Here is a 57,671-nt window from a genome sequence, read left to right as displayed (position 1 = left end):
GACAACGCGCTGCGCGGGCGGGCGAGTTGCTTGCGCACCTGGTGGTCGTCGCCGGCGATCAGGTCCACCATCTCGGGCGAGATGGTGGAGCAGGAGACCACGGTGAACAGCTTGCCCTCGAAGCAGTGCGCGGCGGCGCGCAGCGCGATCGCCTCCGCCATGTCGTAGTCCTCGGGGGCCACCGGCAGGGCGATGTAGCTGGCGGCGTGGACGAGTTCGCCCTGGGCCAGCAGGGTGAAGCGGGCCAGGGTGTTGGTGTTCTCGCCGCAGGCGAGCGCGCCGAGCGGGCCGACGGCCGTGCGGTGCACCCGCAGGGAGCTGCCGTCGCCGGGCGTCCAGGTCAGCTTCTCGGCCCAGGTCGGCACCAACTTGCGGTGCACGGCGAGGAGTTCTCCGTCCGCGCCGATGATCAGCAAGGTGTTGTGGAGCACCCCGAGGCTGTGTTGGCCGCGTTCGTTGACGCCGATCACCAGCACCACGCCGGCCTGCCGGGCGGCGGCGCGCAGCGTGTCGACGTACGGGCCGGGGACGTCGACGGCGGCGCGGTAGAGGCGCTCGTACCAGGGCGAGCCCTGCACCGGGTTCATCGTCCAGTTCCAGTACGGGTAGCCGGGGACGAAGACCTCGGGGAAGACCACCAGGGCGGCGCCGTGGCCGGCCGCCTCGTGGATCAGGGCGACGGCCTTGTCGACGGTGGCGGCCGGGTCCAGGTAGACGGGGGCGGCCTGGACGGCCGCGGCGGTGAAGCGTGGCAGGTCGGGCATGGGTCCTCCTCGGCTGCTCAGCGCGGTTCGGGGGTGGGCGGCGGCCAGCGGCGGTGCACCGGCGCGGCGGGCTCGGCGAGCAGGTGCAGGCGCGGTGCGACCCGGTCGGCGTTCGGGCCCGGTGGTCTGCGGCTGCCCGCCGACCAGGGGCCGGGCCAGTGCGCGCCCGGCCCGGTGTAGCCCTGCTCGGCGGCGGCGTGCAGCGTCCAGAGCGGGTCGTACAGCTGGGCCCGCCCGATCGCGACCAGGTCGGCCCGCCCGGCCAGGAGCACGGAGTTGGCGTCGTCGTGCCCGGAGATCGCGCCGACCGCGATGGTCGGCAGGCCGGTGGCGGCGCGGATCAGCTCGGCGAACGGGGTCTGGTACCCGCGTCCGTACGGCGGCCGCTGGTGGGCGACCACCTCGCCGGTGGACACGTCCACCGCGTCCGCCCCGCCGTCGGCCAGCGCGCGGCCGATCGTGACGGCCTCCGGTGCGGTGGTGCCGCCGGGCGCCCAGTCGCAGGCCGAGATCCGCACCAGTAGCGGCCGCCCGGCAGGCCAGACCGCGCGGACGGCCGCCAGCACCTCCAGCGGCAGCCGCAGCCGGTGCGCGAGCCGGCCGCCGTAGCGGTCGGTGCGGTGGTTGGTCAGCGGTGAGAGGAAGCCGGAGAGCAGGTGGCCGTGGCCGAACTGCAGCTCCAGCGCGTCGAAGCCGACCCGTGCCGCGCGTTCCGCTGCCTCGGTGAAGTCCGCGACCAAGGTGGCCAGTTGGGCGGCGGTGGCCGCGTGCGGAGGAGGGCTGTCCGGGCCCCAGGGGAGCGGGGAGGCGGCGAGCAGCGGCCAGCCGTCGGCGAGTGGACGCCCGATCCCGTCCGGGCCGGGTGCGGCGGTGGCGCCCCGGCGGCCGGCGTGGGTCAGCTGGAGGCCGACCGGGGTGTCGCTCACCGCGCGGACGGCGTCGACGAGTTCGCGCCAGGCCGCCTCCTGGCGGTCGTTCCACAGCCCCGGGCAGCGGTCGGTGGCCCGGCCCCCGGGGCTGACGGCGGCCATCCCGGCGAGGACCAGCCCGGCGCCGCCGAGCGCGTGCGCGGTCAGCTGGGCCCGGTCGAAGCCGCTGGGCAGGGTGTCGGTGGAGGTGAAGGTGGCGAGCGGGGGCACCACGACGCGGTTGCGCAGCTCCAGGGCGCCGAGCTTCAGCGGCCGGAACATCGGCGGCACACCGGGCGGGCTGCCGGCGGCGGCGTCCACCGTGTCGACGAAGTCGGGGTCGCGGGCCCGCAGGTTGCCGTAGGTGACCCGGCGGCTGCGGGTGAGCAGGTTGAACGCGAACCGGTCGGCGCCCTGCCCGGTGCGCCGCTCCACCGTCTCGAACCACTCCAGGCTCGCCTGCGCGGCCCGCTGGGTGGACTCCACCACCGGGCGCCGCTCCGCCTCGTAGGCGGCCAACGCCTGCTCCAGCGCCGGCTGTTCGTGCAGGCTCGCGGCGAGCGCGAGGGCGTCCTCCAGGGCGAGCTTGGTGCCCGAGCCGATCGAGAAGTGCGCGGAGTGCGCCGCGTCGCCGAGCAGCACCACGTTGCGGTGGCGCCAGCGGGCGTTGCGCACGGTGGTGAAGCGGATCCAGCGGGAGGCGTTCGGGATCAGCCGGTGGCCGTCCAGGTGCCCGGCGAGCAGGTCCGCGCAGCGCCGCACGCTCGCCTCGTCGCTCTCGCCGCGGGCCGGCTCCCGGGCGGTGAGGGCGGCGAACCCGGCGCGGCGCCAGGCGTCTTCGGCGATCTCCACGATGAAGGTGGAACGGGTCGCGCTGTACGGGTAGGCGTGCACCTGGAGGGTGCCGAAGTCGAACCGCTCGACGATGAAGGTGAAGGCCTCGAAGACCTTGTCGGTGGCGAGCCAGATGTAGCGGCAGTGCCGCTCGTCCAGGTCGGGCCGGAAGGTGTCGGCGTAGGCCGCCCGGGTGCCCGAGTGGATGCCGTCGGCGGCGACCACCAGGTCGTACTCGGCGGCGAGCCGGTCGACCGGAGGGGCGGGGGTGCGGTAGCGCACGTCCACCGCGAGCTGCTCGCAGCGCTGTTGCAGGATCGCGCGCAGCCGGTTGCGGTCGAGTGCCGCGAAGCCGTGCCCGCCGCAGGTGCGGACCTCGCCCGCGTAGCGCACGTCGATGTCGCTCCAGCGGGCGAACTCGGCGCCGATGGCGGCGAAGACCTCCGAGTCGGCCTGGGCGATGCCGTCCAGCGTCTCGTCGGAGAACACCACGCCGAAGCCGAACTCGTCCTCCCGGCCGTCGCGTTCGAAGACGGTGATCTCCCGGTGCGGTGCCAGCCGTTTGGCGAGCGCGGCGAAGTAGAGCCCGCCCGGCCCGGCGCCGATCACCGCGATGCGGCGGGCGGCGGTGGGGTGGGCCGCGCCGGTGCGTGCGGCGCTGGTGGTGGTGCGGGCCGCGGTGGTCACCGCACCACCTCCGGCTGTTGCGGTCCGGCCTCGGCCAGCGCGCGGCGCACCGGCGCGGGCCAGGGTTCGGCGCCCTTGGCGTTCGGCGCGGCGTGCACCACCGACATCCGCCCGGACGCGGCCAGGCCGTGCGGGCCGTGCACCTCGAAGGCGTAGTGCAGCGAGGAGCCGCCGACCCGGACCACCCGCAGCTCGGTGCGGACCAGGTCGCCGAACCAGAGCCGCTCGCGGTAGTCGGCCTCGAAGTGCACCCGCGGGATCCGCCCGAACAGCTCGGCCAGGCCCAGCCGGCGCAGCAGCGCCGCCTCCGCGGCCTCGGCCCAGCGCTGGACGGCCGAGAAGTGGTAGTGACCGGCCGCGTCGGTGTCGGACCACTCGACCCGGCGCTCGATCGCCACACTGGCCGGGGCGGTCGCGGCCAGCCGGCGCAGCTCGGCGCGGTGCAGCTTGCCGGTGGCGGTGCGCGGCAGCCGGGTGACGAACTCGACCGCGCGCGGGTACTTGTACGGGGCGATGGTCCGTTTGACGTGCTCCTGGAGGCTCCGCACCTGCTCCGGCCCGGCGGGCGCGCCCTCGCGCAGCACCACGTAGGCCTTCACCACGGTGCCGCGCCGTTCGTCCGGCGCCCCGACCACCGCGCAGTCGGCGACGTGGGGGTGGGCGGCGAGGGCCTGCTCGACCTCGGGGCCGGCGATGTTGTAGCCGGCCGAGACGATCATGTCGTCGTTGCGCGCCTGGTACCAGAAGTAGCCGTCCCGGTCGCGGACGTAGGTGTCGCCGGTGAGGTTCCAGCCGTTGCGGACGTAGTCGCGCTGGCGCTCGTCGTCCAGGTAGCGGCAGCCGGTCGGGCCCTTGACGGCGAGCAGACCGGGCACGCCGTCCGGCACCGGCCGGCCCTGCTCGTCCAGGACGGCGGCCCGGTAGCCGGGGACGGGGCGGCCGGTCGCGCCGGGGCGGATGTCGCCGTCGGCGGCGGAGATGAACACGTGCAGCAGCTCGGTGGCGCCGATGCCGTCGATCAGCCGCTGCCCGGTGGCCGCGTGGAAGGCCTCCCAGAGGGCGGCGGGCAGGTGCTCGCCGGCCGAGACGCAACGCCGTACGCCGGACAGGCGGTCGGCGAGCCCGGCGGCCAGGATCGCCCGGTAGGCGGTCGGCGCGGTGAACAGCACGCCGACCCGGTGCCGGTGGACCTGCTCGGCGAGTTGCTCGGGGGTGGCCTGCTCCAGCAGGAGGCTGGCGGCGCCGGCGCGCAGCGGGAAGACCACCAGGCCGCCGAGTCCGAAGGTGAAGGCGAGCGGCGGGGTGCCGGCGAACAGGTCGTCGGGGGTGGGGCGCAGGAGGTGGCGGGAGAAGGTGTCGGCGTTGGCGAGCACGTCGCGGTGGAAGTGCAGGGTGGCCTTGGGCCGTCCGGTGGTTCCGGAGGTGAAGGCGATCAGCGCGACGTCGTCGGCGGCGGTGGGCACGGCGGTGAAGCCGCCGCTCTTGGCGGCGCAGCGGGCGGTCAGGTCCTGGGGGCCGGGCCCGCCGAAGGCGAGCACCCGCAGGCCGGGTGTCTCGGCCCGGGCGAGGTCGTCCAGGTAGCGGTGGTCGCACAGGGCGATGGCGGGCCGGGCGATCCGGTGCAGTCCGGTCAGTTCGGCGGCCCGCAGCAGCGGCATGGTGCTGACGGCGACGCCGCCGGCCTTCAGGACGCCGAGCCAGCAGGCCACCAGCCAGGGGGTGTTGGGGCCGCGGAGTAGCACCCGGTTGCCGGTGGCCAGGCCGAGGTCCTCGGTCAGCAGCCGGGCCACCCGGTCGGCGTGGTCGCGCAGTTCGCCGTAGGTCCACTGGTCGGTCGGGGTGAGCAGGCAGCGGCGGTCGGGGCCGTACCGGGCGATCGTTCCGTCGAGCAGCGCCTGGGCGCAGTTCAGCCGATCCGGATAGGACAACTCCGGTATGTCGAAGCGGAGTTCGGGCCACTGGTCGAAGGGTGGGAGATGGTCGCGGCAGAACGTGTCCACGTGCGCGGAGGGGGATAGCTCCATGGGCGGGCACCTCATCGTGCGAGCGGGGAGTGAGGCCAGTATGGCGTGTTGGTGACGCCAGTCAAGAGAGCGATACACGCATTCGGGGGAGCGGGCCCCTCGCGGCCTCACCGGTGGCCCCACCCTTGTCCCGGCGCAACGGCAGCCGCACCCGGCGACCGGCTCGGTCGGGGTGCGGCGCGTTCAAGCAGGGGCTGCGGGCGGCCGGGTCAGGCGGTGGCCCCCTGGGCGGCGGCGTCGGGCTCGCGGCCGTCCTCGGCCTGCTGGGCGCGCTCGGCCAGCAGGCGGGCGAACAGGACCAGCACCGGAGTGGCGGCGTCGGAGCCCGGGCCCGAATCGCGGACGTACAGCAGCGTGGTGCCGACCCGCACCAGGGCCTCCGCCCCTTCCGCACCGTGCGTCCGGGCGGCGCGCTGGTCGCCGATCGAGGGGAGGGGGACGGCGGCGGCCGCGTCGGCGCCGCCGACGTGGGCGAGCATCGCGTCGAAGGCCCGGCCGGCGGCGTCGGCGGAGGCGAAGGTGACCACGGTGAACTGTGCGCTGTGCGTGGTCACGGCGCGGAACGTCACGGTGGCGTACGCGAGTTGCTGGTCACAGGCGTCCGGGAGCAGGCAGGGCACGTCCTCGCCCGGGCCCGCTCCCGACTGTGGGCCGCTCTCCACCTGCCAGCCGCCCGGCATGGCCCGCAGGTCGGGTAGCACACCCTGAACCTGGGCCGGGTCGCGCAGCGTCCGCCCGGCGTGGGCCAGGTCGGGCCCGCCCGGCCGCAGCAGCGGGCGCGAGCCCAGGTTGATCCCGACGGCGACCAGGGCGGCGACCACGATCAGCGCCAGCGTGACGAGGACGGGGGCGGCGCCGATCCGGGCGGCCCGGGCCTGGGCCCCGGCGACGGCCGGATCGACCCGGAGGTGGACGGTCGGCGGGTCGGCGGGCCGGCCGAGCTCGGTGGTGGCCAGGTACCGCGCGAACGCCGGGTCCGCGGTGAGCAGTTCGCCGACGGCGGCGGTCAGCCCGGCCCGCGCCCGGGCGTCCCCCGGGTTCGCCTCGACCGCGTCCACGGCCCGGGCGCCCTCCGGCGTCGCCCGCAGCCGCACCCGCACCAGATCCGCGACCGCCCGCCCCGGGCCGGCCGCCACCCCCTCAGCCGCCCGCACCAGCACGCCCACCACCACGGGCACCAACTCCTGGCCGTCCCCCACGGCAACTCCCCCCGCCCAACGAGTCGTTGCCCCCACGATCCCGGACCGGGCGGCGCCGCGCCCCCCACCGGACGGAACGGAGACGGAACTGCAACCGGGCCCGGACGGGGGTGGGGCGGGCGTGACCCGCGGGGCCTCTGGTGCCCGAACGGGCCGGTCAAGGGGGCGGATCGGCCGCGAGCCGCGTCCCGACGGGGGACGGACGGATGCCGGGCGCGGCGAACCGGCGGGCGAGGCTGACAGGTGGGCGCACCCGTTCGGCCGGGGCCGGGCTCAGCGCAGGTTGCTCGACGCAGGTCGCTCAGCGCAGGTCGAAGACCAGCCGGGCGGAGACCTTGCCGCCCAGCACCTCGTCGAAGCAGGCGTTCACCTCCTCCAGGCGGCGGGGCTCAAGGATGACGCGGGTGCGGCCGAGGGCGTGCAGCCGGAAGACCTCGGCGAGGTCCTGGCGAGTGCCGACGATCGAGCCGATCACCCTGGTGCCGTTCAACACGGTCTCGAACACCGGCAGTTCGAGCTTCCCGCCGGCCGGGAGTGCCACCAGCACGAGCGTGCCGCCGCGCCGCAGCGCACCGTAAGCGGCCTGGAAAGAGGCGTTGCTGACGGCGAGGGCGATGGCCGCGTGGGCGCCGCCGAGCCGCTGGACCTCCGCCGCGACGTCCTGGGTGCGGGCGTCGAGGACGTGGTCGGCGCCGAGTTCGCGGGCCAGGGCGAGCTTGTCGTCGGTGACGTCGACCGCGATGGTCTCGGCGCCGAAGATCCGCGCGTACTGGAGCGCGAGGTGGCCGAGCCCGCCGATGCCGGAGACCAGGACCCGGGTGCCCGGGCGGGCGCCGGAGACCTTGAGCGCCTTGTAGGTGGTGACGCCCGCGCAGGACAGCGGCGCGGCGTCGAGCGGGTCGAGGCCGTCGGGGACGGGCACCACGTAGTCGCCGTGCGCCAGCGCGTACTCGGCGTAGGCGCCGTCCACCGAGTAGCCGCTGTTGTGCTGCTGGAGGCAGAGCGTCTCCCAGCCGGAGACGCACTGGTCGCAGCGCCCGCAGGCGTCGGCCAGCCAGGGGATGGCGACCCGTTCGCCGACCCGTACGTCGCGCACCTCCCCGCCGGCCGCCTCGACGATCCCCACGCCCTCGTGGCCGGGCACGAACGGCGGGCTCGGCTTGACCGGCCAGTCGCCGTGGGCGGCGTGGATGTCGGTGTGGCAGAGGCCGGACGCCTCGATCCTGACCCGGACCTGGTGCGGCGCGGGCTCGGGGACGGGGCGGTCCTCGATGACCAGCGGCGCGGTGAAGTCGTGGACGACGGCGGCCTTCATGCGCTCTCCCTCGGTCGGTGGTGATGCTGCTGGCGGCTGGGCGCAGCCGTCAGCAGCATCACTCGACGGGGTGAGTGCCGCAGCCCGGACTACTCCGGACGAGTGAAGGTCAGCCGGCTGCCACCGGCATCGACATGTAGACGGCGCGCTTGCCGTAGCAGGACGGCACCGTCACCTCGCGGTGGGCGCGGTAGCCGAGCAGCCGCAGCAGGATGTCGGTGCCGCGGACCGCGACCATGGAGATCCGCTCGAAGCCCTGCTCGGACGCCTGCTCCCGGAAGTGCCGGATGAACCCCAGTGCGACGTCCCGGCCGCGCAGGTCCTCGGCGATCACCAGGTCGTGCACGTGCAGGTTGTCCGACGCGAACACCGCCTCCTCCGGCCGGTCGAGGTCCGGGCAGCGCAGCGGCGGGTACGGCAGGCTCAGCAGGTAGCCGCGGACGGTGCCGTCCTGCTCCAGCACGAAGCAGGTCCGCGGCGAGGCGAGGGCGCGGGACTGCAGCGCCTCCCGGCCCTCCGACAGGCCGTCGGCCGCGTAGGCGTCGTGCTCCAGGGCGACCACGGCATCCCAGTCGCCCTCGGCCAGGAGCCGGATCCGGAGGTCCTCGCTCACCCGGCCGCAACCTCCGAGGCGGTGCCGAGCCCCTCCGCGCGGGAGGCGGCCACCAGCGACGCCCACGCTCCCATCAGCACCGCCCAGCGCTCGGCGTCCTCCTGCGCCTCGTCCAGGAGCTGCTGGCGCTGCTCGGCCACCGCGTCCGCGAGCTCGGCGTACTTGCCGCCAAGCTTGCGGTAGGAGCGGTCCAGGACGTCCAGGCAGTACTCGTTCCCGGCCCGGTCCCAGTCGACGCTGCCCCGCACCAGGTCGAGGATCGGCTCGACCTTCAGCCCGTGCCGCTCGTCCAGCAGCCCGCGGCCGAGGTCGATCATCCCGCCGTAGACCGGGTACAGGTACAGCATCGACAGCAGGAACTTGACGAACCGCATCTGGTAGGAGATGAAGCCGGCGCCGATGCGGCGTTCGGGCGTGTAGTAGTTGACGATGTGGCGGTTGTGGACGACGCCGGGCAGCCGGGAGTGGACCATGGCGTGCAGCAGGGCGTAGTCGCTGCCGATGGTCTTGACCGAGGGCAGCAGCGGCAGCACCTCGTAGGCCCGGTGGTCCAGCGCGATGTTGCACATGTAGACGTCCCAGATGTCGGGCACGCCGAGGACGGATTCGTCGGTGGTGAACGGCTCGGAGCCGGCGCCCTTGAACGAGACGTCCACCATCGCGTCCCGGTCCTCCTCCGGCCACACCGGCGGGGTCCACAGGCGCACCACGTCGCGGTAGATGTCCGGGTCCAACTCGTGGATCTCGCTGATGTCCACGTTGAGTTCGCCGATGAAGGAGCCGCTGACCAGCATCACCGGCTTGTCCGCGTCGGCCGGGTCGAGCTCGGAGCGGGTCACACCGGCCGCCGCCTCGCCGGCCGGTCGGCCGATCGAGAGCAGCTCGTGGTGGATCGGGAAGATCTTCCGACCGTCGACGACCTGGAAGTCGGCGTCGTCGTTGCGCAGGTGCGCCGAGGTGCAGCCCAGGGCGGCCGCGCCCAGGAAGAGCCGGTTGACGCAGGAGCCGTACGCGACGGCCGGCGGGAGCATCATGTCGAGCAGCAGTTCCGGGTCGGCGGCGCCGGAGCGCTCGGCCACCCGGCGCAGGAACTCCCGCTGCTGCGCGTTGCCGAGGTGGTGGACGACCACGCCGGGGGTGGGCTCCAGGGCGGCCACGGCGCCCGCGTTCTCCGCGAACTGGGCGGCGTCGGTGGTGTCGAGGATGAGGAGGTGCACCTCGACGTCGAAGTTCGCGACGGCGTAGGCCGCCTCCTCGGCGAGTTCCACGATGGTGTCGGGGCAGGATCGCATGGTGGGCAGGGCGAGGCAGACTCGTTGCATAACGGTGGAATCTCCGTCGGTTCGTCAGAATCGTGGCGGTGATGACGGTATGAGTGCTTTTCGCGCACCACCGTGGACTAGACCAGTTCCGAAGTCAACGATTGACAGAGCGGCTGCGGCGGGGTGGAATGCGCCCCCGCCCGACGGCTTTCCGGAGGCTCTCGGGCTTCCTTCCGGGCAGGGAGGAGCACGGGTCCGGCGGCACGCGGCGCGGGCCTCCGGGTCCGTACGCAAGGACGAATTCCCGTCACAGATCCGAACGGGCGCGCGAGCACGGGTGGTTCATTGCCGTGCATTGCGCCGTTGGGGTCAATCCGGAGGGCGAACCTGCCGATACCCGCAACGACGTCCGTTCGCCGCCTGGAGGAGACCGCATGTCCGACCTGTGGCTGCCCGGTGCCGAGATCCACGACCTCGGCGACCACGCGCCGACCGACCAGCAGTACCCCCCGAGAGCCATCGCCCACATCACCTGGGACCGCAACGCGACCGCCGCCGCGCCGCAGGACTGGTGCACCTACGAGGACCTGGTGAACTACTTCACCGGCAGCGGCGCCGGCGACGCGCCGCACCTGGTCTGGGACCCGTTCAGCGGCCGGATCGCCCAGCTGTTCCCGGCCGACTCCCGCTCGAAGAGCCTGCTCAGCCCGACGACGAGCCCGACCCGCACCAACCGGGCCGGGCGCGTGGTGATCCAGATCGAGGCGGTGTTCTTCCCCTACTGCACCTACCAGGGCACCGTGTACCCGCGGCTGGTCGACACCCCGTGCGCGGGCTGGGACCGGATCCACGCCTGGATCGCCTCCTGGGGCGTGCCCGACGTGTGGCCGATGGGCCGGCCGGTCGACTTCACCAGCGACCGCGACGAGCAGGTGTGGGAGGCCAGCGGCGGCTGGTACGCACACGCCCACGTCCCGTTCAACGACCACACCGACCCCGGCTCCTGGCCCGACTTCACGGCCGGCCCCGGCACCCCGATCCCCTCGCCCTCGCAGCACCCCCCGGCGGACCCGACCCCGGCCCGGTACCAGACCACCATCAACGGCCTCCCGTACGGCTACGGCGCCCAGGGCTACCAGGTCACCGTGGTCGGCCGGGGGCTCGTCGCCCAGGGCTTCGGCGCCCACTACCGCTCCGGCCCCGGGCCGAACTGGAGCGACGCGGACACCGAGAACTACGCGGACTACCAGCGGAGTCTGGGCTACTCCGGCCAGGCGGCGGACGGCGTGCCGGGGGAGAGCTCGCTGCGGCGGCTGCTCGGCTACCTGCCCGGTCCCCGGACGGTGTCGCTCGCGCACGTCGTGGCGGCGGCCCGGACCGACCCCGGCGCCGAACAGGGGCACCGGACGTACGGCGCCGAGGTGGCGATCGTCGAGCAGGCCCTGGCGGACGAGGGGCTGCTCGAACAGCGCTGGGTGGACGGCTCGTTCGGCAGCCTGACGGTCACCGCCTACGCCGGGTGGCAGCGCCGGTGCGGGTACGCCGACGCCGCCGCGGACGGGATCCCGGGGCAGGACTCGCTGCACCGGCTGGGCGCGGCACAGGGCTTCGCCGTCACGGACTGACCGGGGCCCGTCCGTACCGGGGCATGGCGGAGGGGGGAATGCCCGGCTCGGCGGCGGGCGTTGTCCACCGCGTGACCAGCGCTGCGCCCATGACCAGGCTCTCCGTCCTCGACCGCTCCCGGACCAGACGGGGCGAGGAGCCGGCGCAGGCGTTGCGGGACACGGTGGCCTTCGCCCGCGAGGCCGAGCGGCTCGGGTACCACCGCTTCTGGGTCTCCGAGCACCACGGCGTGCCCGGGGTGGCGGGATCGGCGCCGACGGTGCTCGCCGCGGCGGTGGCGGCGGCCACCACCCGGATCCGGGTCGGCACGGGCGGGGTGATGCTGCCCAACCACCAGCCCATGGTGGTGGCCGAGCAGTTCGGGGTGCTCGCCTCGCTCTTCCCCGGCCGGATCGACATGGGGCTCGGCCGCTCGGTCGGGTTCACCGACGGGGTGCGGCGGGCGCTGGGCCGGGAGAAGGACTCCGCGGACGACTTCGGCGCCCAGCTGGCCGAACTGCTCGGCTACTTCGACGGCTCGCAGCAGGCCCACCCCGGCGTCCACGCCCGCCCGGCCGAGGGCCTGCGGGTGCCGGCCTTCGTCCTGGCCACCGGTGCGGGCGCCGACCTGGCGGCCGACGCCGGGCTGCCGCTGGTCATCGCCGCCGTCCGGGGAGAGGAACGGATGCTCGCGGCGATCGACCGCTACCGCAGCCGGTTCCGCCCCTCGGCGCAGGCCGCCGAGCCGTACGTGGTGGTCTCGGGCACGGTCGCGGTCGCCGGGAGCGCCGACCGGGCGCGGGAACTGCTCGTTCCGGAGGCGTGGTCCGGCGCGTACTCCCGCACCCACGGCGAGTTCCCGCCGCTGGCGCCCGCCACCGAGATCCTGGCCCTGCCGATGAGCCCGCGCGAGCAGGCCGCCTACGAGCAGTCGCTGAAGGGCCACATCGCGGACACCCCGGAGCGGGCCGTCGCCGAACTCGCCGCCCTGGTGGCGCGCAGCGGCGCGGACGAGTTCCTGGTCACCACCAGCACCTACGACCGCGCCGCCCTCCTCGACTCCTACCGGCTGCTCGCCGAGGCGGTCGGCCAGGCCTGAGGCCGCCGGCCGGGGCCGAGGCGGGTGGGCCAGCCCTGCGGCGCCGCCTTGCTCGGCCCGTCGACCTCCGAGCTCAGCCCGCGTCGACCTCCGACATCCCGAGCCGGGCGTACACCTCGGGCCGCCGCGCCCGCAGCCGCAGCGCGATGGCGACGCCCGTCAGGAACACCACCGGCACGATCGCCACCAGCGGCCAGTTGACCTCCGGTCCGGCATTGGTGAACAGGTCCAGCCGCCACACCACCAGCGCCGTCGCCCCGCACAGCAGCACGGTGGCGGCGACCGGCGCCACGACCGTCCGGAACGCCCCGGCGCTCGCGGCCGCCTCGCGATTGCGACGGAAGAAGGCGTACACGGACAGCCCGGCGAGCGCCTGCAACACCAGGATGCCGACCACGCCGGGGGAGTTCACCCAGAGGAAGAACTGGTTGTACGGGTCGGCCCCGATCAGCGCCGCCACCACGACGGCCACCGCCGCCAGCACCGACTGCGCGATGCCGCCGATCCACGGGGAGCCATGGCGCGGGTGGACCCGGCCGAGCGCGGCCGGGGCGGCCTGCTCGGTGGCGAGGGCGTAGCCGTAGCGGGTGATGGTGTTGTGGAAGGCGAGCAGCGCGGCGAGCAGGCTGGTCACGATCAGCACCCGCTGGAGGTCGGTGGCCCAGGCGCCGACGTAGTCGGTCATCGCGGTGAAGAACATCCCGGCCGGGTCGGCGGTGGCGGTCGCGACGGCCTCGGTGGCGCCGAAGGCCTGCACGATCATCCAGGTGATGAAGGTGTAGAAGAGGCCGAGGAAGGCGATCGCCGCGTAGGTGGCGCGCGGCACCGTCCGCCGTGGTTCGCGGGCCTCCTCGCGGTAGATGGCGGTGGCCTCGAAGCCGATGAACGCGGCGAAGGAGAGCCCGAGCACCCCGCCCATGCCCCCGGAGAACACGTTGTGCGGGGCGAACGAGGACAGGTCGAGCCCGTGCGCGCCGCCGCGCACCAGCACCGCCACGGCGAGCACGAGCAGGATGCCGGTCTCGGCGATCAGCAGCGCGCCGAGCACCTTCGCACCGAGGTCTATCGAGCGGTAGCCGAGGAGCCAGACCACCGCGACGCCGAGCAGCGCCCAGACCGGCCAGGGCAGGTCCAGGCCGAGCAGGTCGGCGGCGGTGGTGTGGGCGAAGAAGCCGAAGGCGCCGTACATGCCGATCTGGATGGCGTTGTACGAGAGCACCGCGAGCAGCGCGGCGCCGAGCCCGGCGGGGCGGCCGAGGCCGCGGGTGACGTAGGCGTAGAACGCGCCGGCGTTGCGGATGTGCGCGGTCATGGTGGTGAAGCCGACCGCGAAGAGGGCCAGGATGACGCCGGTGGCCAGGTAGGCGACGGGCGTGCCGATGCCGCCGAAGGCGATCGCGAACGGTGCCACGCCGGCCATCACGGTCAGCGGTGCGGCGGCGGCCACGACGAAGAAGACGATGTCGCCGGTGCCGAGCACGCCGCCTTCCAGGCGGGCGGGGCCGGTGGAGCCGGCGGTTGCGGTGCCGGGCCCGGTGCTGTCGGGCCCGGTGTCGGGCCCGGCGCGGCCGGTGCCGGGGCCGGTGCGGGGGGAGCCGGGTGCGGTCGGGGAGGCCGCGTCGGAGGGCAGGGTCATGGGGGAGCTCTCCTGGGGTCGTACGGACGAGGGTAGAGCGGTCGGCCGCCGATCGGGTGCGGGCGGTCGACGGGGACCGGACGCCGTGGGGGGCGTTTCGGCGGGCGGGTACGGGGGGCCCGCCCTGGGTCAGTGCGTGCGTCGGCTTCAGTGGGTGCGTCGGCCGCCGAGCCAGGTCCCGGCCACCGGGACGGCGGCCAGCTCGTCGGCCGGCACCGCGTAGGGGTCGGCCGCCAGGTGCACCAGGTCGGCCCGCATCCCGGGCCGCAGCACGCCCCACTCCGCCTCCTCGAAGGCCTGGTGCGCGACACCCGCCGAGTACGCGGCGAGGGCCTCGGTGAGGCCGATCCGCTCCTCGGGCAGCCAGCCGCCGGCCGGCAGGCCGTCCGGGGTCTGCCGGGTGACGGCGGTGGCGAGACCGGCCAGCGGCTCGTACCGGGTGACCGGCCAGTCGCTGCCGAAGGAGACCCGGGCGCCACCGCGCAGCAGCGCGGCGATCTGGTACTGCCGGGCGCCGCGCTCGGGGCCGAGCCGGGGGAGGGTGAGTTCGGTCATCAGCGGGTCGGTCTGGGCCCACAGCGGTTCGAAGTTGGCGATCACGCCGAGTTCGGCGAAGCGGGGCAGGTCGGCCGGGTCGACCAGCTGGACGTGGGCGATCACCGGGCGGCGGGCGCGCAGGCCGTTGCGGCGGGTGGCGGCCTCGACGGCGTCCAGGGCGATCCGGACGCCGTGGTCGCCGATCGCGTGGATGTGCGGCTGGAAGCCGAGCGCGTCGACGGCGGTGACGGCGTCGGCCAGTTCGGCGCCGGTCCAGTTGGCGACGCCGTGGGAGTGCGGGCAGTCGCTGTAGGGCGCCAGCAGGGCGGCCGTCCCGGACTCGACGACGCCGTCGGCGAAGAACTTGACCGCCCGGGCGGTGAGCCGGCCGCGCCCGCCGGCCTCGACCCGCTCCCGGTCGGCGGCCAGGGCGGGGAGCCGTGCGCGCCAGCCGTCCGGTTCGAGCAGCAGGGCGAGCCCGGCCCGGACGGGCAGATCGTGCTCGGCGACGGCGGCGAGCCAGGTGTCGACCTGCGCGGGCTCGATCCAGGCGTCCTGGAGCCAGGTGAGCCCGGCGGCGGCGAGTGCGGCGGTGGTCTCGCGCAGGGCGGCGACCTGTTCGGCGAGCGGGGGCGGCGGGACGAGCGCGAGGACGGGGTTGAGGGCGCCGAACTCGCGCAGGGTGCCGAGCGGGGAGCCGTCCGGGCGGCGGACGATCTCGCCGCCCACGGGGTCGGGCGTGTCCGGCCCGTACCCGGCGCGGCGCAGCGCCTCGCTGTTGGCCCAGCCGGTGTGGTGGTCCATGGTGCGTAGCAGGACGGGCCGGTCGGGGACGGCGGCGTCGAGCAGCCGGGCGTCGAACAGGCCGCCCTCGGCGAGCCACGGATTGACGGCGTCCCCGGTGATCCACTCGGCCTCGGGGTGCCGGGCGGCCCAGGTGCGGACGGCCTCGACGACCTCCTCCAGGCTGGTGCAGTCGCGCACCGGCACGCCGCGCAGCCCGATGGCGCCGAGCAGCGGGTGGAGGTGGCCGTCGCCGAAGGAGGGCAGCAGGGCGCCGCCGGCCAGGTCGACGGTCTCGGTGCGGTCGTCGCGCAGGGCGAGCGCCGGGTCGCCGAGGGCGGTGATCCGTCCGGCGGTGACGGCGAGGGCGTGGGTGGCGGGGTGGGCGGGGTCTCCGGTGTGGATCCGGCCGCCGGTGAAGATCGTGTCGGCACGCATGGGGGAGCGTCCTCTCCGGGTCGCGGCAGGTGACGAGGACGACCTGCCTAAACCGAATGGGGTTCGGTTACCGTAGGCGCGGCACCGGCGGGTGCGGAAGAGTTTTATTGAAAGCCATTCAGTAACGCTTGGGTAACGATGATCTTGAGGGTTCTCCGGAGGGCTCTCCGGCCCCTCGCCCTCCCGAAGATCCTCCGGAAGGCTTCCTGAAGGACTCCCCGAGGGCCCCCGAAGGACTCCCCGAAGGACTCCCCGAAAGACGAGGAACCGGCATGGCCAGGCCGCGCACACCCCTGCTGGACCGGCAGCGCATCGTCGACACCGCGTTGCGGCTGGTCGACGAGGCGGGCGACCTCACCATCCCCGGCCTCGCCGGCGCCCTCAAGGTCAGCCCCTCCGCGCTCTACCACCACGTCGCCGGCCGGGCCGAGATCGTCGCCCTGATGCGCGCCGAACTCGTCCGCACCATCGGCGAGCAGTCGATGTGGGACCAGCCCTGGGACGCGGCGCTGCGCACCTGGGCGCACGCCTACCGGGACGCCTTCGCCGAACACCCCGGCATCGTGCGCCTGCTCGCCACCGCCCCGCTCGCCGAACCGTTCATGCACGCGCTGTACGAGCGCGCCGTCGCCACCCTGGAGGGCGCGGGCTTCGCCGCACGGGATGTGATGGGCGTGATCACCGCCCTGGAGAGCTTCATCCTCGGCTCCGCCCTCGACCTGGTCGCCCCGGACGTCATGGTCGACGCCGTCGACCGTGACGCCACCCCGCGCCTGGCCGACGCCCTCGATGCCGTCCCCGCCGGCCGCGAACGCGCCGACCGGGCCTTCGAGCTGGGCCTCACCGCCCTGATCGCGGGTTACCGGGCGCTGCTGCCCTGACCGCCCTCCGTGCCGGGGCTGTCGGGGTCGCCGCGCCGGGGTTGGGTCGCCGCCGTTCCGCCGGGTCCGGTCCCGTTCCTCCCTCCGGTTTCTGAGCAGGCGTGATGACCTGCTAATGTTCTTCTCGTCGGGAGGGAAACAACCTCCCGAACAGGCGTCAGCGGTGCTACCAGAGCACGTCCTACTTTCAGTAGGAAGAGTCCGTGCGACCCGGGCCTGGCGCTCCACCCGAAGGGGCTCGTTCCGTCCAGCGGAACGGGCCCCTTCGTCATGCCCGGGGCCCCTTCGTCATGCCCGGGGCTCCTTCGTCATGCCCGAGGGCCCCGGCGGCAGTCGGGCGGCGACCCGGTGGTGTAGACCTGCTCGCCCGGTCCTTCTATCGCATGACGGCGGTCGAAACCCTGCCGTGCGGCCGGTTCTCGGCCAAGCTCCCCTGCCAGGTGGTCGGCGGGTGGCGGTGGACTGCGGGCCGCGACCGTCCCCGGGCCAGCGGGTTCGCCCGGCGGCGATGGCTGACGCCTCGTCATACCTTGGCCGGAAGTGGATGCTACTGATGTGAATATGCCATTGGAATGTTCGTCATATGGAATCCGGCAGTAGCCTTCCGTGTCGAGCCCGCCACTGCTGGTGGCGGCCCGGCCGTGCCGTGCTGCGCCCGGCTGCCCAGACCCCCTCGAAGGAGCCGGTGTGCCGGGTATCGACGAATGCCTCGCCGGAGCGATGTCGATCTCCGGGGCACGCTCCGCGAGCCTGGTCGACTGGAGCAGCGGACTCGCGCTCGGCAGCCTCGGCGAGTGCCCGACCGGCGACCACGAGACCGCGGCCGCCGAGACAACCGACTTGGTACGGGCGGCCGTTGAGAGCCAGACCTTCACCGGGGCGGAGGACCGGCGGTCGCCGTTACAGGACGTCATCGTCACCGCCGGCCGCAGCTACCACCTCATCTGCTTCATCGACACCGTCTTCGACAGCCGCCTCGTCCTCCACCTCTGGCTCGACCGTGCCCAGGGCAACCTCGCCGCCGCCCGCTACCGCCTCCAGGCGCTCGCCGAGGAACTGGTGCTGGGGTGAACGGGACGCCCACCGCGGCCATCGGGTTTCGGCCAGCACGCCGGACGGGCCGCCCCCGCCGCCCGCGCTCCACCGGCCGGTGGCCCGGATGACCGCCGCGCCCGCCGCCGTCCGCCCGCCCGCACCGCCGCAGACCCCCGGCGAGGCCCTCGGCCTGCTCGCCGCCCGCCGCGCCACCGGCGCCCTGCGCGGCCCGCTCGGCAGCCTGCACCTCGTCGACGGCCAGGTGGCCCACGCCGACTCCCCGCGCGCGCCCGGCCTGGCCGAACTGCTCACCGGCTGCGGCCGGATCACCCCCGGGCAGTGGGCGGAACTGCTCCGGCTCCACGGCCCGCGCGCCCGGGTCGGTGAGGCCCTGGTCGAACGGCGGCTGCTCACCCGGGGCGAGCTCGAACTCGGCCACCTGGGCACGCTCTTCGACGCCGCGTTCTTCGTCCTCGCCGACCGGACCGGTGGCGTCTGGCGGTTCGAGCCCGACGCCCGGCACTGGCTGGGCCCGGTGGCCACGGTCGACCCCGGCCGGCTGCGCCGCGAGGTCGAGCGCCGGGGCCGGCTGCTGGAACGGATCTGGCCCTGGCCGCAGCTCGACACCGCTCCGGTCCGCCCGGTGGTGCCGGTCCCACGGCCGTCGAACCGCCCGCCCGGCCGTCGCCGGCGCGAACTGCTGGACCACGCCGACGGCCGAAGAACCCCGGCGGACCTCGCGCGCCTGCTCGGCCGGTCCGGCTTCGGCGTCACGGCGGACGTCCGTCGCCTGGCCGCCGCCGGGCTGCTCGCCGCCCCGCGGCACGCCGCGCCGGCAGTGGCACCGAGCGCTGCGACATCCGTGGCACCCGCGACATCCGTGGCACCCGCGACGCCTGTGGTACCTGGGGCGCCGAGGCCCGCGACGCCCGTCGCGGAAGCCGAGGCGCCGGCCCCCGAGGCGTCGGCCCCCGCCCGCCCGCCGGGAGGCCTGCACCGCCGGGTCCCCGGCGCCACCCTCACCGGCGCCACGCCGTCCGGTCCCGTGGCCCCCACCCACTCCGATCACCCGCCCACCACGGCCACGGCCCACTCGCTGGCCGTCCCCGACCCGGACATCGCGCTGCTGACCCGGGTCCGAACCCTTCTGGAGGCCCGACTTTGAACCACTCTCCACCCGCGACCCCGCCGTCCCGGCCATGAGGCGGGCGCTCAAGCAGCGTGTCGGAAGGAGACAACTGATCGCCTTGGAGACCGAACTGCTCGCCGAGCTCCGCGCCGTCAAGCAGCGCGTCCCGCACCTCGCGGGTGGCCTGGTGGCCAGCGTGGACGGCCTGTTGGTCGCGCACGACACCCACGGGGCGGAACCCTCCGGCCTGGCCGCGATGACGGCGGCCTCGCTGTCGCTGGCCCAGCGGCTCGCCGACACCACCGGCCAGGGCGAGTTCCGCGAGTCGCTGGTGCGCGGCGAGCACGGCTACGTCGCCACCTACGCGGCCGGGGGCAGTTGCGTGCTGGCGCTGCTGGCGCACCCGGACGTCAATGTCGGCCGGCTGCACCTGGAGGCCCGCCGCTCGGCCCAGCGGATCGCCGGGCTGCTCAGCGACAGCCTCCTGCCCAAGGACCCCCGCGACCCGGCCTGACCGGCCTGACCGGTCAGGCCCCCGGCCCGACCGCACCTACCACCCCAGCACACCACCACCGAAAGGGAGTTACCCAGATGACCGACGCAGCCGGCGCGCTCAAGCAGGCCATGACCAGCATCGAGGGCGCCATCGGCGCGGCACTCGTGGACTACAACAGCGGCATGGCGCTCGCCACCCTCGACGGCCCCGGCGGGCTGGACCTCAACGTGGCCGCGGCGGGGAACACGGACGTGGTTCGCGCCAAGATGCGCACCATGGACATGCTCGGCCTACAGGACGGGATCGAGGACATCCTGATCACCCTCAGCAGCCAGTACCACCTGATCCGGCCGCTCGCCGGCCGCACCGGCAAGGGCCTCTTCCTCTACCTGGCGCTGGACAAGGCGCGGGCCAACCTGGCGATGGCCCGCCACCAGCTCACCAGGATCGAGGCCGACCTGGAGGTCTGACAGGCCGGACAGCTTGGACAGGCGGACAGGCCGGAGAGTCCGACCGGACGACGCGTCGGCCCGGCGTCGGCTCAGGCCGCGCCGGGCGCCGTCCACCGGACCTCGCCGCCCGGCAGCGCCGCGCACATCGCCCCCTCCGCGGTCTCCACGCTCCACGGCGCGAGCTGCGCGTGCGGCGGGACGGACAGCGCGCCGCCCTCCGCGAAGGCCAGCTCCAGGCCGCCGGCGAGGGTGATCTCGGCGGTGTCGACGGTCCGGCCGACGAGCGCGAGCAGGGTGCCGGTCGGGCGGATGGTCAGCGCCGGAAAGTAGTGCTCGACCTCCGCCGGGGCGGTGAAGGAGGGCGCGGCGAGGCGGAACTCGTGCGCCACCCGGACGGTCACCGGCCCGTCGAGGGTGAGGTCCAGCCGGTCGCCGCCGCTGACCGACGCCACTCGCCGGCCGGCCAGCGCCTCCGTGATCCCGTGCTGCGTGATCCCGTTCTGCATGGCCCCAGTGTGACCCACCCGACCCGGCCCTGTCCGCCCTGCCCGACAGCCCCGTCCGACCAGCCGGTCCGACCAACCCACCCGGCCGGTCCCCCCCCCGACTCGCCCTCCTGAACCCTCCTGAACCCTCCTGAGCTCGCCCGGCCCGCCCGCCGCTACCCGGCGGTGCGTCCGCGCACCAGCTCGGCCGGCCCGCCCGCCCGCTCCCGCGCGGCCAGCGCGGCGGCCGTCCGGGCCCAGGACGGGCCGGTCAGCAGCGCCCGTGCCTCGGCGGGGCCGCAGAGCCGCCACTCCACCAGCTCCTCCTCCGGCAGCGCGATCGAACCGAGCATCCGCTCCGTTACCGTGCCCCCGTCGAACACGGACACCAGCACGGCGGTGTCCCGCCCGGTCGCCGGGTCGGCCTCCGGGTCGGCGGCCGACCCGGGCTGCCAGTCCAGCGCCAGCAGCCGCCCCGGTTCGACCTCCCAGCCGAGTTCCTCGCGGATCTCGCGCCGGACGGCCGCCCGGGGCAGTTCCCGGTCCGCCTCGATCCCGCCGCCCGGCAGCGTCCAGTACGGCACCCGGCCGCGCGGCCCGTCCCACGGCCGCAGCCGGACCAGCAGGACCCGCCCGGCGTCGTCGGTGAACAGGGCCCGGGCTTTGGCCCGGATCCGCGGGCGGGTGGCGATGTAGGTGGCCCGGTCCATCGGCGGCTCGTACCCGGGCCCCGCCGCCGGCCCGCCGGGGGCGGGGCCCAGGGCGGTGACCCCGGCCAGCCCGGTGTACGCGGGCGGCGGTTCGTCCGCCGGCAGGTGGTCGAGGGTGTGCCCCACGGGCCTGCTGTCCTCCAGCTCCAGCGGACCGGCCGACCGCGGCGCCCGCAGGCAGGCCGTGACCCGGCGGGACAGCAGGGGCGGCAGCGCGTGGCCCGCCTGGTCCGGGGTCAGCCAGGCCCAGCCGCCGACCTCCGCCGCGTCCGGCCGGATCGCCGCGGCCTGTTCGGCGGTGAGTGGCTGCGCCCAGTACAGGTACGCGGCGATCGGCGGCCGGAAGTGGTCGAGCGTCCAGTCGACGCAGGCCAGCGGCCCCAGCCGGGGCGTGAACCCGAGTTCCTCCACCACCTCGCGCAGCGCGGTCTCCCGTGGGGACCGGTCCTGCGGCTCCCACCCGCCGCCCGGGATCGCCACCGGATGCTTCCGGTCGTACGGCAACCGCACCACCAGCACCCGCCCCCGCCCGTCCGGGAACAGCACCCCCGCCGCCGCCAGCAACTCCCGCCCGCTCCCGGATGACGCGTCCACCGCTGCTCCCTCCGTCAGGCCCGGTTCGAAGGCCGTGTCCCCCCGACGACTCGGCGGACCCCTTTCATGGTTCCCCCCACGAGCCGTCCTAGCCGAGCCCTCGCCGCCTCACCCCAGTGACGCGAGGGCCTGCGCCGCCGCGCGGGCCATCTGCTCGTCGTGCCGCCCGTTGGACCCGCGCAGCCGGGCGATGCCTTCGGCCGCCGCCAGGGCGAGCAGTCCGGGCAGCAGGTCGGTGCTGCGGGCGGCCACCCAGCGGGTGCCCTGGGTGGCCATCCACCACAGGTCGGCGGCCCGGCCGGGTGGGGCCTCGGCGGGGGTGTCGACGGGCGGCGGGCCGAGGGGGTGGCCGGCGGCGGCGAGCAGCTCGTGGAACCCGCGGGCGATCAGGTGGTGGCCCTCGGCGCTGGGGTGCAGCCGGTCGACACTGAGCAGCCGACGCTGCGCGCACCAGGGCAGCTCGGCGATGTGCAGGTGCACCGCCCGGTGCCGGGCGGCGAGGGCGTGCACGACGGTGTTGACGGCCTGCATCCGCCGCGCCAGCGGTCGGGCCAGCGGCGCGGGCAGGCGGAGCAGGGTGCCCGGATCGGGTAGGCAGGCGGTCAGCAGGACGGCGCCGTGGCTGGAGAGTTCGCCCAGGGTGGCGTCCAGATCCAGGGTGGTGCGCCGGATGTCGAAGCCCGCCCGCAGGGTGTCGTTGCCGCCGACCACCACGGCCGCGAACCGTGGCCGTAGCGCCAACGCGGAAGGGAGTTGACGATTCGTCAGGTCGGTGGTCAGGGCGCCGCTGCACGCCAGGTTGGTGAACTCGACGCCGCCCTCGGGTGCCAGCGACCGGGCCAGGACGGCGGCCCAGCCGCGCCATCCCTCACCGACCGGGTCCCCGACCCCTTCGGTCAGCGAGTCCCCGAGCGCGACGAACCGCACCGGCCCGCCGGTGACCGGCCGGCCGTCCGCGGACCGGTCACGCCCGGTGCCGAGCACGCTCATCCCAACCCTCCTCCACCGCGCCGGGGTTCCGCACGCCGTGGGCCGCGAGGAACGCGGCCACCGCGGCCGGCCAGCCGTACCGCTCGGCCCGGGCCCGGGCGCCGGCCCGCCGCGCCTGCTCCGGGCGCGCCAGCAACTCCCGTACCGCCGCGGCGAATCCGGCGCCGGTGTCGGCGGCGGCCACCCCGGCCAGGCCGATCAGCCCGGGCAGCGCGGAGGAGCGGCTGACCGCCACCGGTGTCCCGCAGGCCAGCGCCTCCAGCGCGGCGAGCCCGAAGGTCTCCACCGGCCCGGGCGCGAGCACCACGTCCGCGCAGCCCAGCAGCCGGGCCAGTTCCTCCCGCCGGCCCAGGTGCCCGAGGAGGCGCACCGGCAGCCGCAGCCGCTCCGCCCGGGCCGCCAGCCGGTCCCGCAGCGGTCCGGTCCCGGCCACCACCAGGACGGCCGGCAGCCCCCGGGCCCGCAGTGCGGCCAGCGCCTCGACCGCCCGCTCGGGCCGCTTCTCGGCCGAGAGCCGGGAGCAGAGCACCAGCAGCACGTCGTCCGGCCCGCAGTACCGCGCCCGCTCCCGGGCCCGCGCGGCCGGCGGCAGCGGGCGCATCGCGTCCAGGTCCACGCCGAGCGGGGCCCGGGCCAGGTTGGGCGCGCCGATCCGCCGGAACTCCGCCGCCGCCCAGTCGGTGGTGCAGAGCACCGCGTCGTACGTACGGGCCGTCGCCGCGTTGAGCCGGTCGGCGGCCGCGTCGGCGAGCGGGCGGGGCAGCCCCCAGGTGCGCAGCACCCCGACGGCGCTCTCGTGCGACACCATCACCGAGCGGACGCCGTGCCGCCGGGCCCAACTGCCGGTCCAGCGCAGCGTGGTGCGGTCGGACACCTCCAGCCGGTCGGGTTTCAGCCGGGTCAGTTCGGCGGCCACCGCCCGCCGGTCGGTGAGCACCCGGTAGCCGCCGCTGGCCGGCAGCACCGGCCCGGGCAGGGTGACCACCAGGCCCTGCTCGCCCTCCTCCTCGCTGCGCCGCTCCCCGGGCACGATCAGCACCGGCCGGTGCCCGGCGGCCAGATAGCCGGCACCGAGGTGGCGCAGCGCGGTGCGCAGGCCCCCGGAGACCGGGGTGACGAAGTTCGCGAGCCGCACGATGGTCAGCGGTTCGCGGTCGGCGGTGTCCGTCATGCCGGCAGCTCCTCCACGACGGCGACCGGCTCGACGACCGCCGGGGGAGCGGAAGGGGGAGCCACCGGTGTGCCGCGGTGCTCGGCGAGGACCTCCGAGTAGTGCCGCAGCAGCAGGTCGCCGACCGCCTCCCAGGTCCGCGCGGTCACCTCGGCCCGTCCGGCGCGCCCGTACGCGGCCCGCCGCCCGGGGTCGGCGGCCAGTTCCGCCACCGCCCGGGCCACCGCGGCGCCGTCCCGGGGCGGCACCAGCAGGCCCGTCCGGTGGTGCGCGACCAGGTCCAGCGGGCCGCCGGCGGCCGGGCCGATCACCGGCACGCCGCTCGCCATCGCCTCCTGGATGGTCTGGCAGAAGGTCTCCAGCGGGCCGGTGTGCACGAACACGTCCAGGGTCGCGAAACAGCGGGCCAGTTCCTCGCCGGTCCGGCGGCCGAGGAACACCGCGCCGGGCATCGAGGCCCGCAGCCCGGGCCCGGACGGCCCGTCCCCGATCACCACCACCCGCACCCCGGGCAGGGCCGACGCGGCGGCCAGCAGGTCGACCCGCTTCTCGGGCGCCAGCCGCCCGACGTACCCGACCAGCACCTCCCCGCCCGGGGCGAGCGCCCGGTGCAGCGCCTCGTCCCGGTGCCGGGGGTGGAACCGCGCCGAGTCCACCCCGCGCGGCCACAGCTGCACCCTGGGTACTCCGTGCGCGGTGAGGTCCTGGGCGGCGGGGGTGGACGGCGCCAGCGTCCGGGCCGCGGCCCGGTGCACGGCCCGGATCCGCCGCCAGGCGGCTGCCTCCCCGAGGCCCCGCCCGGCCCGGTAGGCGTGCGCGTACCCGGCGAGGTCGGTCTGGTAGACGGCCACGGCGGGGACGCCGAGGCGGGCCGCGACCTGCACCCCGCGCGCGCCGAGCACGAACGGGCTGGCCAGGTGCACGATGTCCGGCCGGTGCCCGGCGACGGCGGCCGCCAGCTGCCGGCTCGGCAGCGCGATCCGCACCTGCGGGTACCCGGGCAGCGGCACCGACGGAATGCGCACCACCGGCAGCTCCACCGCTTCGGAGCCGCCGAAGGTGTGCGGCGGGCACGCGGCGCCCCGCGCGGGTGCGGGGGTGACGACGAGTGGCTGGTGGCCCCGGCGGACCAGATGCTCGGCCGTCCGCAGCACGCTGTGGGCGACTCCGTTGACCTCGGGCGGAAAGGATTCGGTGACGATGACGACGCGCATGTCGGTGTTCTGTCCGCGCCCGGCGTGCACCCGGCCAAAGGGATCTGTCGTAGAAGCGAACGCGGGTCGGCGATTTGCATCGCCGACCCGCTCCCGCACCGCGCCGCCTCAGTGCGACCCGGCCGCCTCCTTGAGCTCCGCGTACGGCGCGAGCTTGCGGAGCGACTCGATGCTCCTAAGGCACTCGTCCTTGCTCTCGTGCGGGTCCCCGGTGACGATGACCGTCCCGTTGCTCGCCTTGAGCCGGAAGCGGTGCATCCCGCTCTCGTCCTTGTACAGCTCGAATTTCCCGGCCATGCCGAAACAGCCTTTCGCTCAGGTGACCCCCTCGATCGAAAGGTAGGGCCAAACCCTTTGGAGTGCAGGACAGTTGGCCCAGCCGGGTGGCATCCATTCGAGTCGCGGAGCCGGGTACTGCCTGGCCGCTGTTGGGGCCGTGAGGTCAGCCGGTGCACATGGCGAGTTCTGGGGGAATGAGCTTCGGGAGTGGCGATGGCTGGTGGTTGCCTGTTGGGCGGGGCCCAGTCCGGAGCAGCTAGTCACGGAGAGTGAAAGGTGGTGTAGCGGCCATCAGGCGAGTTGATCTCCGCAACCCGCGCGAGCGCGGGGCTGGCTGCGTAGGAGCTGGAAGACTGCGCGGCCGAACCGTAGGTTGCCCCAGCCGGCCTCGGCGATGGGGAGCCGGTGGTGGCATTTCGCCGCCATGTGGGTCGGATCGTGTCACGATGGCGGTTGGTCACTACGGGGGAGCCATGCGGGACGCGCTTGTCGAGGACTTGAAGGCTCGGGTTGCCGAGCACGCCTACCGATCGGAGACAGAAGCGCTACTCGACGAAGCGGGGCGCGAGTCTGCCATACGACTCATGGCCCTCGTCGCCGAGGAGGTTCAGGCGTCACGCAACGTCGACACCGAGGCTCTGTACACAGCGGCTGCGTTCCACTGGGCGCGAGCACTTGTGCTTGGTGATGGTGATCGCGCGCAGGGGGAGCACGAGACGGCGATCCATCTCTTCGGCCTGCTATTTCTTGCGGACCACAGGAGGGTCCCGCGTGAGCTCTGGCCCAGGCTGGTACAGGAGACCGGACACGATCCGTGGTTCGATCCGCTTGAGCATGTGGCCGACCTGGTGGTGGAGTTCGAGAAGCAACAGGACTGGGCTGCTCTGGATGAGGCTCTTGAGCTGCTTCAGCGCATTCCCCGGAGTGGGGACGGTGCGTACCACGACACCCTGATGGGCTTGGCCCATCAGTACCGTGCGACGGCGCTGGCTCGGGACGACCGGTCGCGACTGGCCGACGCGGACCGGGCCGTCGAGCTGTTGAGGGCTGTGGCGGCGTTGTCGGAGCACTCGGCTTCGCGGACCGCCACGCGTCTGCTGACCCTCGGCAGTGCCCAGGTCGGCCGCTTCGAACTGACCGGAATCCCGGCGGATCTGGTCGATGCCGCGCATTCGTATCGTCGGGCCCTGGAGCTGGCGGCACCGGGGTCCACCGAGCAGGTGTCGGCAATGATCGGCGTGGGGACGGGGTTTGGCCGTCGGGCCGAGCTCCCGGGCACCGAGCGGAGCGATGTGGTCGCCCAGTTGCGGGAGGCGGTCGACTGGCTGCGTCGGGCAGCGGACCTCGATCTGGAGCACGGCCGGCGCCCGGATCTTGTGAACCTGGCCAAGGCGACCGGGCTGTTGCTGGAGCACACGCTCCGGCTGAGGCGCGCAGGCGACGCCGTCACCGGCCGGGGCACACAGGACGCGTCGGCTCCAGCACCGCCAGCGACTGAGGCTGAGGCGGCGCAAGCACGTCGTCTGATCGCCCTCGGCGACGAGGTGGACCAACGGGTTGTCACCGTGCAGGAGGCTCTGCGGTGGGTTGGCGAGTTCGGTAGCGAACTGTCGGAGGCCGCCGTGCGGATCGTGGCGGCGGTGGCCGTCGACCTGGTCACGCTTGGTATGCCCCGGCGAGCGGTTGCCGTGCTGGCCCTGACCTTGGCAGCGGCTGAGCGGCGTTGGGGGACCGATCGGGACGGCCCGTGGTGGTTGCTGGCGGACGCGTACGTCGAGGCGGCTCGGCTGGCCCTGGCCGAGCAGCCGGACGCGGCGCTGTTCCAGCACGCGCGCGAGGTGGCCGGCCGGCAGATTGACGAACTACGCGGTCGTGACGCCGTGCAGGATGTCGCTGAACTCGCCGAGACCCTGTTCGCGGACGGCCTGTTGTGCCTGACCCCGTACACCGGGGGGCTGGCAGACCTGTCGTTCGCCTCGGCCCAACAGCTCCGGCGTGACCGCGAGGCCCGGCACATGGGTGTCCACACCGCTCGCTGGGAGGGCGTCACCATGCCGGACCCGCGGCATGCGCTCGAGGAGGCCGTGGCCCGGCTCGGGGAGGCGGCGGCGCTAGCCACCGGCCACCGGCGTGGCCGAACGCTCAAGGCCCTGGTCGAGGCTCTCTCCATGCTCGCCGGCTTAACCGGGACCTCGTACGACCAGGAGGTGAGGGCGGCGGTCAGGGAGGCAGTCGGGACCCTGGACCCGTTCCGCGATCCGCTCGGCTACCTGTACCTGTTGCGGATTCTCGCCCTGCTCGGTGAGCTGGTCTTGCCCCGCGAGCTGGACGGCCTGCTCCCGGTCCCGCTGGACGAAGTCCGGGAGCGCCAGGGCGAGCACGAGGCGGCTAGCCTGTTTACCGAGGCATTGGTCCTCGCGGCAGAGACGGGGCACCGGGATCTGGAGGCCGCACTCATCGAGGCTGCTGACGGGGCGGGCCTCAGGCTCCGGAAGCCCGACCAGCGGCGGGCGCGCTGGACCAGCGAGGTGCACCTGCTCCACGAGGACACGCTCGACTGCCCGATGCCGGGCGGGATCCGGGCCATAGCGGAGGAGCTCACAGCAGACCGGACCCGGGGGCCGGCGGAGCGGGCCGCGGCGCTCGTCCACCTTGCCGCGCACTCCGGCGAGGGCGACGAGCAGGCCCTGGGCCGAACCCTGATCCTGGAGGCCGCTCGATCGGCTCCGGACTGGGTGGACCAGCACGTTGAGATGGTGGCGAACCTGTACGGCCGCTTGTCCTACGACCTGGCCGTGCGCGCCGATCGCGCGGCGAACTGGGTGGCGGCAGCCGAGTGCTTCGCCGTGGCCGGCGCACAGTACATGATGTGCGACCAGGAGGATCTGGCGCTCGACGCCTTCGAAGCCGGTTTGGCCTGTGTCCGGCGCTGTGACCATCCGGTGGCGAGCAGTGCTGCCAGCGCACTGCTCAGCAGCATGACTTCGCTCCGAACGAGCACGGACGAGGGAATCGCCTGGAAGCTCCGAGAGCTGTACCTCTCCCTCGGCCACGTCCTCTCTTCGCACGCCCGCGTCGATGCGGCCACCGTTCTTCTTCTGCACCAGGTGGCCAAGGGCATGCATTTCGCGATCGCAGCCGAACGCTCCGGTCCGTTCACCCCGTCACCTGCGCTCGCTGCCGCGATCGACCGGGCGAGCCTCGACGCCGCCCAACCACCGCCTGCGGAGCGGCCGCTGAGCCCGGATGACGCCATCCTCTGTTACGTCGGTACCGGCGAGGCCGAACCCGAGAGCGGCCCTGACGCGCGGCAACGCAACCTGCAGCGGGCCGTCGACCGCCGGATCAGCATAGAACTCCACCAGGCCCGGAACCTCTCGCGAAACTCCCTCCTGAGCCTGGACGAAGTCCAGGCGCTGCTCCCGGAGGACACGGTGCTGCTGTCGTTGTTCCTCGGGCAGTTCCCGGGACCGAACGCGACGGACATCCGAACCGGGACGGTGGGTCTGGCGGTGACGCGCGAGGAGGTGCGCCTGCGGACCGTCGCGTTCAACGACGTCGGCGGCGACCTGCTCCGCCTCACCCGCGGTCTCCATACGATGCTGATCCACCCGGTGGCCGGCCCTGTTTCCGTGCTGAGACAGGCCGTTACGGCCGATCCGCTGCACCGCGTGGTGAGCCGTGAGGCGGGCACCGCCCTGGAGTACGCCGGCGCACAATGCCTGGCCGGTTTCACAGAGCTGATGGGACATTGGCAGGCCCAAGGCAAGCGGCATCTATGCATCTGGCCGAACGGGCCACTCCACTTCGTCCCTTTTCCGCTGCTTCCCGCCGCAGACGGGCTGGTAGCGGACGAATGGACCGTGACACAGCTCTCGAGCCTCGCCTTGCTCCGTACCGCCACCACCGCGGAGCTGACGCCGCCCGCTGCACGCCATGAGCTTGTGGCGTTCGGGTCGGCGACCGGCGGCGTGCGGCACGGCTTGGGCGCCGAGACGGCGTTGGAGCACCATGCGTCTTCGGTGGCGGCGTCGATGGGTGGCCGAGCCGTGCTCGGAGCCGCCGCCACGCCCAGCCGCTTCCTGAACGAGCTCGGCACCTCGCGCTACGTGCATGTGGCTGCGCATGGCGCGCACAATGAGTGGGCCTCCTGGTACCAGTGCCTCTTCCTGTCACCCGATCCCGACAACGACGGCCGGGTTTTCGCGCACGACGTTCTGAGAACCGACCTGCGTGGCGTCGAACTCGTCACCATGAGCTCGTGCGAGTCGGCCCTGGGCCGCTACGACATGAACGACAACCTGCGCGGCCTGCCGGCAGCCTTCCTGGCCGCGGGCGCCTCGGCCGTCATCGGATGCTTGTGGCCGGTCCATCCGGACGTGGCCACCGACTTCTTCGCTGAGCTATACCGACAGCTCTGTGGAGATGGTGATCGTCGGTCCGCATTCCGCTCTGCCCAGTGCCACACACGCACCAAGTACCCCGCATACCGGGACTGGGGTTCGTTCTGTTTCATCGGCGACTGGCGCACGCCGGACACACCTCAAGGAGTAGCGCAGTGAACCACGTCAGCATCGACGCACCAGTCTTGTGGGATGTCGAGCTCTCTCAGGTGCCGCGACTCAACACCCCGACTACGTCAGCCCCGTTGCGGGGGCGAGTGTCCCTGGGGGTGGCTGCGGTGCGTCGGCTCACGGCCGAGCAGGCGGCCCAGGGGGACGAGGAGTGGCTTGACTTCCTGGAGTCGGAGTCCGCCCACAGCGACTACCTGCTCCTCAGCCTGGTCTGCGCCTTCCGGCCGTCCGACAACGACGACCCGTTCGTCGACGCCGGCCTCGGCATCCGCTTGGAGGCTCCCGACGAGCCTGCGGACCGACAGCCGATCGCCTGGTCCATTGCCCCGAAGAAGCGCCTCGCTCCCGGCGGTGGAGTGGGCGGCCGGATCGCGCTAACAGCCAAACTCGCCATCATCGAGTCCACCCTGGAGGTCAGCCCCAGTCAGCAGCACGAACAGCTGTTCCTCGTGGGTATGGGTGAGCGCGACAGCGATCCCGAATGGCGGTTCAAGGCGACAAATGCGGTCCCCTTGATCGGTGACGAGACGTTGACCGTCGTGGTCAAGGCCCCAACCGGAGCGGCCGTGCGGGCCCACGTCTCCATCGCGGCAACGGTCAGGCAGCGGCGCCTGGGCTTGCTTCCCTACCGCGCGAACCTGCCGTCCGCGCTACAGACAATCGACCTCCAGTAAACTACCTATCCGAGCCGTGCGATCGGCGTGCCGTCGCAGCGAGCTACGACTAACGGAGTGCGTCAGCGATGCATGAGCGGACGGCGCGGCACATGCCGGTGTGGGTGAGATCGTGGATCACAGCGCAACGTTCTGACCTGTGAGTTCGTCACCAAGTGATCGATGATGGCAGCAGCCAACGCGATCACTTTCGGGCTCGAAGTGCCCCGCCGCTCACGTTGATGGCTGCGTCGCTCAATTCAGTCTCGGGCTCGACGGCAGGCCCCCACAGGTGCAGCGGCTTCGACTGGCGGGCTTCTGGCATGCCCGGGGGGCTAAGCTCAGCTTTAACTACTGCACGAATTCGGCTTGTTGCCGCGTGCGGTTCCAGCGAGTGCAGCTGGAGAGCAGATGCGCCTGTCCAAGATCCGCATTCAGAACTTCCGGAACTTCCGCGACACCACCATCGATCCTTTCCCCACGCCGGCGGTCATCCTGGGGGAGAACGGGGTAGGCAAGAGTAACTTGCTACACGCGCTGCGCCTTGTTCTCGACCCGATCACAGCCGCCACGCTGTCCAACATGGCGACGGACGTGATGCTGACCTCCGACACCCGCCAGTGGGTCGCCGAGGCGCCGTTGATCACCAGGCGTTGCCCGAAGGTCACTCAATGACCAGCAATGCCACAATCCGTCGAGCGAAGTGCCACTCACCTGACAGACGTCACCTCCCCTTGTGCTGCCAGGCTGACCATCGTCCCAGCCTGGCCACCGACATCGCAAGTTCAACCTGAAGTGGCCAACTCGTGCTTGAGCCAGGACCCCTGAGTGACTGTCAGTGCTGACCGATAGCCTTGGGCTGTGGAAGATCTGACAGCTGGACTGTTCGACGAGCTGATGGACTTGGGTGGCTGTGGTGTCTATGACAGACATCTCGGCGAGACGGAGGCCCTTGGCAATCGTGGCGAGCTACTCCCGTTGGTGATCACGTCTCTCCGGCGCATCAGCAAGGGGGTCGGATGGATGCCCCCGCAAGGGGAGTACTCAGCGAAGCTCATCGGCACCGTGGCTTTGACTGAGACCCTCTTGAACATTTCGACCCAGGTGCAAGGGCACATGGGCTTTGTCGCCGAGGAAGCGACGCCCGTGATGGTTGCCTGTGAGGACTATTTGCGTGAGCGGCGAGGCGAGGTCCACTACTGGCTGAATTACGAGGACCAGCAGCTCTTTGAGACTCGCCGCCGTCTGGGTGAGCTTGAGCGTAGGTATTGGGACTCCCGAGCTGAGCGGTGCCGGGAGCGAAGTCGGCAAACGAAGAGGCCCAAGTTTGTCCCCTTGGTTGAACATCGTGACACGTTGACAATGATGGAATCAGAGATCATGCAGGCGGCAACACGTATGAGCACGCTGCTTGAAAAGCAACCCGCTGTACTTTTTGAACCTGGCGGTAGTGTCACCGCTGCTGTAGTCGATAGCCTCACCCCTACTGCCTTTGAACGGCTTGTGTCCGCGCTGTTGGAGCGCGACGGCTTCACCGTGCACCAGGCCGTCGGTCGCTCTGGTGATGACGGTGCTGATGGCATCGCCACCGGCCCCATGAAGCAGCTGTTTGTGGTGCAGGCAAAGCACACTGCCCACCGTCGCAATGTCGGTCCGGAAATCGTGCGCGAGGTAGCGGGAGCGGCCTTCCAGATTCACAACGCCGAGGTCGCGCTGGTGGTCACGAACGGGGGCTTCACGCGAGGGGCTGCCGCTACTGCGGAGCGGGCGCGAGTGCGGTTGGTTGACCGTTACCGACTCCTTCGCTGGGCCGAGCACGGAGAGTCGTTGGTAAGGGTTCTGAGCAGCTGACAGGGATCGCCAGGTGGCCGGCTACTCAGGTTGAACTCGCGATGTCGGTAGTCAGGTTGGGGTGATGGCCAGCCCAGTCCCGGCTAGGGAACCGTTGATGAGGTGGGGGCGGTACTGGATCTTCCGTAGCCCTCGTTCGGCCGTTCGCACCAGGTGGTCAGGGTCGCGAACGCAACGTTGGCCAGGAACCCCGTCGTAGCAGCGACCAGATCCCTCGGTGGGGTTGAGGCCGGGGGCGTACCCAGATGGCCGCCTGTCCCGTAGGTGTGCCGAAGCCCTCCCGGCCGGGCCGAGGACGACCGCCCGGCCGCAAGAACTCCCAACCGATCCCTCGCCATGACGTCCACACGGTCGGTAAAGCAGGCATCGCGACGTCGTCTACGAAGAAGAAACCCAGGCCAGCAGCCAAAGGTTAAGGATCCGGCTAGAACCGAGCGGTAGCCCGACCACCGGCTGGTTGTGCACATGGACCTCGGCGCTGGTTGCCGGGCGGGCGCGCGGTTCGTGTGCGCCTTCAGTTGAGGAGGAATGGGGACAGGGCGCCGGCGATGGCGGCGGCCAGGGTGAGGACAGCAGCGAAGGTGGTGGCACCACGCATCAGCGCCGCCGGATAAGTGGCTCCGTCGATGCGGGCCAGCACGCCTGCCGCTGCAGCAGCCAGGAGGGCGAGCGCCATGACCAGGACGAGGGAGAGCAGCACGATAGCGATCCGGTTCACGACGATCTCCTTGAGAGGGGGAGGTGTTGACGTGATCGACGATCGCGGAAGCGTTGTTCACCGTGGTCCGGCTGGACGATGATGAACACTGTTGAACACCGGGGAGGGGGCCGTGTGGGCGGGATCGATGAGCAGGTGGTGGCGCGGGCTGAACTGTGTGATCGGCTGGAGGGCGGCCTTGCCCGTCGGCGACTGACGAAGACTCAGCTCGCTAATCGCGTCAAGCTGAGCCGCACCACCGTTCATACGGCCTTCCAACTCACCGGCCCTGTCCCGTCAGCTGCCACCGTTGCGGCACTCGCCCGTGCGCTGTGCCTGTCGGCAGACGAGCTGCTGGGGCTTCGACGGGTAGCAGCAGGTGAGGCCGAACTGGCGCACGGTGTGGAGGAGGGCCTGGGCAGGCCGATCGCCGAGTGGGACCCGCACGACCTGGAGGTTCACCCTGCGGGAACGGTCACGGTCTTGGGCGGCTCCAGTGCCCGGGTGCGTCAGGTGCTGCCCGGCTATGTCGGGCGTGAGCACGACAAGGTCCTGACCGAGGCGGTTCGCGACACCGAGCAGGGCCGAAGCCGGATCGTGGTGCTGGTCGGATGGTCGTCCACCGGCAAGACCCGCGCCTGCTGGGAGGCGGTCCAGCCACTCGGAGAGAACGGGTGGCGGCTATGGCACCCCAACGATCCGATCCGAGCCGAAGCCGCTGTCGCCGACCTCGAGCGCGTCCAGCCCCGCACGGTGGTGTGGCTCAACGAGGCCCAGCACTACCTCGGCGATCCCCAGCGCGGCGAGCGGATCACCGCCGCCCTCCACAGCCTCCTTACCGACCCCAACCGCGCTCCGGTCCTCGTCCTGGGCACCCTCTGGCCCAACTACTGTGATCAGTACACGAAACTGCCCTTCCCGGGCGCGGCTGATCCGCACAGCCGAACCCGCGAACTCCTCGCCGGACGCACCTACACCGTGCCAGAAGCCTTCGACAGCGAGGCGCTGCGGAAAACCGACGACCTCGCCCGGGCCGGAGACCAACTGCTCTTCGATGCCCTGACCCGTGCCCGCGCCCACGGACGCGTTGCCCAGGACCTCGCTGGCGCCCCCGAACTTCTTCGCCGCTACGAACATGCCACCCCAGCAGCCCGGGCCCTGCTGGAAGCGGCGATGGACGCCCGGCGCCTCGGCGTCGGCCTCCACCTGCCACAGGCATTCCTGACCGAGGCCGCCACCGACTACCTCACCGACGACGAATGGGATCGACTCACCGAGGACTGGATCGAGGCCGTCGAAGCCGCGTACACCGATCTCGCCATCGAAGTTCACGGCAAACACGCTCCGCTGCGCCGCACTACCCCTCGTGCCCAGCGCCGCCCGCCAGTCACGACGGAACCTGTTGGGAAGTCTGCCCCAGAGGTGGAACCGGTCTTCCGTCTTGCCGACTTCCTCGAACAGTACGGCCGCACCGACCGCTACATGCTGTGCCCCCCCGCCTCGTTCTGGCATGCAGCGCACACCCACCTCACCCAGCTCGACGTCCGCGGAAAGCTTGCCGTTGCTGCCAAAATCAGGCATCGCCTGCAGTGGGCTCACCATCTGACGTCTCACACCGTCGATCCGGATACGGCCGAGGCCATCCTGCAGAAGGCGCCGCCGTGGCAGGACGCAGTGGATCGGCAGACTGCCGACGACATCATCCGTATTGCCGCCGAGGCTGGCTTCTACTTCGACCCGACCAACATGGCACGGCTGCGGGAATGGGATGGGGATTGGCAGGGTGCCGAGACCATGTACCGGAAAGGCGCTGACGAGGGCGATCTGAACGCCTTTGCAGGTCTGGCGCGGTTGCGGGAGGAAGCCGGGGATCGTGAGGGCGCCGAGGCTGTGTATAGGGAGGCCATAGACAACGGGCACGTGTTCGCGTATTTGCGCTTGGCGCGGTTGCGGGAGGAAGCCGGGGATCGTGAGGGCGCCGAGGCTCTGTATCGGCAGGGCGCTGACGAAGGCGACTTCCACGCCCTCTCCGACTTGGCACGGTTGAGGGAACGGGCTGGAGAACGCATGGATGCCGAGGCACTGTTTCGGCAGGCTGCTGATGCAGGCGACGAGGCCGCTTTGGTATGTCTGGCTGTGCTGAGAGACAGGGCCGGAGATCGGGAAGGCGCCGAAGCCCTATGCCGACAGGTTGGCAGAGCTCGTCTCCTGATAATGCTGGCGTGGGGGCGGGAAGTGTCCGGTGATCGGAAGGGCGCCGAAGCGCTCTACCGGGAGGCTTCCGATGTGGGCATCACCGCCAGCGACTATTGGGATCCCGGGTCACGTCACATGTACACGTTCGAAAGTCTTGTGTCTGAGGGAAATAGGACAGAGGCTGCAATCCCTGCGCCGTGGTCTGGCCTGGTTCCTGGCTTTTTCAAGGAGAGATGGCCCTACGGCCTGGGCCCGGACGGGACACCAACCGCTCCATGGCCATGAGGACGTGCCGGCGATCTGCTTGGCCGGCACGGCTTCAAAATCAAGCCGGGGCTACTCGTGATAGGTCGGGGGCAAGGCAGGACTGCGTCAGCGATGCGCGCGGCTTCGTTGATGGGATCAGCGCCAAGCGTACCAGGGCGCCGTCGCTCTCTGTAGTGAGTGCAATGGTGCCCGATGCCATGGCAACTCCTGGCATGCTGTCAGCTCCGTCCCTCCCCGGGTGCACATTTGGTGCACAACACGACGAGGACGGGTGAGAGTCGACGAGAGATCACGAGAAGCATTTTGCCAGCTCAGAGGCCGTGAACCGGCACTTCCCCCAGTCGGCCCAACAGCCGCGATTCAGAAGTCCTTGTACAGCTCGAATTTCCCGGCCATGCCAGTGACAGCCTTTCGCTCGATGGCCCCCTGGCACCGCACCGTAGGGCCAAATCCTCTGTGATGCTCGCTAGTTGACCCAGTCTGGTGGCGACCATTCGAGTTACGGAGTCGTGTGCTGCTTGGCCGCGGTGAGAGAAGCCGGTGCACACGGCGAGTTTTCTGTGGGAGTGGGCTTCGGGACTGACGGCGGCTGGTGGTTTCCTTTTGGGCGGGTGTCCGGTCCCGTACAGCCAGTCGCGGAGTCACGGAGAGTGAAGTGTGGCGCCGTGGACATCAGGCGAGTTGATCACTGCGCGCTCAACGCAGCTGACCGTCCTCACCGTTTACCCGGCGCCCCGGTTCAAGGTGGCGCGCAGGGACCCAAGCAGGCTGAGGGCCTGCGCGCTGGAACTGCCGGGCTCCGCCTGGTAGACGATCAGCTGCTGGCCGGGAGCATCGCGCACGTCGAAGGCCTGGTAGGTGAGGATCAGTGGGCCGACGTCCGGGTGGAGGAGGTGCTTGGCCTCCTGGGTCTTGCCGCGCACCGCGTGGGCGTTCCACAGACGGGTGAAGTCCGTGCTGTGACCGGTGAGGGTGCGGACGAGGTCCCGCAGCCGGGGGCTGTCCGGGTCGAGCCCGGCCGCCTGCCGCAGGTGGCCCACGACGGCCTGGGCCGTGTGGCCCCACCGTTCGTGGAACTGCCGGCCCGCCGGGTCGAGGAAGGCCATCCGGGCGAGGTTGTCCATCCGCTCGAAGGGTGAGTGCAGGGCCTCGGCCAGGGCATTGGCCGCCAGGACGTCCAAAGTCCGGTTGATGACGAACGCCGGGGCGGCCGGGTAGCCGTCCAGCAACTGGCGCAGGGCGGGGCCGACCCGGTCCGTGGTGTGGGCGAACCGGCTGCTCGGCACCGTCCCCGCCAGCTGGTGCAGGTGCGCGTGCCCATCCGAGTCAAGCCGCAGGGCGCGGCCGAGCGCGTCGAGGACCTGGGCCGATGGGTGGCGTTCTCGCCCCTGTTCCAGGCGGGTGTAGTAGTCCGCGTTCACCCCGGCCAGGACGGCGACCTCCTCCCGGCGCAGTCCGGCGACCCTGCGTACCCCGTGGCTCGCCACGCCGGCGTCCTGCGGCAGCAGGGCCGCACGGCGTGCGCGCAGGAACTCTCCCAGGTGGTTGTCGGTCACGCCCTCACCCTAGGCCGCGCCGGCGGTGCCTTGCCTGGGTGCACCGCACCCAGGCAAGGCACGTCCTGGCCGGTCACCCGCGCCCCGCCCAGACTCGGTCGGGCGGAACGGATCCGCATCCATCGACGAAGGGAGTCCGTCCTTGACGGGCAGCACCGAGGAGGGCCGAGCCGACGTGGTCGGCTTGTGGGTGACGGCAGACGGCCACATCCGTCAGGAACTACGGGCGGACGGTCGATACGACGAGGCCCGCGGCCACCGCCGCAGCGCCTACACGGGCCGCTACACGGTCACCGGCCATCACATCGACTACGTCGACGACACCGGGTTCACCGCCACGGGTGACATCCGTGACGGAGTCCTCCACCACGAACACCTCGTGCTCCACCGGGAGGAGAAGCAGGCATGACGCAGACACCCAAGGTCGTACTGGTCACCGGAGCAAGCAGCGGGATCGGCGAGGCCACCGCGCGCAGCCTCGCCGCCGACGGCCACCGCCTGTTCCTCGGCGCACGGCGCACCGACCGCCTCGACGCGCTCACCGCGGAGCTCACCGCCGCAGGCGGCACCGCGGCGTTCCGGCGTCTCGACGTCACGGACGCCGCCGACGTCCAGGCCTTCGTGTCCGCCGCCCGTGAGCGCTACGGCCGGGTCGACGTCCTGGTCAACAACGCCGGAGTCATGCCGCTCTCGCCCCTGGAGGCCCTGAGAACGGACGAGTGGGACCGCATGATCGACGTGAACCTGCGGGGAGTCCTGCACGGCATCGCCGCCGCACTGCCCGTGATGCGGGCCCAGGGCGGCGGGCACTTCGTGAACATCGCGTCCGTCGGCGCGTACGAGGTCTCTCCCACCGCCGCCGTCTACTGCGCCACCAAGTTCGCCGTCCGCGCGATCTCCGAAGGGCTGCGCCAGGAGTCCACCGGAGACATCCGGGTCACCCTCGTCTCTCCAGGCGTGACCGAGTCCGAACTCGCCGAAGGCATCTCCGACCCCACCGCCAGGGAGGCCATGAGGGCGTACCGCGCAGTGGCACTGCCCGCCTCCGCCGTCGCGGAGGCCATCGCCTACGCCGTGTCCCAGTCCCGGCAGGTCGACGTCAACGAGCTCGTCGTCCGCCCCGCGGCGAGCGCCCAGTGACCGCCCACGGCTTCCCGTCGGTCGCGGTGCCGCGCGCGCCCCCTGATCAGGTGGCCGCCCCCGCCCGGCCGGTGACCGCCGACGCCACCGGTCTCCAGGCGAGCCGGCAGGTCGCTGGACCACGAGGCTCAGGTCGGCCGACGGGGACGATACGACCGACGATGATCTGCTGACGGCCCTGCACGGGTGGTGGCCTCTACAGCTGGAGTTCCGACCGTCCGGTGAAGCCTCTTCGGACAGTGGGATCACCGTTGGTGCGTCGTTCGGCCGTATGCCGGTCGTCGGGGTGACCCCGACGGCATCTGCGGATGCCAGCGAGAACTTACGAAGCAGATGTCGGCGGTTCGAAAGCGTCCGCGCCCACCCCGTGAACAGCTGAAACGCGTACTGCGGCCCAGGTCAGGAGCATGATCCCGCCCCGGGCCGCAGTCGTTCCGGCAGCCTCGTTTCACCGGCGGACCGGGGTGGTGCCGTTCATGCCGAAGCGAGCGGAGCACTGCTCGCCGGACCGGTTGTTCGCGTTCCAGACGCAGATCCACATCGTGTAGCCGATGTCTGGGACGAAGCTCGTCTTCGCGGCGCCCCAGGAGGCGCGGAAGGTGTACGTGATGCCGTCGCTGCGGGCGAGCTCGGCGACGCAGGTTTGGTTCAGGGAGGTGTTGAGCACGCCCGCGAGCGAGCCGGAGCCGTTGTCGTCCAGCCAGGCGGAACAGGCGGCGTCGGGGCCGAGCCAACTGGTGTCCGCCTCGGAGCCCTTGACCTGTGCCGGGTCGTCGCTGCCGTTGATGCCGCTGATCGGTGACGAGGTGGGGCTGGGGGCAGCCGCTGAGGGTGCGGCGGGGGCCGTGCTCGGTGGGGTGGCCGTGCCAGGTGGGGTGGTCGGGGGCTGGGTAGCGGGTTTGGCGGTGGCGAAGGTCGAGGGCCGCAGGTTCGGGGAGGGTGTCCGCGTGGTGCCGGCCGGGGCGGTTGAAGGCGGGGGAGAGGGTTCGGCGGTGGCGGAGATCGAGGTGCTCGGGCTCGCGGAGGGCCCGGGCGTCGCCCCGGCCAAGGGCTCGACGGCGACCGGCACGCCGCTGGACTCCTGCGCGTTGTGGTGCTGCGGGGAGGTGGACGGGCTGAGGGCGAACACCGCGACCGCGCCGAGGGCGGTCGCCGCGGCGATCGGCAACAGGAACAGGTGCTTGCGCGGGCGGCGAGGTGATGCCAGGGGTGCGGGCCCGACGTCAGGCTTCGGGTCCGTGCTCGTATCCGGTGGCGGGACGGTCTCCAGCTTGCCGACCGGCGTTTCGGCGAAGGCACGTCGAGCGTCGATGCGTGACATGACCTCAGGCGGCCAGGACGGGGGAGGAGCGAGCCGGTGCGTGCGCGCCGCCAGGACGATCTCGTCGGCGGTGGGGCGCGCTCCGGGGTCGGTGGCGAGACAGGGCCCGAGGAGGGCGGCGAGGTCGGCGTCCACGGCGCGCAGCGGCTCCACGTCGCAGGCGGCGCCGGGTGTGCGACCCGAGGCGGCGTAGAGCAGGAGCGCCGCGAGCGAGTAGACGTCCGCGGGCGCTGCCACGTCCTCGTCCCCGGCCTGCTGCTCCGGTGCCGAGAAGCCCTGTGTTCCGTAGCTGCCACCGATCCCGGTGAGCCTCGCCTGGTCCGCGGCGCGCGCGATGCCGAAGTCGATCAGCTTCACGCCGTCGCGTACCAGCATGACGTTGGCGGGCTTGATGTCGCGGTGCGCGATCTCGGACGCGTGTACGGCCCGCAGTTGAGCGGCTGTCTCGGCCAGCAGCAGCCACAGCGCCTCGGCGGGCAGCGGGCCGTGCAGCCGGACCGCCTCGTCCACCGTGAGCCCGGGGACGTACTCGGTGGCGAACCACGGGCGTTCCGGAGTGGCGTCGCTCGCCAGCACCCGCGGTCCGACTCCGAGCGGCACACGGTAGAGGATGCCGACCTCTCGGTCGAAGCGCTCGCTGGGGACCAGCCGCGGCCGGACGAGCTTGACAGCGGCGTAGCCCCTGTCCGAGACCCCGAGGTAGACCTCGCCCATGCCGCCGGTGCCGAGCAGGCCGATGATGCTGAAACGGCCGATCTCCTGCGGATCGCCCGGACCGAGTGGTTCGGCGACCATGCCGTCGATCGCGGCAGCTCGCCGGCTGATCTCGCTCACGGCGGGCAGGCTATCGAGCAAGTCCACTCCGGACAAGCGGAGTTGGCGGTTCCGCAGGCTCGACACGCCGCGTGCCCGCAGGAGGACTGGTCCTCTCGGTGCGCTCATACACTGGCGCGAGCCGAAGCGGAGGTATGTGAGATGGCGTACGAAAACTTCCCACCTCAGATGCTGCCGCCGGGCAGTCCTTCCGGCAGGGTGCCCTCGGCGCCACCGGGGACGATCTTCGTGCTCGGCCCGGAGGGCGGGTACGCCGTGCCGTCGCGCCGGTACACCCTGCTGTTCGGGCGCGACCGCGAGGACGTGCACGTACCGGTCGGTGTCGACGACCCGACCGTCAGCCGTCGGCACGGCGTCTTCACCTGCGCCGGCACCGATGGCGACTGGTGGCTGGTCAACACCGGCAGTCTGCCGATCGAATTGCCCGACGGCGTGCTGATGCTCACCAGCCACAAGCGGATCATCGGGCCCGGGTACACCCCGCTGGTGATCAACTCGTCCAAGCGGCGGTTCCACCTGGTGGAGGTCCGCGTCGTGGACGGGGATGACCTGCACCCCCGTTCCACGAGCGGCGCCGATACCGCGGCCCCCGAGACGGTCTACCTGCTCTCCCTACAGGAGCGGCTGGTGCTCACCGCGCTCGCCCGGCGCTACCTGGAGGGCCAGGACGCCTTCCCGCTCCCGTCGGCCTGGGAGGAGACCGCCCGGCTGGTCAACGCCTCGCCCCACGCGACCAAGTCCTGGACCCACAAGTCGGTCGCCAACACGGTCGAGGACGTGCGCGAACGGCTGCGCCGGCGGGGCGTGCGCGGACTGACGCGCGACGAGGTCGGCGAGCCGGTCGGCTCGACGCTCAGCGTCAACCTGATCAGGGAACTGCTCAAGACGGCGACGCTGAACGCCCAGGACCTGGAGTTGCTGGCCGATCAGGGCTGACGCGTTTCTCGGGCCTCCGTCTCGGGCGCGGCTTCGGCGTTGTGGTTGTAGGTGACGTGCATGGTGCCGTGTTCCACGGCGAAGACGGCTGCCTGGTCCTCGGCCGAGTTCTGCTGGCGCGGTTGGGGCTGCGGCTGCTCGGGGTGATGCTTCGTGTTCGTCACGTGGTTGTTGTCGCCCACGATGAAGGTGCCGGAGACGTCTCCGGCGTGGATGGTGCCGGGGGTGGATTCCGTAGACATGGTCGGCCTTTCCTGGTCGGTCTTGTGGCGGATTACCAGGCGATGCAGTGGATCGCCAGACTCTGCCAGGCCGAGTTGTATGTCGAAGCCTGGCTGGCCGTGTTGTAGCCGGTGGTGAGATCGTTCCGAGCCGCGCGGAACTGGTTCTCCTCCTGCTGGCTAGCGGTCAGAAGGCCCTTGAGGTCGGATACCACGGATCCGTCCCGCGCTTGCGATAGGGCTCCCCGCAACGTGGACTCGCTGGCGCGCAGGTCTTTGAGGATGATGTCGATACGGGATTTCACCGTGCTGTCGTCGGGAACGGTGGAGGTCCGTCGAGAGTTGTACGCGGCTACGGCGTTGTTGTACGAGTCGAAGGCGCTGTGAACGGCGGTCAGGTCGGCGTTGTGCTGCCGGGTCTCTTTTCCCAATTCCGGTACCACCGTTGCGCACACGGGATCGACGGGGTCCGGTGTGACGACGGGGGCAGGGACCGGCGGCTTGGGGGTGTAGACCTTCGGAGACGGGGCCGGCGGGGCGGGAGTGTAGACCGGCGGGGCGGGGGTGTAGACCCTCGGAGGCGGGGCCGGCGAGTAGGTGGGCTGGGCCGGCTTAGCCAGGTTCGACTGGTTCTGGGTGTAGACCATGGCGCCCACACCGAGTACGGCTGAGGCGCCGACCACGCAGGCGACGACGAGGGCTGCTCCGCCCTTGGCGGCCGCTGCGCCGGCGGTGGTGACCGCGTGGCCCGTGCTGGACGTGGTGGTGGCGCTCGCGGCGTGCGTCGGCTGGGCGGCGGAGTGGTGCGCTCCCGAGAGGTCGATTCGCTGCGGCGCCGCCTGCGAGGGGGAGTGTGCGCCGGCCACATGGCCCCCGGCCGGGGGCTGCGGAGCGGAGTGGGACAGGTCGATCACCTGCGGTGTACCCGGCGGGTGCACGGGCGCCGGAGCGTCGGAGGCGGGGAGGGGGTGGGTGACGGTCGGTGGCTGGACGACCGGGTGGGTGACGGTCGGTGGCTGGACGACCGGGTGGGTGACGGCCGGTGGCTGGACGACCGGGTGGGTGACGGTCGGTGGTTGGACGACCGGCTGGACGACCGGCTGGGTGACCGTCGGCGGGCTGACCGCCGGGTGCGTGATCAGCGGGGACTGGCCGACGGCGTGTGCCGTGGTGACCGGATCGATCGGCGGTACGGCGGTGATCGCCGTCGTGGCGGCCTGGTGGGCCACCGAGTGCGCTTGCAGGGCGGCGAGTTCCTGCCAGAGCACCCCCGCCTCCAGCACCAGGGCCGTCGTCAGTGCCGCCCGGCCGATCGCCTTGCGGCGGGTGCGCGCCTCCCCCAGGAAGAACTCCTCGCCCGCGCGGTCTCCCGCGCTCTTCGCGGCGGCCCAGCCGGCTCCGAGGAGGCTGCCCCACGCGTCGAACTGCCGGGAGAGCGCCAGTTTCGGCGAGGCGGCACGGGCCAACTCCACGCCGAGCTGCGCCTGTCCGCTCCTTTCCGCTCCCAGCACCGCGACGTCCAGGGCCTGGAAGTGGGCCGCGACCTCGTCCGGGGTGGTCTCCCGCGACTCGACCCACGCGGTGAGCGCCCGGCAGAGCGGCGCGGCGGGGAACTGCGTCATCCGGCTCTTGAGCACGCACTCGGCGACGTCCGGCGGACACCCGTAGCCGGTTTCCGAGGCGACCAGCAGGCCGTGCCGCACCAGTTCGCCGGCGAGCGCGTCGCTGTCCGTCCGACCGAGCAGGGCGTCGAGCTGCCGGGCGGCCAATTCGGCGCCCGACAGCGAGCCGAGCAGGTACAGCAGGTCGCGCTCCTCCGGCCGGAGCCTGTTGAGCAGCGCGGGAAGGAGCGCGGGGAGGTCGGCGATGCCCGGCAGGCCCTTGCCGGTCGCGGCCGACAGGGCGATGCGCCGCAGGCGGAGCGGATTGCCGTGCAGGGCGTCGCACAGCGCCGTCACGGTCCGCGCTTCGTCCGGCCGCAGCGCGCGGGCCAGGACCGTCTGCACCAGGACCACCCCTGCCGGGGCCGTCAGTCCGTCGAGTCGGATCGGGTGGACGCCGGTGACCGATGACCGGCGCTGCGAGGTGAAGACGAACGCGGAGTGCTCGGCCAGGTCGAAGAGCCGGTGCAGGTCCTTCTCGTCGAGCCCCGCGTCGTCCAGGTAGATCCGCAGCCGCAGGGTCTTCAGGTGCTCCTTCAACACCTCCAGTGACGGCTTGTAGTTCGGCGCGTCGAAGCTGATGTCGAAGATCGCCTGCGCGAGGTCGTCGGCCGTCCGTCCGCCGGCTTCGATGTAGGCCGCGCCTTCGGGCCCGCGCGGCAAGGTGCGGGCGAGGTGGCGCAGCAGGGCACTCTTGCCGACCCCGGAGGCGCCCCAGATCTGCACCAACTGGCGTGCTCCGATGGCCTGTTGCAGTGCCTGGAGCTCCCGTTCCCGGCCGATCAGCGGATCGGCGGCGGAACGCGGCAGGTGGGAGATCGGCTGACGCTTGACCGGGTTCGGCGGAGGCCCCGCGTTCACGGTGATGGCCGAACCGTGTCCGGTGGTGATGTTCAGGTTGGTCACGGTGTTCCGGTTGCCGACGATCATCGTTCCGGACACGTCGCCCGCCCGGATGCGCGCGGAGCCGTCCGGAGCACCGTTGTTCTCTGGCATCTGTTTCTCCGGTCCTCTCCAACGCTCGGGTCCCGGCACTCGGTCATGCTGGCGCCGACCCGTCGTCGGAACCCGGCGCTTTTACCTGTTTGGTGAGATCGCCCGCGAATCGGCCGGTTCGGTCGCGGCGGCGATCCGGGCGAGGTGATCCAGGTCGAGGATCGTGATCCTGCGGTAGCCCGTGACGACCGCGCCCGACTCCCGCAGGGCCCGCAGGGCCTTGTGGATCGACGACTCCGCGGCGCCGACCAGCGTGGCCATCTCCGGCTGCGACAGCGGGAGATGGGCTTCCTTGCGGCCGGGGCGCCCGTAGGTGACGGCGAGGTGGTGCAGGATCCTGGCCAGCCGCCCGAGCACGTCGCAACCGGTGAAGTCGACGATCCGGCTGGTCGCCGTGCGCAGCTTGGCGACCACGCTCGCGTTGAGTGCGAGCCCGATGGCGGGGTGCTGCTTCGTGCACGCCAGCAGTTCGGTGGGCAGGATGTAGCGGGCCAGCACCCGGCCGCAGGCGGTCACGGTGCCGATGCGCGGCTGGCCGTCGATCCCGGCGAACTCCCCGACGAGGTCCCCGGCCATCCGTACGGCCAGCAGCGCGTCCCGACCGTCCTGCGCGTGGGCGGTGACCTTCACCGTGCCGCCGATCAGGAGCAGCGAGAAGTCCGAGGTGTCGGCCTCGCGGATGGTGATCTGACCGGCCGGGTAGACCACGCCGTGGCCGAGCCCCAGCAGGACTCGGCGATCGGCCTCGCCGACCCGGCCGAGCAGCCCGGTCGTCGGCCAGTAGGCCCCGGCTCCGCGCATCCGTGTGTTGCTCATCGGTCACTCCTCCTCCTCGTCCGGCCGAAGCCGGACAAGCCGTATTAGTAGCCGGTCTACCCGAGGACCCCTCCTCTACGTTCTGGTTAACCATCGTGTCGGCACCGGGAATTCGGCGCCGACGGCAGATCGATCTTCGAACTGCCGGCCCTCGTCGTGATCGCGGAGGGAATGTGAATCCGAGGTACGAGTACCGAGCTCTGCTGGCGTGCGACATCGCGGGTTCCGCGGGCCGCGGTCAGCAGCGGCTGCAGGAGATCCGCGGCGTGCTGCGGTCCGCGTTGTTCGGCGCCCTCGGCGTCGCGGAGTTGGACCGGCGGGACTTCGCGTACGTGGACACCGGCGACGGCTGCCGGCTCGTCGCCCCGGCCGGGTTGCCCAAGGCCGGACTGCTGGTCCCGCTGCTGCCGGAGCTGGGCTCGCGGATCCGCGAGCACAACCGGCACACCGGTCCGGACGCCCGGCTGCGGGTACGGGCCGCCGCGCACGCGGGGGAGGTCCGGGTCGATCCGGACGGCACCGTCTCCGGCACCCCGTTCGAGGCGCTCGCCCGGCTGCTCGACTCGCCCCCGCTGCGGCATGCGGCCCTGGACGGTCCGGACGGCACCCCGGTGGCCGCGATGCTTTCGCAGCACTACTACGAGGAGACGGTCGGGCACGGCTACGAGGGGCTCGAAGCCGGCGCCTTCACCGCGGCCGAGGTCCGGGTCAAGGAGTACGCCGCACGGGCCTGGCTCTGGTACCCGGGCAGCCCGGTCGGGCCGCACGGCGGTCCCGGCCCGGAGTCCGGCTCCCGCGAGCGGCCTGCGGAAGCCGAGCCGCGGTCCGTGGAGCAACCCGTCCGAGCCACGGGGAACGGCACGGTCTTCGCCGTCGGCCAAGGTGGCCAGTACATCCACTACAACGAACGGGGCTGAAGCGCCGATGAACCAGGAACTCGCCGAGCTGGCCGCGAGCGGAGCCACCGCTCTGGTGTCCGCGATGGGCACCGATCTGTGGAACGAGGCGAGGCGACTGATGAGCGGCGTCATCGCCCGGGCTCACGGCAGCCGCCGCAGGGAACTGTCCGCCGCGCTGGAGCGGGGGTCGACCGCCACGAGGGGAGCGGTCGACGCCGTGGCCGTGGACTTCTGGACCGAGGCCCTGTTCCAGTTGCTGGACCGGAACCCGGCTCTGGCCCAGGACGTCATAGCTCTGGCGACGCTGCGGACCGAGCAACGGCCGGACGTCGTGGTCCAGGTCAACTCCGCCACCGGTTCCGGCGAGGTGTTCGCGGTGCAGCACGGTGACCAGCACTTCGCCTCCGGGTCGAGGTCCCGCGATCGTGGGGAACGGCCGTGAGCGGGGGCGGCGGTCGGCGGGACGGCCTGACGGACGGCTGGGTGCGGGCGGGGCTGCTCGCAGCCGTCGTCATCGGGGCCTTCGCCGAGGTCGGCACGCCGCACCGGCACTACGGCTGGCTGGTGGACGCGTTCGCCCTCGCGGCGGTGGGTGTCGTCGGCGCGGCGGCCGCACTGGGGTCCGAGGCCGCCGCGACGCCCGCCCGGCAGCGGGACCGGCCTGAACGGGGGCCCCGGCCCGACGCGACGGCGCCGGTCTGCCGCTTTGTCGCGGCACCGGCGGTGTCGACGGCCCAGCCCGGCAGGCCCCGGCCGTTCCTGCGCGAGAGGCCGACCGACCTGAGCGTGCCCCGCTTCGGCGAAGGCGCGCGGGCACAGGGCTATCCCTGGCTGCTGCCGGAGCGCACGGTGCAGAACGGCATCGCCGCCGACGAAGCCACGGTCGGTGCCCTCACCATCCGCGCCGCCTCCGTCGTCGGGCCCGGCCACCGCTGCGGCCGGCCCGCCGAGCCGCGACAGGACTCGTACCGGATCGGGCGGAGCCCGGACAGCCGGTACGCGATCGTGGCCGTGGCCGACGGCCTGTCCAGCGCGGCCTGGTCCGACGTCGGGGCCACGGCGGCCTCCAGCCAGGCCGTCACCCTGCTGCGCGAGCAGATCGAGGCGGTCGGCTTCGACCGGCTCGACGTCAAGGCGCTGTACGGGCGGGTCGCGGAATCGATCGCCGCGCACGCGGCCGGACGCGGCGTCGGCACCTCGCACCTGGCGACCGTGCTGATCACCGCGGTGATCGCCGAGCCGGACGCGAACGGCGTGGCGCGGGCATGGGTCGGCTGGCTCGGTGACAGTTCGGCCTGGACACTCGACCCGCGCGTCCCGCTGTGGCGGTTCTCCGCCGGCGAAGCCAAGGACCGCGCGGCCGTGGTGGTCTCGAACGAGGTCGCCGGCCGACTGCCGGACACGCCGCACCTGGCCGTGGACGGTTACGTCACCCTGGCGTCCGGTGCCGCCCTCGCCCTGGTCACGGACGGGATCGGCGACGCGTGGGCGGACCGGGCGGGCAACGTCAACGAGTACTTCGCGAACGCCTGGCGCTCGCCGGTCCCGGCCACCCGGTTCACCGCCGACGTGGGCTTCGACGCACCGCAGTGCCTCGACGACCGCACCGCCGTCGTGGTGTGGAACGGCAGCGGGACATGACCGACTCCGATCCCGTCGTCGGCGACGGCGCCCCGGCGGTGGACCCGCGGGGCTGGGCGTTGCCGAGGACCGTGGGCCTCGGCGATCTCGGACCGCTCGCCGAGCCGATCTCCGAACACAACGGCCAGGCCGTTGCCGTACGGCCGCTGACGGGCCATCCGGGCTGGCTGGCCAAGCTCTACCGGCCCGGCCTCCACCAGGAGGACGGCCGCCGGATCGACCTGCTGATCTCGGCTCCGGACACGCTGCCGGAGGCGGAGCGGGCGACCCTGTACGCCGGGACGTGCTGGCCCGCGGCCCGGATCCGCGAGCCCGGCAACCCGGCCGTCGGGTGCGTGATCCCGATGGCGCCCGAGCAGTACCGTTCCGAGCTGCGGCGCGGCAAGTTCAGCGAGCGCCGGTTCCTGGAGATCGACTGGCTGGCGAAGTCCGACGAGTCGATCCGGGGCGTCGGCCTGCCCTGTCCCGGATTCGAGGGCCGACTGACTGCCTGCCGTCAACTGACGGCGCTCGCCGCGATCCTGGAGGGCCTGGGCCTGGTCTACTCGGACTGGTCGTTCTCCAACGCCTTCTGGAGCCCGGAGGGGCGTTCCGTCTACCTGATCGACGTCGACGGCTGCCAGCCGAAGAAGATGCCCGACATCCACCAGCCGAACTGGGCCGACCCGCTCACGCCGCCGGGCTCCGACGCGGACCAGTACACCGACCGCTACCGGCTCGCCCTGCTCGTCGCCAAGTGCCTGACCGGCCGGCGCGACGCGAGCACCTTCCACGGCGTCGCCGCGTCCCACTGGCTGAACCAGCCCGCCGTGTCCGAGGTCCTGCTGGACATGCTGCTCGCGACCGACCGGGAGCGACGGCCCGCAGCCGCCCAGTTGAACCAGGCGCTGAACAACGGGCCCTACCTCAGGGCCGTGCCGCGTCCGACACGTACGCCGCTGCCCCAACTGCCCCCGAAGCAGCCGGCGGTGGTGCTTCCGCGGCCCGCGCCGCACGCGATCCCGGAGCCCCCCACCGTCACCGCCACCCGCGTCAGCACGGTCGAGGAGAAGAAGAAGCCCGCGACCGGCCCGTCCGCCAAGTGGATCTGGGTGCTCGCCTTCGTCGTGATCCTGGTCATCATCATCGCCTCCAACCACTAGCTCAGAGGTGCACACAATGTCACTCTGCCTGCCCACCTACGTGGTGATCGACGCCTCCTCGTCGATGAAGCCGCACGAGGCGGTGCTCAACGCGACCCTCTCGCGTCTGCACTACAACCTGGCGACGAATCCGCGCGTCTCGGAGTTCGCCAGGGTCAGCGTGGTCGCCTTCTCCACCGACGTGCACGTGGTGATCCCGATGTCGGACATGGAGCAGGTCCCGAGCATGCCCGAAGTGATCTGCGGCGGGGGCACCGAGTACGGCAAGGCCTTCGACCAGTTGCGGCAGAGCATCGAACAGGACGTGAGCAGCCTGCGGGCGCAGCAGTACAGCGTGCTGCGGCCGGCGATCTTCTTCCTGACCGACGGCGCTCCGACCGACGCGAAGTGGCGGGACTCCTTCCGCGCGCTGGTGGACCGGAACTGGCCGCGCCACCCGCACGTGATCGCCTACGGCTTCGGCGCCGCCAGGCGCGACGTGCTGAAGGAGGTGGCGACCAAGGCGCTGTTCATCGCCGACGGTTCGGACACCGAGTCGGCGCTGAGCGGGGCGATCACCGGCCTGCTCAACACCCTGATCGCCTCCTCGCAAACCGGTCAGATGCACATCGCCACCGACGTCAAGGGCTTCGAGTACGTGCAGGTCGCCCAGGAATACGTGGACTGAGCGTGGACACCGACCCGCGAACCACGGCGCCCCGGGCGCTGCGGGCCTCCGCCGGGCTGTCAGTGCTGGCCGCGGTGCTGCTCGCCTGCGGCGGCGTGGTCGAGGTGGCGGGCCATCTCGGCGGCCCCTCGACGAACGAGGGCGGAGGCGCCTCGTACCCGGCGACGCCGGTGCCGGTACAACCGGCCCCGACCCCTGAGGCCTCCTCGCCCGCCGCGGTGCCGTCGCCGAGTTGCCCGCTCTCGGCCTCACCCACCCAGCTGCCCGAGCCGACGACCACCCCCACCACACCGGCGTCTCCTTCGGAGCATCCTCCAGGGAATGAGGCATCCCGGACGAGGACTCCTGTGACGAGGACTCCTGCGAGGAGGAATGCCGCCCCGTAGCCGCGATACCGGCGGGGCCACCGAGGGGCCGAGCAGCACGGGCAGCACGGGCAGCCGGCGGGCGGGCCGGGGAGTGGGGCGAGGGTGCCGCCGATGGTGGCGCCGTCACCCGAACGCAGTCGCTTCGGGTTCTCGTGGGCCCCGGAGTCGCCCGGAAGGCGGCTGCGGGGCGCCTCCTCAGGGCGGACTCGCCGTGGCGCAGGCGGTGCCGGGGCCTCGTTCCGGTGGTTCCCGCGGGGCTCGACGCGGGGTCTCGCCTCTCGCCGCGCGGGGGTGCGCACCCCCGCCCCGTCGGTCGGCTGCGCCATCCGGGTAGGCGTCGGCGGGCGGGGTCGGCGGCCCGGGCGGGGGTCTTCGGGGAGGGGGCGCGAGGGCCGGGGGCTCGCGCCGACGCCGTCGTCGCGGGGGCCTGCGGTCGACCGGTGGGCGGCGGCGCCCGGTGCGCGGGCGCGGCTGTTTCGAGACGCCGGACGAACGGCACTTGACGGTGGGTCAGTCGCCGAGCCGACCGGGCGGCTCCTCGCCCGACCCGGCTCGTCGGGGGGCCGGTCGGGAGGGCCGGATCCGGCCGCCGGGGCGGGGGTCGGGCGGCCGAGTCCGGGGTCCCTTCGCATGCCGAGGACCGGTCGCGGTTGCGGTCCAGAAGCTGCGAGCGGGGGCGCCAGGCGGATACTGGAGATGTGAGAACGGCTCTGGCAGGCACATCCCTGACGTGCCCGCCGCTTAGGGCTGTCTCACGGCAACGGCAGTCTCTGTCGTGCTCCCCGGGTCCGCGCCGTCGGCGTCGGCCGTGGACGTGCGGCGTGCCAATGCAAGGGAAGAAATGGAGTCGTGATGAGTTACTTCAACCGCAGGGACCGCGGTCGCGGACGTGAACGTGACCGTCGCCGCCGTCGCCACGGCCGCCGTCGTCGGTTTGGCTTCTGGTGACAGATAAGGGCGGTCCGGGCTGTGCTTAACAGCCCGGCATGACACCCATCCCTGGGGCCGGCGGTATCACCGCCGGCCCCTCATCCTGAGTGGGGTTCCTCCATGCACGGTGCGACGCCCATGGGGGGTCCGGAGGACCGGGCAGCCGACCGGGCCATCGACCAGGGGCCGGTGGCGGACTCGCCCGCCATCTCGCTGCGCGAGCTGTTCCGGCGGTTCTGGCCGTGGGTCAGACCGGACTTGCGCTGGCTGCCGCTGAGCGCGGTGCTGCTCGTTCTCGGAGCCTTCGGCGAGGTCGTCTCGGTCTGGATGTTCAAGGACCTGATCGACGAGGTCCTGGTGCCTCGGCACTTCGCCGAGTTCTGGCCGCTCGGCGGCACGATGCTCGCCGCGGCCGCGGCGGCGGCGCTGTTCACCTTCGCGGGCACCTACACCGGCACCTGGATCGCGGAGCGGTACCTGCTCCGGCTCCGTACCGGCACACTGGCCCATCTGCACACCCTGCCGCCCGACACCCTGGAGACCCGCTGGCGCGGCGACCTGGTGGCCCGGATGACCGCCGACATCGCGACGATCGAGCAGATGGTCGCGACCGGCCTGGTCGAGGGCGCGGTGGCCTCGGTCAGCCTGGTGCTGTTCGCCGGCGCGGCGTTCTACCTGAGCTGGCCCCTCACCCTGGCGGCGCTGATCGTCGCGCCGCTGTTCATCCTCACCACCGGTTTCTTCGGGCGCCGCATCCGCATCCGGGAGCGGCAGGTCCAGCGCCGCGCCGGCGGCGTCACCGCGCTGCTGGAGGAGACGCTGCGCAACGTGGTGGTCACCCGCACCTGCGGCCAGGAGGAGCGCGAGGTCGAGCGGGTGCACCGCGAGGGAAAGGCCCTGCTGGACGCCGAGCTCTCCGCCGCCCGGATGTCCGACCTCTACCAGCCCCTCCTCAACGTCCTCCAGATGCTCGCCGGTCTGGTCGTGGTGGGCGTCGGCGCCCTCCAGGTGATCCACGGCGGGCTGAGCCTGGGTGGTCTGCTCGCCTTCGCCGCCTTCATGGCGCAGCTGTTCGAGCCGATCCAGCAACTCGCCGGGCTCGTCCCGCTCGCGGGCGCGGCCTGCGCCTCGGGCGAGCGCCTGCTGGAGATCCACGACCTGTCCAGTCCGGTCCGGGAGAGCCCCGCCGCGCGGGACGCCGGCGCGGTCCGCGGCCGGGTCTCCTTCGATGGCGTCCACGTCGCCTACGCCGGCAGCCACGACGCCCCGGTGCTGTCCGACGTCAGCTTCGACGTCAGTCCCGGCAAGGTCCTGGCCGTCATCGGCCCCAGCGGCAGCGGCAAGTCCACGCTCGCCAAGCTCCTGGTCCGCTTCCTGGACCCGCAGGCCGGTACCGTCCGCCTCGACGGCACCGACATCCAGGGCCTGACCATCGCCTCGCTGCGTGCGGCGATCAGCTTCCTGCCCCAGCAGGCGCAGCTGTTCCACGCGACCATCCGGGACAACATCGCCTACGGCAGGCCCGACGCCCCGCAGGGCGACATCGAACGCGCGGCCCGCAGCGCGGGCGCCCACGGCTTCATCACCGCGCTGCCGCAGGGGTACGGCACGGTCATCGGCGACGAGGGCTTCCAGCTCTCCGGCGGGCAGGCCCAGCGCGTCGCCATCGCCCGGGCCTTCCTGCGCGGCGCGCCGGTCCTCGTCCTGGACGAACCCACCACCGGCCTGGACCCGAAGACCGTCCAGCAGCTGATCCCCCCGCTGCGCCGCCTGATGGCGGGCCGCACCACGATCCTGATCACCCACGACCCGGCCTTCCTCCCGCTGGCCGACCACGTCCTCACCCTCCAGCCGCCGGACGCCCCGCGGCCCCGCGCCCGCTTCGCGGAATCGGCCGCCGGGCGCCCGGAGGCCGTCGCGGTGAACGTGTCCGAGGCGCGGCTTCCCGGTGAGCGGGGCCACGGGCCCGGGTGACCTTCGCCCCCACCCGAACGGCCGGGATCCGCAGCCTGCGGATCCCGGCCGTTCGAGTGCGTGCGGTCAGGAGACGACGATGGTGGTCCGCAGGTAGTAGACGAACGGCGGGCAGGCCGAGCCGCGATCCGGGAAGGCGCACCGCCAGATCCAGGTGATGTCGCTCGTCCCGGCGGCGGCCGCGTTGAAGGTCGCGTGCGTGGTGTTGTCGGGGTCGGTGCTGCCCGAGGTCTGCGGCAGCACCGAGGGCGCGGTCGTCGCCGGGACGGAGGACAGCCAGGTGACGGTGCTGTCGCGGTAGGGCGGCAGGTCGATCTGGACCACGTCACCCGGGTGAACCTGCACGGTCTGGCCGTTGGAGGCGGCGCCGAGGACCACGACGTCGTTCAGGGCCGGTCGCGCCGGGGCCGCGGCGGCGGTGGTGACGGTGCCGGCGGTCAGGGCGAGGACGGCGGCGGGGGCTGTCAACAGCCTCAGGATCTTCATGGCACTCCCGGTACTCGAAGGTTCACGGAAACGGAGGTTCGCGCAGAACGGCGGTGCAGGGTGCGGAGGTTCCGGTCTCCCGTCTATCCGGCGCGGGCGGGCCGGCCGATGGCGAGGAGCCGCCCGGGAGGGAAACCTCCGGCCAAGGATGTCCACATCCGCCGCTCCGGGCAAGGTGTGTGACGATCCGTCAGGAGCCCGTCACTCCGAGCCGCCGCGGCCCCGGCCCCGGGCCGTCAGTCCCGGCGGCGGGCCGCCATCCAGACGTAGACCAGGATCCCGGCGAACAGGAACAGCACGCCCTGGTAGACGGCCGCGTAACCGGCGCCGGCCACCAGCCACAGGGAGAAGCCGAAGGCGCCCAGGCCCAGCACCGCGTCCCGGGCGAGCCGGCCCCCGGAGACCTTGTCGGGCATGCCGCGCACCAGCCAGTACAGCTGCGCGGCGGTGGAGAGCAGGTACGGGACGGTCGCGGTGAAGGTGGTGACCAGCACCAGGATGTCGAACGCGCCCTTGGCGCCGGTGGCGAAGTTGAGGATGGTCAGCACCGAGGCCAGCGCGACGCTCGTCACGACGCCGAACACCGGGACGCCGCGCCGCTCCTTGGCGAAGGCGGCCGGGAACAGCCCGTCCTTGGCGGCCGCGTACGGCGCCTGGGCGGCCAGCAGCGTCCAGCCGTTGAGCGCGCCGGTCATCGAGACGAGTGCGGCGACGGCGATGGCCGTGCCGCCCCACGTGCCGCCGAACATGGCGTCCACGGCGTCCGAGAACGGCGCGGTGGAGTGGATCAGTCGGTCGTGGGCGACGGTGCCGAAGACCGCGAGCGTGCCCAACAGGTAGACCACCGCCGCACCGGCCGTGCCGAGCACGCTGGCCCGCCCGACGTTGCGCTCCGGATCGCGGACCTGGCCGGCGCTCATCGCGGCCGACTCCACGCCCAGGTAGCTGAAGAGCAGGATGGCCGCGGCCGCCGTCATCCCGCCGGCCCAGCCGTGCCCGGTGGCGTCGAAGGGGCCCAGGTTGCGCGCGTCGAAGAAGCCCAGGCCGCCCACCGCGACCAGCAGCAGCGGGATGAACTTGAGGACGGTGGAGACGAGTTGGACGGCGCCGACGTAGCGGGTGCCGGCCAGGTTCGCCAGCGCGGGCAGCCACTGGAAGGCCATCGCGGCGGCGATGCTGAGCCCGATGGAGTGGCCGACGGGCAGCAGCACGTCGAGGTAGCCGACGGCGGCGACCGCGAGCGCGGCGTTGCTGACCCAGGTGGTGATCCAGTACGACCAGGCCGACAGGAACCCGGCGAAGTCCCCGAAGGCCTCCCGGGCGTAGACGTACGGCCCGCCGGTGCGCGGGTTGCGGCGCGCGAGCTGCCCGAAGACGAGCGCGAGTGCGATCGCGCCCACGGTCAGGACGACGAAGGAGACCAGGCTGACCGTCCCGTAGGGGGCCACGGCGGCGGGGATCATGAAGATGCCGCCGCCGATGATGTTGCCCATCACCAGGGCGGTGGCGGTCGGCAGGCCGAAGCGGCCGCCCTTGCGGGGCGTCGCGGTGACCGCTTCCGGGGTCTCCGGCGGGCTCGGTCGGGTCGCCTGCCGGGGTGCGGCCGGGCTGGTCTGCATGAGGGTGGTGCGCCTTTCGTGGTCCTGCGCGTGCTCGGTGGAGCCACCGTTCATGCTCGAACCGGGTGGCGCTCTGTACCAAATCGATGGGATTTGTTCAGTCGGCCTGGCATGTCACCGCAAGACTTGTGGTCCCGCGCCGGTCGGACGGGCACTCGTCCTGCGCCGGTCCGGACCGGCCGTTCGGTGTGCGGCCGGGTGTCCGAGGGCGTTCACCCGGGGGAGGGATGTCGTCACCCGAATGCCTCAGCCGGTTTGCGGCGCGCCGCGGCGCGTGCGCGTTCGTGTGCAAACGTTGGCCCGGCGCTTCCCCCGGTGGGGCGCCGTCCGCCCCGTCCGGTGGCCGCACCGGCCGTTCCGGGAGGCGGATCGAGGACCAGAATCGAACCAGAGGACATCAGATGTCGCTTCGTGGGAAGATCCGCAAGCTCGCCGTGATCGCGGCCGTGGCGGGCGCCGCTGCCTTCGCGGCGCCGGCGCCGGCGATGGCGGCCTGGCACGGGTCGCACTCGTCGACCGGGCAGAGCCTGGAGTCGGGTTCGGCTGGTGTCGGCCTGTTCGGCCCGCACGCCAACTGGCTGAACGTCCACGAGCACACCGAGGACGACTGCATCGGCGACTGCTGACCGACCGGTGAGCCCGGGGGCCGCTGTGGGCCCCCGGGCTCACGGCTGTCCGAGCGGCGGGCCGAGCAGGTCAGGCCGGCCGGGCGGGGGCGGCAGCCCGCTCGCGCAGTTCCTTCAGTACGGCGATGTCCATCGCGTGCCCGGTGCCGTCCCCGCCGTGCTTGCGGTCCGGGGTCTCCACCAGCAGCGGGACACCGGCCGTCTCCGGGTGCTCGAACAGCTCGCGGAACGGTTCCGCGCCGATCATCCCGGCGCCGATGTTGGCGTGCCGGTCCTTGCGCGCGCCGACGACGTCCTCGGAGTCGTTGGCGTGGATCAGCCGCAGCCGGCCCGGCCCGGCCGCCGACGCCAGGGCGTCCAGCGCGGCCGTCACCCCGCCCGGTACGGCCAGGTCGTGCCCGGCGGCGAAGGCGTGGCAGGTGTCCAGGCAGACGCCGACCTTCGGGTGCCCGTCCAGCGCCTCGACGTACTCGGCGAGCTCCTCCAGCCGGGAGCAGAGCGAGCTGCCCTGGCCCGCCGTCGGCTCCAGCAGCAGCCAGGGCGCGTCCTCGCCGAGGGCGTCCAGTTCGTCCAGCAGCGGCCGCACGTCGGCCCGGACCTGTGCCATCGCCTCGGCCCGCCGGGAGCCGCCGCCGGGCGCCGTGCCGACCGCCGACCCGGTGTGCAGGACGACGCCCAGCGCGCCGATCGCGTGGCCGCGGCGCAGCGAGTGCCGCAGCGAGTCGGCCGAGCGCTCGCGGGTGGCCGGGTTGTCCGAGCCGAAATTGATCAGGTACGGGGCGTGCACCCAGGCGGGGAGTGCCTGCTCGGCGCAGGCCGCCCGGAACTCCTCGTCCTGCGCGGGGTTGCCCGGCGGGGTGGCCCAGCCGCGCGGGTTGGCCACGAACACCTGCACGGTCTCGGCGCCGACCCGGCGCGCGTACGCCAGCCCCGTTCCGGCCAGCCCGCGGGCGGCCACCGGAACGTGGGCGCCGACCGGGTTGCGGAGGGTGCCGAGGGGCGCTGCGGGTGCGGTGGTCATGGCCCCGAGGATGTCACGCCGCCGGCCGGCGGTGGCACGCGGCCCGGCCGGCGGTGCCGGGGGCGGTGCCGGGGGCGGTCCGAGGGCGTGCCGTGCGGCGTGGTCCGGAGCGCGCCGCGCCGTACGCGCCACGCCGGGCCGTCCCACCACCGGCCGACGCCCCGTCAGTCCCGCAGCCCAGCCCTGGTGGCGGGCCCACCCGGCGGCCCATAGCGTCGAGTCGGCCGCACCCACCGGCCGTCACCACCCCCGCACACCGTGTAACAACAGACACCGCGTACCTAGCGCGCCGCCCGGCAGGCTCCGGCCGCACACCGGCGAGCGCGCCGGAAAGAACAGGTCACCACTCATGCCCACGCGACGGGTCCACCACTTCGCCGCGGCCACCGCCGCCGCCACCGCCCTGACCACCGTCCTCGCCGGCCTGGCCACCGTGCCCGCGGCGCACGCCGCCGACGGGCTGCACGTCGTCCAGCCGGGCGAATCGATTCAGCAGGCCGTCGACGCCGCCCTCCCCGGCGACACCGTCCAACTGCTCGCCGGCACCTACCCCGGCAGCGTCCGCATCACCACCCCGGGCCTCACCCTGCGCGGCGCCGGCGCGGACAGCGTGATCACCCCCGGGGACGGTACCGAGAACGCCTGCGCCACCGCCGGACACGGCCTGTGCGTCGACGGCACCGAGGCGGCCCCGCTGCCGGACGTCACCATCGAGACCCTCGCCGTCACCGGCTTCCGCAAGAACGGCATCGACGCCAGCGGTACCACCGGCCTGACCGTGCGCGACACCTACGTCCACGACAACGCCCAGCAGGGCATCAGCCAGGAGATCTCCACCCGGGCCCGGATCGTCGGCAACCGCGCGACCCACAACGGCCAGTCCGGTGTCTTCCTCGCCAACTACGCCTACCGCGAGGGCGGCGCGCCCGACACCGGGGGCACCGTCGTGGAGGGCAACGAGCTGACCGAGAACCGGGTCGGCGTCACCGTCCGCCGACTGCGCGGGCTGGCCGTCCAGGACAACGAGCTCCGCGGCAACTGCGCCGGCGTCTTCGTGGTCGGCGACGAGGGCGTGCCCCGGGCCGGGGACCTCGACGTGCGCCGCAACGAGGTCGTCGCCAACAACATGTTCTGCCCGGCCAACCCGCGGCTGGGCGCCATCCAGGGCGCGGGCATCGTGCTCACCGGGGTCGAGGACGCCCGGGTCACCGACAACGAGGTCCACGACAACGTCGGCAGCTCGGACTTCTCCGGCGGGATCGTCCTCTTCAAGAGCGTCGTCGGCGTCGCCAACGCCCGCAACACCGTCGCCGACAACCACCTGAGCGGCAACAGCCCGGCCGACATCGCCGACCGCGACACCGGCGAGAACGCGTTCGCCCGAAACACCTGCGCGCGGTCCGAGCCGTTCGGCCGCTGCTGAGCCGCGGCACCCGCTC

General features: G+C 72.6%; 46 protein-coding genes and 2 pseudogenes (1 of these 48 cut by a window edge). 23 read left to right on the top strand and 25 right to left on the bottom strand.

The features are described 5' to 3' along the window. The 8 genes and pseudogenes from AB0P03_RS17240 to AB0P03_RS17205 form a co-directional block, all read right to left on the bottom strand. On the bottom strand, positions 1-764 hold the 5' portion of the coding sequence (locus tag AB0P03_RS17240) for a carbon-nitrogen hydrolase family protein (protein ID WP_363585217.1). The gene continues 208 nt to the left of window position 1, outside the view; only the first 764 of its 972 coding nucleotides appear in the window; the start codon lies at positions 762-764; its stop codon lies beyond the left edge, outside the window. Between the two features lie 17 nt (positions 765-781). Continuing rightward, entirely contained in the window at positions 782-3,193 is a 2,412-nt protein-coding gene (locus AB0P03_RS17235) for an FAD-dependent monooxygenase (protein WP_363629498.1), read from the bottom strand. Continuing rightward, positions 3,190-3,561 (bottom strand): annotated as a pseudogene (locus tag AB0P03_RS17230) (thioesterase family protein); the annotation flags it as partial. The gene AB0P03_RS17235 and the pseudogene AB0P03_RS17230, both read right to left, overlap by 4 nt. A 57-nt stretch (positions 3,562-3,618) precedes the next feature. Continuing rightward, positions 3,619-5,217 (bottom strand): annotated as a pseudogene (locus tag AB0P03_RS17225) (AMP-binding protein); the annotation flags it as partial. Between the two features lie 209 nt (positions 5,218-5,426). Continuing rightward, positions 5,427-6,416: a hypothetical protein gene (locus tag AB0P03_RS17220; protein ID WP_363629497.1), complete on the bottom strand. Its 990-nt coding sequence runs from the start codon at positions 6,414-6,416 to the stop codon at positions 5,427-5,429. Between the two features lie 301 nt (positions 6,417-6,717). Next, positions 6,718-7,731 (bottom strand): alcohol dehydrogenase AdhP, encoded by a 1,014-nt coding sequence (gene adhP / locus AB0P03_RS17215; RefSeq protein WP_363629495.1) that lies wholly within the window; start codon positions 7,729-7,731, stop codon positions 6,718-6,720. A 109-nt stretch (positions 7,732-7,840) separates the two neighbouring features. Then, complete coding sequence (locus AB0P03_RS17210; RefSeq protein WP_363629493.1) at positions 7,841-8,344, bottom strand: GNAT family N-acetyltransferase; 504 nt, start codon at positions 8,342-8,344, stop codon at positions 7,841-7,843. After that, positions 8,341-9,666: a DUF6271 family protein gene (locus AB0P03_RS17205; RefSeq protein WP_363585209.1), complete on the bottom strand. Its 1,326-nt coding sequence runs from the start codon at positions 9,664-9,666 to the stop codon at positions 8,341-8,343. Before AB0P03_RS17205 ends, AB0P03_RS17210 begins: the two co-directional genes overlap by 4 nt. Before the next feature lie 374 nt (positions 9,667-10,040). Between AB0P03_RS17205 and AB0P03_RS17200 the strand changes: the two genes are divergently transcribed. Both AB0P03_RS17200 and AB0P03_RS17195 read left to right on the top strand, forming a co-directional pair. Next, positions 10,041-11,231 carry a peptidoglycan-binding protein gene (locus AB0P03_RS17200; RefSeq protein WP_363585207.1) on the top strand — a complete coding sequence of 397 codons (1,191 nt, stop codon included), beginning with the start codon at positions 10,041-10,043 and terminating at the stop codon, positions 11,229-11,231. An 89-nt stretch (positions 11,232-11,320) separates the two neighbouring features. Next, positions 11,321-12,310 (top strand): MsnO8 family LLM class oxidoreductase, encoded by a 990-nt coding sequence (locus AB0P03_RS17195; protein ID WP_363585205.1) that lies wholly within the window; start codon positions 11,321-11,323, stop codon positions 12,308-12,310. Between the two features lie 73 nt (positions 12,311-12,383). Here the strand turns inward: AB0P03_RS17195 and AB0P03_RS17190 are convergent, their stop codons facing one another. Together AB0P03_RS17190 and AB0P03_RS17185 are read right to left on the bottom strand one after the other, a co-directional pair. Continuing rightward, entirely contained in the window at positions 12,384-13,946 is a 1,563-nt protein-coding gene (locus tag AB0P03_RS17190; protein WP_363585203.1) for an APC family permease, read from the bottom strand. A 147-nt stretch (positions 13,947-14,093) separates the two neighbouring features. Further along, entirely contained in the window at positions 14,094-15,704 is a 1,611-nt protein-coding gene (locus AB0P03_RS17185) for an amidohydrolase (RefSeq protein WP_363585201.1), read from the bottom strand. A gap of 272 nt (positions 15,705-15,976) precedes the next feature. Here AB0P03_RS17185 and AB0P03_RS17180 point away from each other — a divergent pair, with 272 nt between their 5' ends. The 5 genes from AB0P03_RS17180 to AB0P03_RS17160 all read left to right on the top strand — a co-directional run bounded on the left by AB0P03_RS17180 (position 15,977) and on the right by AB0P03_RS17160 (position 19,715). Then, on the top strand, positions 15,977-16,585 hold the full coding sequence (locus AB0P03_RS17180) for a TetR/AcrR family transcriptional regulator C-terminal domain-containing protein (protein WP_363585199.1): 609 nt from the start codon (positions 15,977-15,979) through the stop codon (positions 16,583-16,585). Positions 16,586-17,272: 687 nt separating this feature from the next. After that, entirely contained in the window at positions 17,273-17,656 is a 384-nt protein-coding gene (locus AB0P03_RS17175) for a hypothetical protein (RefSeq protein WP_063350270.1), read from the top strand. 88 nt (positions 17,657-17,744) lie between these two features. Then, the gene (locus AB0P03_RS17170; protein WP_363585197.1) at positions 17,745-18,785 is read left to right on the top strand and encodes a hypothetical protein; all 1,041 of its coding nucleotides are present in this window, start codon (positions 17,745-17,747) and stop codon (positions 18,783-18,785) included. A gap of 82 nt (positions 18,786-18,867) precedes the next feature. Continuing rightward, on the top strand, positions 18,868-19,263 hold the full coding sequence (locus tag AB0P03_RS17165; protein ID WP_350879110.1) for a roadblock/LC7 domain-containing protein: 396 nt from the start codon (positions 18,868-18,870) through the stop codon (positions 19,261-19,263). A gap of 77 nt (positions 19,264-19,340) precedes the next feature. Next, the gene (locus AB0P03_RS17160; protein WP_063350272.1) at positions 19,341-19,715 is read left to right on the top strand and encodes a hypothetical protein; all 375 of its coding nucleotides are present in this window, start codon (positions 19,341-19,343) and stop codon (positions 19,713-19,715) included. A 71-nt stretch (positions 19,716-19,786) separates the two neighbouring features. Here AB0P03_RS17160 and AB0P03_RS17155 read toward each other — a convergent pair whose 3' ends face one another. The 6 genes from AB0P03_RS17155 to AB0P03_RS17130 form a co-directional block, all read right to left on the bottom strand. Then, positions 19,787-20,203: a DUF6188 family protein gene (locus AB0P03_RS17155; protein ID WP_363585194.1), complete on the bottom strand. Its 417-nt coding sequence runs from the start codon at positions 20,201-20,203 to the stop codon at positions 19,787-19,789. A 155-nt stretch (positions 20,204-20,358) separates the two neighbouring features. Continuing rightward, positions 20,359-21,486 carry an NUDIX hydrolase gene (locus AB0P03_RS17150; protein ID WP_363585192.1) on the bottom strand — a complete coding sequence of 376 codons (1,128 nt, stop codon included), beginning with the start codon at positions 21,484-21,486 and terminating at the stop codon, positions 20,359-20,361. Between the two features lie 108 nt (positions 21,487-21,594). Continuing rightward, on the bottom strand, positions 21,595-22,476 hold the full coding sequence (locus tag AB0P03_RS17145) for an SGNH/GDSL hydrolase family protein (protein ID WP_363585966.1): 882 nt from the start codon (positions 22,474-22,476) through the stop codon (positions 21,595-21,597). Further along, entirely contained in the window at positions 22,451-23,647 is a 1,197-nt protein-coding gene (locus tag AB0P03_RS17140) for a glycosyltransferase (protein ID WP_363585967.1), read from the bottom strand. Before AB0P03_RS17140 ends, AB0P03_RS17145 begins: the two co-directional genes overlap by 26 nt. After that, positions 23,644-24,861 carry a glycosyltransferase family 1 protein gene (locus tag AB0P03_RS17135; protein ID WP_363585968.1) on the bottom strand — a complete coding sequence of 406 codons (1,218 nt, stop codon included), beginning with the start codon at positions 24,859-24,861 and terminating at the stop codon, positions 23,644-23,646. Before AB0P03_RS17135 ends, AB0P03_RS17140 begins: the two co-directional genes overlap by 4 nt. Positions 24,862-24,969: 108 nt before the next feature. Then, positions 24,970-25,158 carry a DUF1508 domain-containing protein gene (locus AB0P03_RS17130; RefSeq protein WP_063350276.1) on the bottom strand — a complete coding sequence of 63 codons (189 nt, stop codon included), beginning with the start codon at positions 25,156-25,158 and terminating at the stop codon, positions 24,970-24,972. Between the two features lie 566 nt (positions 25,159-25,724). On the opposite strand from AB0P03_RS17130, the gene AB0P03_RS17125 reads away from it, so the two are divergent. From AB0P03_RS17125 to AB0P03_RS17110, 4 genes are all read left to right on the top strand, one after another. Then, a complete protein-coding gene (locus AB0P03_RS17125) occupies positions 25,725-29,702 on the top strand; it encodes a CHAT domain-containing protein (RefSeq protein WP_363629491.1) in 3,978 nt (1,325 codons plus the stop codon). Further along, positions 29,699-30,388, top strand: coding sequence for a hypothetical protein (locus AB0P03_RS17120; RefSeq protein ID WP_363629490.1), 690 nt, complete (start codon positions 29,699-29,701; stop codon positions 30,386-30,388). The genes AB0P03_RS17125 and AB0P03_RS17120 overlap by 4 nt, the downstream gene beginning before the upstream one ends. A gap of 390 nt (positions 30,389-30,778) precedes the next feature. Beyond that, positions 30,779-31,042, top strand: coding sequence for an AAA family ATPase (locus AB0P03_RS17115; RefSeq protein ID WP_363629488.1), 264 nt, complete (start codon positions 30,779-30,781; stop codon positions 31,040-31,042). Between the two features lie 186 nt (positions 31,043-31,228). Continuing rightward, positions 31,229-32,218: a restriction endonuclease gene (locus AB0P03_RS17110; RefSeq protein WP_363629487.1), complete on the top strand. Its 990-nt coding sequence runs from the start codon at positions 31,229-31,231 to the stop codon at positions 32,216-32,218. 514 nt (positions 32,219-32,732) lie between these two features. On the opposite strand, the gene AB0P03_RS17105 is transcribed toward AB0P03_RS17110, so the two are convergent. After that, the gene (locus tag AB0P03_RS17105) at positions 32,733-32,936 is read right to left on the bottom strand and encodes a hypothetical protein (protein WP_363629485.1); all 204 of its coding nucleotides are present in this window, start codon (positions 32,934-32,936) and stop codon (positions 32,733-32,735) included. Positions 32,937-33,050: 114 nt separating this feature from the next. Between AB0P03_RS17105 and AB0P03_RS17100 the strand changes: the two genes are divergently transcribed. Then, positions 33,051-35,396, top strand: a complete 2,346-nt coding sequence (locus AB0P03_RS17100) for a helix-turn-helix domain-containing protein (protein ID WP_363629483.1) — start codon at positions 33,051-33,053, stop codon at positions 35,394-35,396. A gap of 704 nt (positions 35,397-36,100) precedes the next feature. Here AB0P03_RS17100 and AB0P03_RS17095 read toward each other — a convergent pair. Then, the gene (locus AB0P03_RS17095) at positions 36,101-36,934 is read right to left on the bottom strand and encodes a helix-turn-helix transcriptional regulator (RefSeq protein ID WP_363629482.1); all 834 of its coding nucleotides are present in this window, start codon (positions 36,932-36,934) and stop codon (positions 36,101-36,103) included. A gap of 142 nt (positions 36,935-37,076) precedes the next feature. Between AB0P03_RS17095 and AB0P03_RS17090 the strand changes: the two genes are divergently transcribed. Further along, positions 37,077-37,343: an Atu4866 domain-containing protein gene (locus AB0P03_RS17090; RefSeq protein ID WP_363585970.1), complete on the top strand. Its 267-nt coding sequence runs from the start codon at positions 37,077-37,079 to the stop codon at positions 37,341-37,343. Beyond that, positions 37,340-38,074, top strand: a complete 735-nt coding sequence (locus tag AB0P03_RS17085) for an SDR family oxidoreductase (RefSeq protein WP_363585971.1) — start codon at positions 37,340-37,342, stop codon at positions 38,072-38,074. Before AB0P03_RS17090 ends, AB0P03_RS17085 begins: the two co-directional genes overlap by 4 nt. Positions 38,075-38,522: 448 nt before the next feature. Here the strand turns inward: AB0P03_RS17085 and AB0P03_RS17080 are convergent, their stop codons facing one another. Beyond that, positions 38,523-40,229, bottom strand: a complete 1,707-nt coding sequence (locus AB0P03_RS17080) for a serine/threonine-protein kinase (protein WP_363629480.1) — start codon at positions 40,227-40,229, stop codon at positions 38,523-38,525. A 141-nt stretch (positions 40,230-40,370) separates the two neighbouring features. On the opposite strand from AB0P03_RS17080, the gene AB0P03_RS17075 reads away from it, so the two are divergent. Continuing rightward, complete coding sequence (locus AB0P03_RS17075; protein WP_363629478.1) at positions 40,371-41,165, top strand: FHA domain-containing protein; 795 nt, start codon at positions 40,371-40,373, stop codon at positions 41,163-41,165. Here AB0P03_RS17075 and AB0P03_RS17070 read toward each other — a convergent pair. The 3 genes from AB0P03_RS17070 to AB0P03_RS17060 all read right to left on the bottom strand — a co-directional run bounded on the left by AB0P03_RS17070 (position 41,156) and on the right by AB0P03_RS17060 (position 44,859). After that, on the bottom strand, positions 41,156-41,407 hold the full coding sequence (locus AB0P03_RS17070) for a hypothetical protein (RefSeq protein ID WP_363629476.1): 252 nt from the start codon (positions 41,405-41,407) through the stop codon (positions 41,156-41,158). The genes AB0P03_RS17075 and AB0P03_RS17070 overlap by 10 nt on opposite strands. Positions 41,408-41,439: 32 nt before the next feature. After that, the gene (locus AB0P03_RS17065) at positions 41,440-44,043 is read right to left on the bottom strand and encodes a hypothetical protein (protein ID WP_363629475.1); all 2,604 of its coding nucleotides are present in this window, start codon (positions 44,041-44,043) and stop codon (positions 41,440-41,442) included. A gap of 81 nt (positions 44,044-44,124) precedes the next feature. Then, a complete protein-coding gene (locus AB0P03_RS17060; RefSeq protein ID WP_363585976.1) occupies positions 44,125-44,859 on the bottom strand; it encodes a Crp/Fnr family transcriptional regulator in 735 nt (244 codons plus the stop codon). 173 nt (positions 44,860-45,032) lie between these two features. Here AB0P03_RS17060 and AB0P03_RS17055 point away from each other — a divergent pair, with 173 nt between their 5' ends. From AB0P03_RS17055 to AB0P03_RS17030, 6 genes are all read left to right on the top strand, one after another. Then, the gene (locus tag AB0P03_RS17055; RefSeq protein ID WP_363585977.1) at positions 45,033-45,776 is read left to right on the top strand and encodes a hypothetical protein; all 744 of its coding nucleotides are present in this window, start codon (positions 45,033-45,035) and stop codon (positions 45,774-45,776) included. A 7-nt stretch (positions 45,777-45,783) separates the two neighbouring features. Beyond that, positions 45,784-46,200, top strand: a complete 417-nt coding sequence (locus AB0P03_RS17050; protein ID WP_363585978.1) for a hypothetical protein — start codon at positions 45,784-45,786, stop codon at positions 46,198-46,200. Next, positions 46,197-47,399 carry a protein phosphatase 2C domain-containing protein gene (locus AB0P03_RS17045; RefSeq protein ID WP_363585979.1) on the top strand — a complete coding sequence of 401 codons (1,203 nt, stop codon included), beginning with the start codon at positions 46,197-46,199 and terminating at the stop codon, positions 47,397-47,399. The genes AB0P03_RS17050 and AB0P03_RS17045 overlap by 4 nt, the downstream gene beginning before the upstream one ends. Continuing rightward, entirely contained in the window at positions 47,396-48,541 is a 1,146-nt protein-coding gene (locus AB0P03_RS17040) for a hypothetical protein (protein ID WP_363585980.1), read from the top strand. The genes AB0P03_RS17045 and AB0P03_RS17040 overlap by 4 nt, the downstream gene beginning before the upstream one ends. Before the next feature lie 16 nt (positions 48,542-48,557). After that, positions 48,558-49,208, top strand: coding sequence for a VWA domain-containing protein (locus tag AB0P03_RS17035; RefSeq protein WP_363585981.1), 651 nt, complete (start codon positions 48,558-48,560; stop codon positions 49,206-49,208). A 1,436-nt stretch (positions 49,209-50,644) separates the two neighbouring features. Beyond that, a complete protein-coding gene (locus AB0P03_RS17030) occupies positions 50,645-52,480 on the top strand; it encodes an ABC transporter ATP-binding protein (protein WP_363629473.1) in 1,836 nt (611 codons plus the stop codon). A 66-nt stretch (positions 52,481-52,546) separates the two neighbouring features. Here the strand turns inward: AB0P03_RS17030 and AB0P03_RS17025 are convergent, their stop codons facing one another. Both AB0P03_RS17025 and AB0P03_RS17020 read right to left on the bottom strand, forming a co-directional pair. Then, the gene (locus tag AB0P03_RS17025; protein WP_363629472.1) at positions 52,547-52,966 is read right to left on the bottom strand and encodes a hypothetical protein; all 420 of its coding nucleotides are present in this window, start codon (positions 52,964-52,966) and stop codon (positions 52,547-52,549) included. A 236-nt stretch (positions 52,967-53,202) separates the two neighbouring features. Continuing rightward, positions 53,203-54,585: an amino acid permease gene (locus AB0P03_RS17020; protein ID WP_363586029.1), complete on the bottom strand. Its 1,383-nt coding sequence runs from the start codon at positions 54,583-54,585 to the stop codon at positions 53,203-53,205. 401 nt (positions 54,586-54,986) lie between these two features. On the opposite strand from AB0P03_RS17020, the gene AB0P03_RS17015 reads away from it, so the two are divergent. Next, positions 54,987-55,211: a hypothetical protein gene (locus AB0P03_RS17015; protein ID WP_363585984.1), complete on the top strand. Its 225-nt coding sequence runs from the start codon at positions 54,987-54,989 to the stop codon at positions 55,209-55,211. Positions 55,212-55,281: 70 nt separating this feature from the next. Here the strand turns inward: AB0P03_RS17015 and AB0P03_RS17010 are convergent, their stop codons facing one another. Beyond that, positions 55,282-56,232: a deoxyribonuclease IV gene (locus AB0P03_RS17010; protein ID WP_363585985.1), complete on the bottom strand. Its 951-nt coding sequence runs from the start codon at positions 56,230-56,232 to the stop codon at positions 55,282-55,284. Positions 56,233-56,581: 349 nt separating this feature from the next. Here AB0P03_RS17010 and AB0P03_RS17005 point away from each other — a divergent pair, with 349 nt between their 5' ends. Continuing rightward, entirely contained in the window at positions 56,582-57,655 is a 1,074-nt protein-coding gene (locus AB0P03_RS17005) for a right-handed parallel beta-helix repeat-containing protein (RefSeq protein WP_363629470.1), read from the top strand. Positions 57,656-57,671 lie beyond the last annotated feature (16 nt).

Origin of the sequence: Kitasatospora sp. NPDC088779, assembly GCF_040685395.1 — a bacterium.
GTDB lineage: Bacteria > Actinomycetota > Actinomycetes > Streptomycetales > Streptomycetaceae > Kitasatospora.
Note: the sequence above shows the minus strand (reverse complement) of the source record. Positions and strands in the feature narration are given on the sequence as shown.

Bases quoted from the DNA above. Each gene is read 5' to 3' on its own strand.
- adhP (WP_363629495.1), bottom strand. From the start codon at position 7,731: ATGAAGGCCGCCGTCGTCCACGACTTCACCGCGCCGCTGGTCATCGAG.
- AB0P03_RS17205 (WP_363585209.1), bottom strand. From the start codon at position 9,666: ATGCAACGAGTCTGCCTCGCCCTGCCCACCATGCGATCCTGCCCCGAC.
- AB0P03_RS17200 (WP_363585207.1), top strand. From the start codon at position 10,041: ATGTCCGACCTGTGGCTGCCCGGTGCCGAGATCCACGACCTCGGCGAC.
- AB0P03_RS17195 (WP_363585205.1), top strand. From the start codon at position 11,321: ATGACCAGGCTCTCCGTCCTCGACCGCTCCCGGACCAGACGGGGCGAG.
- AB0P03_RS17190 (WP_363585203.1), bottom strand. From the start codon at position 13,946: ATGACCCTGCCCTCCGACGCGGCCTCCCCGACCGCACCCGGCTCCCCC.
- AB0P03_RS17185 (WP_363585201.1), bottom strand. From the start codon at position 15,704: ATGCGTGCCGACACGATCTTCACCGGCGGCCGGATCCACACCGGAGAC.
- AB0P03_RS17180 (WP_363585199.1), top strand. From the start codon at position 15,977: ATGGCCAGGCCGCGCACACCCCTGCTGGACCGGCAGCGCATCGTCGAC.
- AB0P03_RS17170 (WP_363585197.1), top strand. From the start codon at position 17,745: ATGACCGCCGCGCCCGCCGCCGTCCGCCCGCCCGCACCGCCGCAGACC.
- AB0P03_RS17160 (WP_063350272.1), top strand. From the start codon at position 19,341: ATGACCGACGCAGCCGGCGCGCTCAAGCAGGCCATGACCAGCATCGAG.
- AB0P03_RS17155 (WP_363585194.1), bottom strand. From the start codon at position 20,203: ATGCAGAACGGGATCACGCAGCACGGGATCACGGAGGCGCTGGCCGGC.
- AB0P03_RS17145 (WP_363585966.1), bottom strand. From the start codon at position 22,476: ATGAGCGTGCTCGGCACCGGGCGTGACCGGTCCGCGGACGGCCGGCCG.
- AB0P03_RS17140 (WP_363585967.1), bottom strand. From the start codon at position 23,647: ATGACGGACACCGCCGACCGCGAACCGCTGACCATCGTGCGGCTCGCG.
- AB0P03_RS17135 (WP_363585968.1), bottom strand. From the start codon at position 24,861: ATGCGCGTCGTCATCGTCACCGAATCCTTTCCGCCCGAGGTCAACGGA.
- AB0P03_RS17130 (WP_063350276.1), bottom strand. From the start codon at position 25,158: ATGGCCGGGAAATTCGAGCTGTACAAGGACGAGAGCGGGATGCACCGC.
- AB0P03_RS17125 (WP_363629491.1), top strand. From the start codon at position 25,725: ATGGCCCTCGTCGCCGAGGAGGTTCAGGCGTCACGCAACGTCGACACC.
- AB0P03_RS17115 (WP_363629488.1), top strand. From the start codon at position 30,779: ATGCGCCTGTCCAAGATCCGCATTCAGAACTTCCGGAACTTCCGCGAC.
- AB0P03_RS17085 (WP_363585971.1), top strand. From the start codon at position 37,340: ATGACGCAGACACCCAAGGTCGTACTGGTCACCGGAGCAAGCAGCGGG.
- AB0P03_RS17075 (WP_363629478.1), top strand. From the start codon at position 40,371: ATGGCGTACGAAAACTTCCCACCTCAGATGCTGCCGCCGGGCAGTCCT.
- AB0P03_RS17070 (WP_363629476.1), bottom strand. From the start codon at position 41,407: ATGTCTACGGAATCCACCCCCGGCACCATCCACGCCGGAGACGTCTCC.
- AB0P03_RS17065 (WP_363629475.1), bottom strand. From the start codon at position 44,043: ATGCCAGAGAACAACGGTGCTCCGGACGGCTCCGCGCGCATCCGGGCG.
- AB0P03_RS17060 (WP_363585976.1), bottom strand. From the start codon at position 44,859: ATGAGCAACACACGGATGCGCGGAGCCGGGGCCTACTGGCCGACGACC.
- AB0P03_RS17050 (WP_363585978.1), top strand. From the start codon at position 45,784: ATGAACCAGGAACTCGCCGAGCTGGCCGCGAGCGGAGCCACCGCTCTG.
- AB0P03_RS17040 (WP_363585980.1), top strand. From the start codon at position 47,396: ATGACCGACTCCGATCCCGTCGTCGGCGACGGCGCCCCGGCGGTGGAC.
- AB0P03_RS17035 (WP_363585981.1), top strand. From the start codon at position 48,558: ATGTCACTCTGCCTGCCCACCTACGTGGTGATCGACGCCTCCTCGTCG.
- AB0P03_RS17030 (WP_363629473.1), top strand. From the start codon at position 50,645: ATGGGGGGTCCGGAGGACCGGGCAGCCGACCGGGCCATCGACCAGGGG.
- AB0P03_RS17025 (WP_363629472.1), bottom strand. From the start codon at position 52,966: ATGAAGATCCTGAGGCTGTTGACAGCCCCCGCCGCCGTCCTCGCCCTG.
- AB0P03_RS17020 (WP_363586029.1), bottom strand. From the start codon at position 54,585: ATGCAGACCAGCCCGGCCGCACCCCGGCAGGCGACCCGACCGAGCCCG.
- AB0P03_RS17015 (WP_363585984.1), top strand. From the start codon at position 54,987: ATGTCGCTTCGTGGGAAGATCCGCAAGCTCGCCGTGATCGCGGCCGTG.
- AB0P03_RS17010 (WP_363585985.1), bottom strand. From the start codon at position 56,232: ATGACCACCGCACCCGCAGCGCCCCTCGGCACCCTCCGCAACCCGGTC.
- AB0P03_RS17005 (WP_363629470.1), top strand. From the start codon at position 56,582: ATGCCCACGCGACGGGTCCACCACTTCGCCGCGGCCACCGCCGCCGCC.